The sequence below is a fragment of the Archangium violaceum Cb vi76 genome (assembly GCF_000733295.1).
Classification (GTDB): domain Bacteria; phylum Myxococcota; class Myxococcia; order Myxococcales; family Myxococcaceae; genus Archangium; species Archangium violaceum.
Genome location: NZ_JPMI01000228.1, coordinates 1 through 57,057, shown reverse-complemented (window position 1 = coordinate 57,057; position 57,057 = coordinate 1). Strand labels below are relative to the sequence as shown.

General features: G+C 69.2%; 47 protein-coding genes, 2 tRNA genes and 2 pseudogenes (1 of these 51 only partly in view). 27 read left to right on the top strand and 24 right to left on the bottom strand.

The window, feature by feature from the left end; genetic code table 11:
- The 4 genes from dnaG to Q664_RS30740 form a co-directional block, all read left to right on the top strand.
- A protein-coding gene (gene dnaG / locus Q664_RS30755; protein ID WP_043403620.1) for a DNA primase crosses the window boundary here: on the top strand, positions 1–1,766 show its 3' portion. The gene continues 73 nt to the left of window position 1, outside the view; only the last 1,766 of its 1,839 coding nucleotides appear in the window; its start codon lies off the left edge, out of view; the stop codon is at positions 1,764–1,766.
- 89 nt (positions 1,767–1,855) lie between these two features.
- The gene (gene rpoD / locus Q664_RS30750; RefSeq protein WP_043403602.1) at positions 1,856–4,024 is read left to right on the top strand and encodes an RNA polymerase sigma factor RpoD; all 2,169 of its coding nucleotides are present in this window, start codon (positions 1,856–1,858) and stop codon (positions 4,022–4,024) included.
- Positions 4,025–4,220: 196 nt separating this feature from the next.
- Positions 4,221–4,559 (top strand): MGMT family protein, encoded by a 339-nt coding sequence (locus Q664_RS30745; RefSeq protein ID WP_084610469.1) that lies wholly within the window; start codon positions 4,221–4,223, stop codon positions 4,557–4,559.
- A 93-nt stretch (positions 4,560–4,652) separates the two neighbouring features.
- A tRNA-Ile gene (locus Q664_RS30740) sits at positions 4,653–4,725 on the top strand.
- A gap of 245 nt (positions 4,726–4,970) precedes the next feature.
- On the opposite strand, the pseudogene Q664_RS63135 reads toward Q664_RS30740, so the two are convergent.
- The 8 genes and pseudogenes from Q664_RS63135 to Q664_RS55285 form a co-directional block, all read right to left on the bottom strand.
- Positions 4,971–5,441, bottom strand: a pseudogene (locus Q664_RS63135) (tyrosine-type recombinase/integrase); the annotation flags it as partial.
- Positions 5,442–6,025: 584 nt separating this feature from the next.
- Positions 6,026–6,301, bottom strand: coding sequence for a helix-turn-helix domain-containing protein (locus Q664_RS30730; RefSeq protein ID WP_043403600.1), 276 nt, complete (start codon positions 6,299–6,301; stop codon positions 6,026–6,028).
- Positions 6,302–6,313: 12 nt separating this feature from the next.
- Entirely contained in the window at positions 6,314–6,523 is a 210-nt protein-coding gene (locus Q664_RS30725; RefSeq protein WP_043403599.1) for a helix-turn-helix domain-containing protein, read from the bottom strand.
- Positions 6,520–7,566 carry an AAA family ATPase gene (locus tag Q664_RS30720; protein WP_075207553.1) on the bottom strand — a complete coding sequence of 349 codons (1,047 nt, stop codon included), beginning with the start codon at positions 7,564–7,566 and terminating at the stop codon, positions 6,520–6,522. The genes Q664_RS30725 and Q664_RS30720 overlap by 4 nt, the downstream gene beginning before the upstream one ends.
- Positions 7,563–7,838: a hypothetical protein gene (locus Q664_RS30715; protein ID WP_043403597.1), complete on the bottom strand. Its 276-nt coding sequence runs from the start codon at positions 7,836–7,838 to the stop codon at positions 7,563–7,565. The genes Q664_RS30720 and Q664_RS30715 overlap by 4 nt, the downstream gene beginning before the upstream one ends.
- Positions 7,835–8,071, bottom strand: coding sequence for a helix-turn-helix domain-containing protein (locus Q664_RS62315; protein ID WP_268811422.1), 237 nt, complete (start codon positions 8,069–8,071; stop codon positions 7,835–7,837). The genes Q664_RS30715 and Q664_RS62315 overlap by 4 nt, the downstream gene beginning before the upstream one ends.
- Positions 8,072–8,243: 172 nt before the next feature.
- Positions 8,244–8,870, bottom strand: a complete 627-nt coding sequence (locus Q664_RS30705) for a hypothetical protein (RefSeq protein ID WP_152622430.1) — start codon at positions 8,868–8,870, stop codon at positions 8,244–8,246.
- A gap of 1,425 nt (positions 8,871–10,295) precedes the next feature.
- The gene (locus tag Q664_RS55285) at positions 10,296–10,595 is read right to left on the bottom strand and encodes a helix-turn-helix transcriptional regulator (RefSeq protein ID WP_075207552.1); all 300 of its coding nucleotides are present in this window, start codon (positions 10,593–10,595) and stop codon (positions 10,296–10,298) included.
- 129 nt (positions 10,596–10,724) lie between these two features.
- Between Q664_RS55285 and Q664_RS30695 the strand changes: the two genes are divergently transcribed.
- A complete protein-coding gene (locus Q664_RS30695) occupies positions 10,725–11,129 on the top strand; it encodes a hypothetical protein (RefSeq protein WP_043403593.1) in 405 nt (134 codons plus the stop codon).
- A 269-nt stretch (positions 11,130–11,398) separates the two neighbouring features.
- On the opposite strand, the gene Q664_RS30690 is transcribed toward Q664_RS30695, so the two are convergent.
- Positions 11,399–11,605, bottom strand: coding sequence for a helix-turn-helix domain-containing protein (locus Q664_RS30690; protein ID WP_052518873.1), 207 nt, complete (start codon positions 11,603–11,605; stop codon positions 11,399–11,401).
- Positions 11,606–11,984: 379 nt separating this feature from the next.
- Positions 11,985–12,170 (bottom strand): annotated as a pseudogene (locus Q664_RS63000) (tyrosine-type recombinase/integrase); the annotation flags it as partial.
- Positions 12,171–12,545: 375 nt separating this feature from the next.
- Between Q664_RS63000 and Q664_RS55275 the strand changes: the two are divergent.
- The gene (locus tag Q664_RS55275; protein WP_326938755.1) at positions 12,546–13,160 is read left to right on the top strand and encodes an HIRAN domain-containing protein; all 615 of its coding nucleotides are present in this window, start codon (positions 12,546–12,548) and stop codon (positions 13,158–13,160) included.
- An 876-nt stretch (positions 13,161–14,036) separates the two neighbouring features.
- Here the strand turns inward: Q664_RS55275 and Q664_RS30675 are convergent.
- The 3 genes from Q664_RS30675 to Q664_RS30665 form a co-directional block, all read right to left on the bottom strand.
- A complete protein-coding gene (locus Q664_RS30675) occupies positions 14,037–14,483 on the bottom strand; it encodes a GNAT family N-acetyltransferase (protein ID WP_043403590.1) in 447 nt (148 codons plus the stop codon).
- A 150-nt stretch (positions 14,484–14,633) separates the two neighbouring features.
- Positions 14,634–15,002 carry a cupin domain-containing protein gene (locus Q664_RS30670; RefSeq protein ID WP_043403589.1) on the bottom strand — a complete coding sequence of 123 codons (369 nt, stop codon included), beginning with the start codon at positions 15,000–15,002 and terminating at the stop codon, positions 14,634–14,636.
- A 153-nt stretch (positions 15,003–15,155) separates the two neighbouring features.
- Positions 15,156–15,362: a cold-shock protein gene (locus tag Q664_RS30665; protein ID WP_043403588.1), complete on the bottom strand. Its 207-nt coding sequence runs from the start codon at positions 15,360–15,362 to the stop codon at positions 15,156–15,158.
- A 226-nt stretch (positions 15,363–15,588) separates the two neighbouring features.
- Between Q664_RS30665 and Q664_RS30660 the strand changes: the two genes are divergently transcribed.
- The 4 genes from Q664_RS30660 to Q664_RS30645 are packed head-to-tail and all read left to right on the top strand — an operon-like array spanning position 15,589 to position 18,449.
- The gene (locus tag Q664_RS30660; RefSeq protein WP_043403587.1) at positions 15,589–16,083 is read left to right on the top strand and encodes a periplasmic heavy metal sensor; all 495 of its coding nucleotides are present in this window, start codon (positions 15,589–15,591) and stop codon (positions 16,081–16,083) included.
- Between the two features lie 36 nt (positions 16,084–16,119).
- Positions 16,120–16,359 carry a hypothetical protein gene (locus Q664_RS30655; protein WP_043403586.1) on the top strand — a complete coding sequence of 80 codons (240 nt, stop codon included), beginning with the start codon at positions 16,120–16,122 and terminating at the stop codon, positions 16,357–16,359.
- A gap of 15 nt (positions 16,360–16,374) precedes the next feature.
- Complete coding sequence (locus tag Q664_RS30650; RefSeq protein WP_043403585.1) at positions 16,375–17,055, top strand: response regulator transcription factor; 681 nt, start codon at positions 16,375–16,377, stop codon at positions 17,053–17,055.
- Positions 17,056–17,063: 8 nt separating this feature from the next.
- Positions 17,064–18,449: a HAMP domain-containing sensor histidine kinase gene (locus tag Q664_RS30645; protein WP_235216943.1), complete on the top strand. Its 1,386-nt coding sequence runs from the start codon at positions 17,064–17,066 to the stop codon at positions 18,447–18,449.
- Between the two features lie 95 nt (positions 18,450–18,544).
- Here Q664_RS30645 and Q664_RS30640 read toward each other — a convergent pair whose 3' ends face one another.
- The 5 genes from Q664_RS30640 to Q664_RS30620 all read right to left on the bottom strand — a co-directional run bounded on the left by Q664_RS30640 (position 18,545) and on the right by Q664_RS30620 (position 24,792).
- Positions 18,545–19,369 carry a carboxypeptidase regulatory-like domain-containing protein gene (locus tag Q664_RS30640; RefSeq protein WP_043403583.1) on the bottom strand — a complete coding sequence of 275 codons (825 nt, stop codon included), beginning with the start codon at positions 19,367–19,369 and terminating at the stop codon, positions 18,545–18,547.
- Between the two features lie 117 nt (positions 19,370–19,486).
- On the bottom strand, positions 19,487–20,380 hold the full coding sequence (locus Q664_RS30635) for an ABC transporter permease (RefSeq protein WP_084610465.1): 894 nt from the start codon (positions 20,378–20,380) through the stop codon (positions 19,487–19,489).
- Positions 20,377–21,354 carry an ABC transporter ATP-binding protein gene (locus tag Q664_RS30630; protein ID WP_152622429.1) on the bottom strand — a complete coding sequence of 326 codons (978 nt, stop codon included), beginning with the start codon at positions 21,352–21,354 and terminating at the stop codon, positions 20,377–20,379. The genes Q664_RS30635 and Q664_RS30630 overlap by 4 nt, the downstream gene beginning before the upstream one ends.
- A 7-nt stretch (positions 21,355–21,361) precedes the next feature.
- The gene (gene cyoE, locus Q664_RS30625) at positions 21,362–22,246 is read right to left on the bottom strand and encodes a heme o synthase (protein WP_043403580.1); all 885 of its coding nucleotides are present in this window, start codon (positions 22,244–22,246) and stop codon (positions 21,362–21,364) included.
- A 188-nt stretch (positions 22,247–22,434) separates the two neighbouring features.
- Entirely contained in the window at positions 22,435–24,792 is a 2,358-nt protein-coding gene (locus tag Q664_RS30620) for a tetratricopeptide repeat protein (protein ID WP_043403579.1), read from the bottom strand.
- A gap of 187 nt (positions 24,793–24,979) precedes the next feature.
- Between Q664_RS30620 and Q664_RS30615 the strand changes: the two genes are divergently transcribed.
- The 4 genes from Q664_RS30615 to Q664_RS30600 all read left to right on the top strand — a co-directional run bounded on the left by Q664_RS30615 (position 24,980) and on the right by Q664_RS30600 (position 30,452).
- Positions 24,980–25,055 (top strand) — tRNA-Ala (locus tag Q664_RS30615).
- Between the two features lie 95 nt (positions 25,056–25,150).
- Positions 25,151–25,762 (top strand): DUF2760 domain-containing protein, encoded by a 612-nt coding sequence (locus Q664_RS30610; RefSeq protein WP_043403578.1) that lies wholly within the window; start codon positions 25,151–25,153, stop codon positions 25,760–25,762.
- A gap of 18 nt (positions 25,763–25,780) precedes the next feature.
- On the top strand, positions 25,781–27,634 hold the full coding sequence (locus Q664_RS30605) for an Hsp70 family protein (protein ID WP_043403577.1): 1,854 nt from the start codon (positions 25,781–25,783) through the stop codon (positions 27,632–27,634).
- A 40-nt stretch (positions 27,635–27,674) separates the two neighbouring features.
- Positions 27,675–30,452, top strand: a complete 2,778-nt coding sequence (locus Q664_RS30600; protein ID WP_043403576.1) for an Hsp70 family protein — start codon at positions 27,675–27,677, stop codon at positions 30,450–30,452.
- Between the two features lie 113 nt (positions 30,453–30,565).
- Here Q664_RS30600 and Q664_RS30595 read toward each other — a convergent pair whose 3' ends face one another.
- Positions 30,566–31,810, bottom strand: a complete 1,245-nt coding sequence (locus tag Q664_RS30595; RefSeq protein WP_043403575.1) for a CPBP family glutamic-type intramembrane protease — start codon at positions 31,808–31,810, stop codon at positions 30,566–30,568.
- Between the two features lie 28 nt (positions 31,811–31,838).
- On the opposite strand from Q664_RS30595, the gene Q664_RS52890 reads away from it, so the two are divergent.
- Positions 31,839–32,591, top strand: coding sequence for a DUF4184 family protein (locus Q664_RS52890; RefSeq protein WP_052518872.1), 753 nt, complete (start codon positions 31,839–31,841; stop codon positions 32,589–32,591).
- A gap of 67 nt (positions 32,592–32,658) precedes the next feature.
- Here the strand turns inward: Q664_RS52890 and Q664_RS30585 are convergent, their stop codons facing one another.
- Complete coding sequence (locus Q664_RS30585; protein WP_043403574.1) at positions 32,659–33,063, bottom strand: hypothetical protein; 405 nt, start codon at positions 33,061–33,063, stop codon at positions 32,659–32,661.
- A gap of 230 nt (positions 33,064–33,293) precedes the next feature.
- Positions 33,294–36,452, bottom strand: coding sequence for a myxosortase-dependent phytase-like phosphatase (locus tag Q664_RS56645; RefSeq protein ID WP_160174533.1), 3,159 nt, complete (start codon positions 36,450–36,452; stop codon positions 33,294–33,296).
- A gap of 67 nt (positions 36,453–36,519) precedes the next feature.
- Between Q664_RS56645 and Q664_RS30575 the strand changes: the two genes are divergently transcribed.
- Positions 36,520–37,890 carry an MFS transporter gene (locus Q664_RS30575; RefSeq protein WP_043403573.1) on the top strand — a complete coding sequence of 457 codons (1,371 nt, stop codon included), beginning with the start codon at positions 36,520–36,522 and terminating at the stop codon, positions 37,888–37,890.
- Positions 37,891–37,911: 21 nt separating this feature from the next.
- Here Q664_RS30575 and Q664_RS30570 read toward each other — a convergent pair whose 3' ends face one another.
- On the bottom strand, positions 37,912–40,668 hold the full coding sequence (locus tag Q664_RS30570) for a hypothetical protein (RefSeq protein ID WP_160174532.1): 2,757 nt from the start codon (positions 40,666–40,668) through the stop codon (positions 37,912–37,914).
- 81 nt (positions 40,669–40,749) lie between these two features.
- Between Q664_RS30570 and Q664_RS59410 the strand changes: the two genes are divergently transcribed.
- The 5 genes from Q664_RS59410 (at position 40,750) to Q664_RS30545 (ending at position 44,760) form a co-directional block, all read left to right on the top strand.
- Positions 40,750–41,223 (top strand): DUF1569 domain-containing protein, encoded by a 474-nt coding sequence (locus Q664_RS59410; RefSeq protein ID WP_063934781.1) that lies wholly within the window; start codon positions 40,750–40,752, stop codon positions 41,221–41,223.
- A gap of 60 nt (positions 41,224–41,283) precedes the next feature.
- Positions 41,284–42,075, top strand: a complete 792-nt coding sequence (locus Q664_RS30560) for a hypothetical protein (RefSeq protein WP_052518870.1) — start codon at positions 41,284–41,286, stop codon at positions 42,073–42,075.
- Between the two features lie 165 nt (positions 42,076–42,240).
- Positions 42,241–42,813, top strand: coding sequence for a hypothetical protein (locus Q664_RS30555; protein ID WP_052518869.1), 573 nt, complete (start codon positions 42,241–42,243; stop codon positions 42,811–42,813).
- 142 nt (positions 42,814–42,955) lie between these two features.
- Entirely contained in the window at positions 42,956–44,155 is a 1,200-nt protein-coding gene (locus tag Q664_RS30550; RefSeq protein WP_075207554.1) for an AHH domain-containing protein, read from the top strand.
- A complete protein-coding gene (locus Q664_RS30545) occupies positions 44,152–44,760 on the top strand; it encodes an imm11 family protein (protein WP_075207550.1) in 609 nt (202 codons plus the stop codon). Before Q664_RS30550 ends, Q664_RS30545 begins: the two co-directional genes overlap by 4 nt.
- Positions 44,761–44,782: 22 nt before the next feature.
- On the opposite strand, the gene Q664_RS30540 is transcribed toward Q664_RS30545, so the two are convergent.
- Positions 44,783–45,223, bottom strand: coding sequence for a peptide chain release factor-like protein (locus Q664_RS30540; protein WP_152622427.1), 441 nt, complete (start codon positions 45,221–45,223; stop codon positions 44,783–44,785).
- Between the two features lie 103 nt (positions 45,224–45,326).
- Positions 45,327–46,412 (bottom strand): glycosyltransferase family 4 protein, encoded by a 1,086-nt coding sequence (locus Q664_RS30535; protein ID WP_043403569.1) that lies wholly within the window; start codon positions 46,410–46,412, stop codon positions 45,327–45,329.
- 49 nt (positions 46,413–46,461) lie between these two features.
- Between Q664_RS30535 and Q664_RS30530 the strand changes: the two genes are divergently transcribed.
- From Q664_RS30530 to Q664_RS30505, 6 genes are all read left to right on the top strand, one after another.
- On the top strand, positions 46,462–48,708 hold the full coding sequence (locus tag Q664_RS30530; RefSeq protein WP_043403568.1) for a glycosyltransferase family 4 protein: 2,247 nt from the start codon (positions 46,462–46,464) through the stop codon (positions 48,706–48,708).
- Entirely contained in the window at positions 48,705–49,187 is a 483-nt protein-coding gene (locus Q664_RS30525; RefSeq protein WP_043403567.1) for a hypothetical protein, read from the top strand. Before Q664_RS30530 ends, Q664_RS30525 begins: the two co-directional genes overlap by 4 nt.
- A 77-nt stretch (positions 49,188–49,264) precedes the next feature.
- The gene (locus Q664_RS30520) at positions 49,265–50,062 is read left to right on the top strand and encodes a glycosyltransferase family 2 protein (protein WP_043403566.1); all 798 of its coding nucleotides are present in this window, start codon (positions 49,265–49,267) and stop codon (positions 50,060–50,062) included.
- Position 50,063: 1 nt separating this feature from the next.
- Complete coding sequence (locus Q664_RS30515; RefSeq protein ID WP_043403565.1) at positions 50,064–51,434, top strand: hypothetical protein; 1,371 nt, start codon at positions 50,064–50,066, stop codon at positions 51,432–51,434.
- Complete coding sequence (locus Q664_RS30510) at positions 51,431–52,990, top strand: glycosyltransferase family 39 protein (protein WP_152622426.1); 1,560 nt, start codon at positions 51,431–51,433, stop codon at positions 52,988–52,990. Before Q664_RS30515 ends, Q664_RS30510 begins: the two co-directional genes overlap by 4 nt.
- Positions 52,991–53,252: 262 nt before the next feature.
- On the top strand, positions 53,253–57,041 hold the full coding sequence (locus Q664_RS30505; protein ID WP_043403563.1) for an FAD-dependent oxidoreductase: 3,789 nt from the start codon (positions 53,253–53,255) through the stop codon (positions 57,039–57,041).
- Positions 57,042–57,057 lie beyond the last annotated feature (16 nt).

Below are 57,057 nucleotides of genomic sequence, written 5' to 3'. Positions count from 1 at the left end.
AGCTCAAGAAGGCCGGGCGCGAGTTCAAGGGCCGCTGCCCCTTCCACCAGGAGAAGACCCCCTCCTTCTACGTCGTCCCGGAGAAGCGCTTCTATTTCTGCCACGGGTGCCGCGCGAGCGGGGACGCCGTGTCCTTCGTGCAGCGCTACCTGGGCAAGACGTTCCTGGACGCGGTGAGGGACCTCGCCCGCGAGGTGGGCGTGGACCTGGAGGCGGCGCAGGACCCCGGCGCCCGGGAGCGGCAGCAGCTCAAGGAGGCCACCGACCTGGCGGCCGAGCACTTCCGGGCACTGCTGTGGGAGGAAGAGGGACGCCGCGCCCGCGCCTACCTCGCCAGCCGCGGCATCTCCGAGGAGACGGCCCGGGCCTTCGGGCTGGGCTGGGCTCCGGCGGCGTGGACGTCGCTGGCGGACCGGCTCACCAAGGCGGGAATGGTGGAGTGGGGCCTCAACGCGGGCCTCGTCAACCGGCGCAACAAGGGCGACGGCTACTTCGACTTCTTCCGCAGCCGCCTCATCATCCCCATCCGCGCCCCCGAGGGCCGCCCCATCGCCTTCGGCGGCCGGCTGGTGGACGCGGAGGAGGGCCCCAAGTACCTCAACTCCCGCGAGTCCCGGCTGTACAACAAGAGCGAGACGCTCTTCGGCATGGACCAGGCGCGCGATGAGATCCGCCGCCGCAAGGCCGCCGTGCTCGTGGAGGGCTACTTCGACTGCATCGCCCTGCACCAGGAGGGGGTGAAGCACACGGTGGCGCTGTGCTCCACCGCGCTCACTCCGGGCCACCTCAAGGTGCTCGGCCGCGCCGAGGCCCGGGAGCTCTTCCTGCTGCTGGACGGAGACCAGGCGGGCCTCGCCGCCGTGGAGCGCCTGGCCGGCCCCCTGCTCGCCGCGGGAGCGGCCGCCAAGGTGGCCCTGCTGCCCGAGGGCGATGACCCGGACACCTTCATCCGCCGCGAGGGCTCCGTGGGCCTGGAGCGGCTGCTCACCGAGGCCCGGCCCCTCACCCAGCACGTCTTCCTCACGATCCTCCCCCAGGGAAAGGAGGCCAGCTTCGAGGAGAAGATGGCCGCCCTGGAGCGCCTCAAGCCCGTGTCGGCGCAGCTGCCGGTGGGGCTGGTGCGCTCGGCCTTCTTCGGGGCCCTGAGCGCCTGGTGCGGGCTGCCCGCGGCCGAACTGGAGGCTTCCCTGCGCAGCAAGGCGCCGCCCCCGGCGGTGAAGCCCGCGCCCAAGCCCGGCCAGCCACCGGCCAGGGGAGCGGCTCCCCAGGGCCCGGCGGCGCCCCGCCCGCCCCCGGTGAAGCCCCCGGACGCCCTGGAGGCCCTGTACGTGGCCGCCGTCCTGCGCGAGCCCCGGCTCGTGGTCCGCGACACCTTCCGCGTCTACGACGAGCTGTCCCACCCTGGCCTCCGGCTGGTGCTCGCCCACGCCACCTCGGGCCATGGCGCCGAGGACGCCCTCTTCGAGGCGCACGACACCGTCAAACGCTCCGTGGAGGCCGCCTCCCGCCAGCTCTCCGAGCAGCAGGGCTCCGCCCTGGAGCACTACTTCCTCCAGCTCTGCCGTGCCATCATGCTGCGCCGCATCAATCAGCAGTTGGACTACATCAAGCGCACCACCAGCCAGATGACGGGCGCCATCGACCTCTCCGAGGAGACGAAACAGCTCCTCACCCAGCGAATCGAGCTGCTTTCGCTCAAGAAACGCGTGGAGGAGGAAATCCGCCCGCCCCCCCCGGGAACAAAGGCCCCCATGCAACCGGTTTGAGTTCGCGTTTGTAAGAATCCTCTACTTTGCGATAGATCGGCCGGCTCGCTCCAGGCCAGGTCCCTGTTTTTCCAAGGAGAAGTACCCGAATGCCGACGCAGAAGCCCTCCTCGAAGGTGGCCGTCAAGCCCAAGAAGAAGGTGGCCCCGGAGATCCGCAAGAAGAAGAAGCCGGAGGACGCCTCGGCCAAGGGTACGGAGACCGCTGAGGCCGCCGCGCCCGTTGCCGCCAGGTCCAAGGCCGAAAAGGCCGAGCGGAGCGAGAAGACCGCCGCCGCCGAGAAGGCCACCGAGACGCTCAAGAAGCGCAAGGCCGTGACCCAGGTGGACGACGGCGACGTCGACCCCGAGGAGGCCGCCGAGGAGGCCGCCGCCGCCGTCGAGGTGGATCCCGACGCCGTCGAGGACGAGGTGGATGAGGAGCCCATCGCTGACCGCAAGGAGGTCAAGGATCTCCTGGCCGCTGGTCGCGAGAAGGGCTTCCTCACCTACGACGAGGTCAATGACGCCCTGCCCGCGGACATCGTGTCGTCGGATCAGATCGACGACGTGATGAGCATGTTCGGCGACAACGACATCGAGATCGTCGACGCCCAGAAGGCCGCCCAGAGCACGGAGATCAAGCCCACGGTCGCGGTGGAGGAAGAGCGCGCCGAGGCCGACGAGGACGAGAAGGACGAGGACGACGAGCCGGGTGGCAAGTCCAACGACCCCGTCCGCCTCTACCTGCGCAAGATGGGCAGCGTGAGCCTCCTCACCCGCGAGGGCGAGGTGGAGATCGCCAAGCGCATTGAGGACGGCGAGAAGGAAGTGCTGCGGGCGCTGCTGGCCTGCCGCGTGGCCATGATGGAGATCCTCGACATCGGCAACCGGCTGAAGAACGGCAAGCTGCGCGTGCGCGACGTCATCAAGGACGCGCCCGAGGAGGCCCAGAGCGAGGGTGAGGAGCCCGAGGTCGAGGCGTCCGAGGAGGGCGCCGAGGGCGAGGGTCAGCCGGCGCAGCTCGCGCAGAGCGAGCTGAACAAGATCGAGCAGATCAACAAGCAGATCGAGCGCATCCGCAAGTTCGCCAAGGACTGCGAGGCGCTCGAGGCGGAGCTCTCCGGCAAGAAGAAGCTCACGGACGTCAAGAAGAAGGAGCTCAAGCAGGAGGTGAAGGATCTCCGGACCAAGATGATGGAGGTCCTGGAGGAGATGCGGCTGAACAAGAAGCAGGTGGACCGCATCGTCCTGAACCTCAAGGGGCTCATCGAGCGCGTGGAGAAGGCGGAGTCGGAGCTGCGCGAGCAGGAGCGCCGCTACGGCGTGCCGATGGACACGCTGCGCGAGCTGCTGCGCGAGGCCAAGGAAGACCCCGAGGCGATGAAGAAGGCGCAGCGCAAGCTGAACGCCACCTCGGAGCAGATCGAGGCGGTGGAGCGCGACGTGCGCACGGCCACGCGCAACATCAAGCGGGTGGAGGAGGAGGCCAACCTCGAGGTGGACGAGCTGCGGCGCAACTACGAGGCCATCCGCCTGGGTGAGCGTCGGGCCGAGCGCGCCAAGACGGAGCTGGTCGAGGCCAACCTGCGTCTGGTGGTGTCCATCGCGAAGAAGTACACGAACCGCGGCCTGCAGTTCCTGGACCTGATCCAGGAGGGCAACATCGGCCTGATGAAGGCGGTGGACAAGTTCGAGTACAAGCGCGGCTACAAGTTCTCGACGTACGCCACGTGGTGGATCCGCCAGGCGATCACCCGCGCCATCGCGGACCAGGCGCGCACCATCCGCATCCCGGTGCACATGATCGAGACGATCAACAAGCTCATCCGCACCAGCCGCTACCTCGTGCAGGAGATTGGCCGCGAGCCGACGCCCGAGGAGATCGCGGAGAAGATGGAGCTGCCGCTCGACAAGGTGCGCAAGGTGCTGAAGATCGCCAAGGAGCCCATCTCCCTGGAGACGCCGATCGGCGAGGAAGAGGACAGCCACCTGGGCGACTTCATCGAGGACAAGAGCCTGGTGTCGCCGTCGGACGCGGTCATCAACATGAACCTGGCCGAGCAGACGCGGAAGGTGCTGGCCACGCTGACGCCGCGCGAGGAGAAGGTGCTGCGGATGCGTTTCGGCATTGGCGAGAAGAGCGACCACACGCTGGAAGAGGTGGGCCAGGACTTCGAGGTGACGCGCGAGCGCATCCGTCAGATCGAGGCGAAGGCGCTGCGCAAGCTGCGTCACCCGAGCCGCTCCAAGCGCCTGCGCTCCTTCGTGGAGAGCTGAGCCACTCCCCTCCCTCTCCCCCCCGGGAGAGGGTCGGGGTGAGGGTGCCCGCCCCCCTGGGTCATGCCCCGAGGGCCGGAGAGTGAGTAAGAAGAAGCCCCCGTTCCGAAGAGGACCGGGGGCTTTTTCGTGTGCGCTCCCCTCTCCCTCTGGGAGAGGGCCAGGGTGAGGGTCTACCCCGGAGCTGGGAGGCCATATGGCGGCGAAACGGAAGACGGCGAGCAAGACGGCACCCAAACCCAAACCCGCCCCCCAGAAACCCCTCCCCTTCCCCGAGGCCGTGCGCCGGGCGGTGCGAGCCATTCCGAGGGGCGAGGTGCGCTCGTACGCGCAGGTGGCGCTCTACGCGGGGAGGCCGGGGGCGGCGCGAGGCGTGGGGCGGGAGCTGAAGACGCTGGAGAACGTGCCGTGGTGGCGGGTCATCCGCTCGGACGGGGTGCTGGCGCCGCCGGTGGCGGTGGAGCAGGCGCGGAGGCTGAAGGCCGAGGGGGTGCGCCTGGAAGGCCAGGGCACGCACTGGCGCGTGCAACGCTGAGCAGCGAGGCACGCGCCCTCTTGCGCGCGCGCGGGGTGCGCGATACTTCCCAGGTCAGTGCGGCGCCCACAGCGCCGTCCGTGTGGTTCTAGGGGGCCCTTAGCTCAGCGGTCAGAGCTGTCGGCTCATAACCGATTGGTCCCTGGTTCGAATCCAGGAGGGCCCACCCCCTTTAACCTCGCGTGATTGCTCAGGGTTTTCGTTTGGCGCTCCGGCCCCGAAACCCGCTCCGGGCGGGTTCCGCACCACCGGCGCACCACGCCGAGCGCCCACGGCCATCGAAATCACCCCGGCAACCGGCACCTCGGACGGCTGGAAGCTGAGTTGCTCCAGGCCCGCGCGCATGTCCTCCACGTCCAGGTGGCCGTAGACCCCCGCCGTGATGGTGGGCGAGGAGTGGCCGAGGATGCGCTGGACCACCGCCAGCGGCACCCGGGCCTTGAGGAGCAGCGTGGCCGTGGTGTGCCGCAAGTCGTGGAAGCGGATGGCGCGCGGCTTGGGCGAGGGCCACAGCGTGAAGCCACAGCCCGCCTTGGAGCAGCGGCGCACCTCGGAGGAGGCCGAGTGCTCGACGTTCCCGCAGCGGCGGCACTTGTGGGCCCACCCCTCGACAAGCTGGGCCCGGTTCAAGGCGGCCCGGAGCAGTTCGGCAAGGTCCACGTTCTGGGAGTGCATCGAGCCATCCGCGCGGGGGAACACCAGTTCCGAGGGGCTCTCCCGCATCGCCTGGACGAGGTAGGGCCGCAGTTCGCTGTGGATGGGGATGACACGGGCCCGCCCGCTCTTGGTCGTGCCCGCGTCCCAACTCCGCGTGACGATGATTTCCCCCTGCTCCAGGTCCACGTCACCTTTCTGGAGCGCCACCAGTTCGCCCCGGCGCATCCCCGTATAGACGGCAGTGGCGAAGAGGCACCGCCACTCGGCGGGCACCTCGGCGAGCACGGGAGCCACCTCCTCGGCCTTGAGATAGGACGGCGCGCGCTTGGGCACCTTGCGCCGAGGCACGGCATCCGCCGGGTTGGCGCCCTTCCAGAGCCCGCGTTGGATGGCCTTGGAGAAGACGGTCTGCGCGAAGCCCCGCAGGTTGTTGAGCGACTTCGGCGAGAGCGCATCCGCAGCGGCCGAGAGCGCCTCATCAATGCGGGCCGCTGTCACCTCGGGAAGCACCAGCGAACCCAAGCAGGGGCGGAAGTGCTTCTCAGCCGCGCGCCGGTCTCCCTGTGAGCGGAGCTGTCCGGCGAAGTTCTGCGCGTACCAGTCGAGCAGTTCCCCGAAGGTCAGGGAGACAGGAGCCTCGATGGGCTCCAGCCCGAGGCTCTGAAACTCGGCCTTGCGCTCCAGCTCGCGCGCCAACGACTGGGCTTCGAGCTTCGTGGCGCAGTCCGTCCGGCGCTGCATCCACCGGCCCGCCCCGTTCTTCCACTTCACCACCCAGGAACCATCACGCTTGAAGATGGAAGCCACGGTCAAACCTCCTTGAGACGAACCCGCTTCGAGCCAAAGCGGGCGAACACTTCCAACTCACCCCCGAGCGCTTCGACGTAGCGCCGGAGCGTGGAGAGCCGGTGGTCTGCCCGGCGCTCTGCCTTGGACAGCTCGGATTGGTCCATTCCCGCCCCGGCTGCCGCCTCAACCTGCGTGAGGCCGCGAAGCCTCCGGAGTTCGGCCAGGGTGAGAGCATCGGGAGCGGGAGTGCTGCGCTTGGAGCGTGAACGGCGGGTTGTATCCACGGTGGGGATCATGCACTCAACCTCCTATCGGTGCAACGGGATGACGGCCCCACGGGGGGCGCGCTGGCGCTCAAGGAACGCGCGGATCTCCTCGGGCCGGAACCGGAGCGCCGCGCCGATGCGCACGCAGGGGAGCCGCCCCGCCTCGGCCTCCTTGTAGACCCAAGAGGTGGACATCGAGAGGAAGCGGGCCACGTCCTGCACCTTCCAGAGCGGTTCGGGGTTGCTGCTCATGACTCGCGCTCCTTGGCCGTGTCCGGGGCCAGGATGTATCCGCCCCCTTCCCTCTTGAGTTCGCCCCGCGCTTCCATCGCGTCGATGGCGCGGAGAGCATCTTGCTTCCTCCCACCCACCGACTCGGCCAGCCGCGACTTGTTGAGAGGGGCAGTCGCGGATGCGAGCACCTCCCGCACCTGTTGCGCCTTGTCCTGCGCGACTGCCGCGCTCACGTCTTCAACCATCACCGTGCCCTTGCCGAGAGAGAGCGTGAAGCGGAAGCGCTGCGCCGTCTCCCCATCTCGACCCTTCGCCACCTGCGCAACGAAGGCGACAAGCCCCGAGTTGCGTGGCGTGTCCTCCCTGGAGAGGTTCACCTGCATATCCGCCCACCCCGGTAGCACCGTGCTTCCCCTTGCCGCGTAGATGGGTGGGCCCTCTCCGCGTTCGCCCGCCTTCGAGGTGTGGTGCAAGAGCACGACGAGCGCCCGAGGGTTGACGGTGGCGAGCCGCTGAACGTGTTCCTTCGCCTGGTTCACGGCTTCGGTGTCGTTCTCGTTCCCGAGGAACAGCGAGGAGAACGGGTCGAAGACCACAACGGGCGCATCGTGGGCGCGCAGGAACTCGGCCATCTTCGCGCGGATCGCCTCGTCATCGAGTCGCACGCCTTTGCGGTGAGCGATGAGCACGGGGGCATCCGGGGGGAAGGCGAGAGCGGTGAAGCGGTCGAACATGCTGCGCGGTCGTCCTTCCTCCAGCACCAGCAAGGAGGGCCGTCCTGCCGCTGCCGCCGTCTTGGCGATGACGAGCGCGAGGAACGTCTTACCCGCGCCCGGCGCGGCAACGATGAGGAGGTTGCCAGAGTCGGGCACCACCCCCTCGATCAGCCAGGAGAGGGGCGGCAGGTCCCTGGTGCGTTCGAGGAAGGCCGCGAGGGGCTCGAAGAGGGGGCAACTGGTTCCGCCGGTTCCGGATGGTTCCGGGAACTGGTTCCCGGTTCTGGGGTCTACGGGCGGAACCGGAACTGCTCCGCGCGGGCCGGGCGTGCCTTTGGGCTTCATGCCTCATCCCCCCAGTAGCCAACGTGGTGCAGGATGTAATTGCTCAGGCGGAGCAGCGCGAACTGTGCCCGCTCGAGTTCACCGTGCATCTCGGGGTTACCCAACCTCCCGGGGAGCCCCGCCTCGACGCGGGCCTCTGCCAGGGCCAGCTCAAGCGCCTCGGTGAGCCGCTGGAGCCGCCAGAGGCCGATACGCAGTCGGAGCGGCAACCGGGACGCGGTTGGGGTTGCTTCGAGCGGAGGCGCCAAGGGCCTCGGAGCCGGTGCGCTCATCGCGTCCCCTCCTTCCGCCCGAGGAGCGTGTCCACGTCCGTCGCCAGCGCGTGGGCGAGGAGGTTGAGCGTCTCCGTGGTAGCCGCGCCAAAGCGCTCCGCATCGCGAAGCCGGGGAATGGAGATGCCCGCCCTCGTTGCGAGCACCTGTTGAGAGAGACCACGACTCTTGCGGAGCGATACGAGGCGCTCTCCGAGCCCGGGAACAGTCCGTTTGCGAATGCAGATGAGCATGCGCTCAACGTGCATCCGCCCAGGTGGCTCCGACGAGAACGGAGGTAGGAGCTTGATCGGAGCCTGGAAGGAGGCGGCCAACCTGCGAAATTCCGGAGCGTCTCTAGTCGAGGTGGAATCTACGGTGGCCACACGGAGGGCCATCGGAGGACGACCGGAGGCGGATCGGAGGCTACTTGGGCCAGTTCTTCCGCCGCTCGCTTTCGGCTAGGACCTTGGGCTCAACCGCCGCAGCGTCGTAGATGCGTCGCCCCTTCTTCGCGTGCCCGTCGATGGGTTCGATCCCGGCTTTCTCGATGAATGCGCGCGCTGCGCGATCCGAGCCGAATTCGAGCCCGCGATCCTCGCAAAACTTCATGAACTCCTTGATGCCCTTGATCTGCGAGGAGGCCGCCGCGCCGGTAGAGGCTGGTCCTGAAGAGACCGCTGGGCCGGTAGATGCTGGTTCTGTCCGTCCCGGGGGCTCCAATTCAGGGGGAATTGGGAGTTCTTTCGACCGGGCCCAGCTCAAGAACTCCGACATGAGGACCTCATCCATGCCCGCTCGATGGAACAGGTTGGTAACACGGCATGCGAGTGCTCCTGCGCTCACGCTCGCTTCCGCCATCTCCAGGTAGTCAAGGAAACGCTCAACCCTGAAACGCTCATCCCTGATTCGGAAACGTTTCTCTCCCCAGGAATGATCCACGTCCTCGAATCCTATGGATTCCGGATCGAGACGGATGAGCAACGCGACCAACTGGTAGAGGGGCGCACAGTCCATGCGCCGCCACTTGTCCCACTTCGGTTCTGATGCCATGGCGCCCCCAGCGCGCTCCCCAGGCTCGAAAAGCGCGGGCTGCCACGGCTGGGGACCGTGGCCGGTTGGCCGACCGTGCCCGCACGACGCTCTTTTACCGCGACAGGCCGCCGGGGGTTGAGCGCTGGAGCAGGTAGGTAGCGAACCCGCCCACACGATCAACGGGTAAGGACGAGACCCAGGGGCCTGGGGTCCGTTTGCACCTGTCGCCTGACAGCCGCCGAGCAAGCTCCAAGGGCCTCCGCAACCGAGGGGCCCGGTGCTCTACTTGGCTGCCCGGGTGTCGCACACGGAAGCCGAGCGGGATGCTGTGGGGGTACTGCTGTGTGACTCTGGTTCAGCCTCAGCCTTGACCCATGCATGGCGCACTCAGAGACTCAAGGCTCATTCCGACCCCACTATGAACCCTGCCTATCTCTTCGGCGCTTTTCTGGGCTCCACCATTGCGGTGACCGTCCTGACGCTCATCGTCGGAATGTTCATCAAGCGCCCACTTCTGCCCGTAGTCATAGGGACGAGTGCGGCATTTACTCTGGGCATACTAGGTGCTGACCGTCTGGACCCCGACCTCTTTGCTGTCACCCTGCTGGCGGGGACTCTCGTGGGAGCGTGGCGAGCTATCCGGCATCAACTCACGGAACCGAAGCCCTCCCCTGTGCGGCACCGGCTCACTGAACCGGAGCCGTATCAAGAGGCTGAGCCGGAGGCTACCCGCGTCCTGTCTCGGCGTACTAAACCGGAGCCGTATCAAGAGGCTGAGCCGGAGGCTACCCGCGTCCTGTCTCGGCGTACTAAACCGGAGCCGTATCAAGAGGCTGAGCCGGAGGCTACCCGCGTCCTGTCTCGGCGTACTAAACCGGAGCCGTATCAAGAGGCTGAGCCGGTGCCCTATCGAATGGCGGCATCGCGAGGTGATTCGCGGCCACAGCGGAGAGTGCTCCACAAGCTCTACCTGACCGCATTTTGGGGTCTGGCCGTGGTGTGTGGGTGTATTGCCTTCGGTGTCTTGTTGGTCAACCTCCACGACTACCTTGCCGTAGAAGGGGATCTCTCCTGTTTGGCCGCTACGAAATCCCTCAAGGAATGCGGCTTGGAACTGGTCTCAACATCGAGGAGTGAGAGCTACCTCCTTTCCTCCAGAACGTGGGAGGGGAGGAGCACCAAAGCGGCCTCACAGGAGACGCGGCTCTGGTTCGTGCTGACATCCCCACTTTGGCTAACGCCTCTTGCCCTGCTTGTGGGGATGCGGCGTTGGCTGTCGTGGCTGATGCGCTCGGAGCCGGGGGGGTCGAATTCTAAGGGGTGACGATTTTCCCGGTCCTGCCGAGCCCTAGCGATGCCCTCCAGAGCCTCCAGGCGCCCCGTGAGTGGTCTTTGGCGGCTCCCCCTCCGGTGCCCCCGGGTTCCGCAAGTTGTCCCGCTAGCTCAAGTCCCCTCTTCTTCCTCGGGGAACAGCTCGCGTAGGGGGACCTTGTAGGCCACGGACGCGGCAACCAGGGTGGCGATGGTGAAGTTCGCGCCGCCCTGTTCCATCTTGATCATGTGCTTCGGGTGGACCCCGATTGCTTCGGCGGCCTGCTCCTGCGTGAGTCCGCGCTCTAGCCGAAGCTCCCGGAGCCGTTGCCCGATGCGCCGCAGCTCCCGCTTGATGGCACGGGCTGTCGGGCCTCGGGTCCAGACCTCCGAACGTCCTCGTTTGTGGGGCGTCTTCCCTGCTGTGGGCACGGGGTCGGCTTACCCAGTGCTGCTCTTGAGCTACACAGTTTATGAACTACGTGACTCATGTAGTTCTTGAGCTACGTAGCTCATGGGCTACCATGGGAGTAGGCCCTTACCCAGGAAAGGACGGCCCGCATGCCCACTCGTAGGAAGAAAAAGGCCCCGGAAGAGACCAACGCCCCCGAGGAGAGCAAGCCCCCCGAGGAATCCGAAGAGAACGTTCCCGAGGAACCCGAGGAGACCGGGCCCAAGGTGGTCAGCCTCAACAGGGAACTGTCCGTCATCGGGCTATCTGTCCGGTGCGCTCAGATCGCAGCGACCATGGAGGCTCACGGCTTCATGGATGAAGACATGAAGGCGGACTCGCCCCATGGCGTTTCATCCGTGCTGGCTCTCGTTGGGGCACGCCTGGACTTGTTGCAGGCGGTGATTCGACGGGAGGTGAATCCGGCTGTTCTCTGGGGTTCGCACAACGCGGTTGGGGAGCACGAAGCCCGAGTAGATGAAGACGTGCTGCTTACCGAGTGGAACCGCGCCTAGGCCCCACTAGGCACGCGGAAGTGGACCGATAGAGCGCGCCGGGATGCTCCATCGGGCTCTGCTCCAGGGGCCAGGGATGCGCCAGGAGTGATGGGCAGCCACACCCCCACGCCATTCCCTGGACCGTGGCACCACAGGGCAGCCAGAGGTCATAGAGGCCGCCCGGCATCACATCCGGAACCGTTCCGGCTCCAGTGCCATGCGGCGAGGTGCTCAGGCAGTTCCGGTTCCCCCTATAGGGGCGGGAACCGGGAACCACCGGCCGAACCTCAGCGCCGCCCCCGGGCGAGGAGCGCCTCAAGCGACGCGGCCGGGATGCGGATGGAGCGCCCGACCCACACCCGCTCCAGTTCCCCGCGTTCGAGGAGCGCGTAGACCGTGGCCCGACAGACGGCCAGCTCTTCCGCCACCTCGCGAACCGTGAGCATCGAGGGTCCCACCGGCCGCACCAAGGCGCGCACCAAGGTCCGCACCACCGGCGCACCACGCGGAGTCGAAACGGTGGAAACGGTGCCAACCGGCTCCGTCTCCGCGCCACTGGAAACCCCAGTCGTTTCCGCAGGTTGCGAGCCGGTGACAGAGGATGCGAACCCCTGCCAACCCGCGCCCTCCCGGCTCATAACCGATTGGTCCCTGGTTCGAATCCAGGAGGGCCCACTCCCCTTCCCCCGCCCCGCGCCTCGGGATTTTCCGCTGAGGCGCGGGAGCGCAATCCCGCCCCTCCTCAGAACTCCGCACCACCGGCCCACCATGCGGGCCGCCCACCGCCAGCGGGAGCACCTCGGCAAGGGGCTCTTCGGTCGGATTGAAGCAGAGCTGCTCCAGGCCCGCGCGCATGTCCTCCACGTCCAGGTGGCCGTAGACCCCCGCCGTGATGGTGGGCGAGGAGTGGCCGAGGATGCGCTGCACCACCGCCAGCGGCACCCGGGCCTTGAGGAGCAGCGTGGCCGTGGTGTGGCGCAGGTCATGGAAGCAGATGGTGCGCGGCTTAGGCGAGGGCAAGAGTGTGAAGCCGCAGCCCGCCTTGGAGCAGCGGCTCACCACGGAATCTGGATCCTCAGCGAGCTCAACCACTACAGTGCTCACGAGTTCGCACCATGGCAGTAGGGAGCGAGAGTAGGAGCTTACGGAATGGTCGGACTATGTGTTCTCGCCAGTCTCGCGATCCTCGCGATGGTAGTGGTGTCCTTGCTGCGCCGACCGTCTGGAGACACGGCGCCAACCGCAACCAGTGACACGGCACCAACCAGGGACACAGCACCAACCAGGGACACAGCACCAACCGCATCTCCCCTCGTGTCGACCACGAGGACCGTCCTACTACCCAGGGGTAGCACCGTCCATGTGGTGGGTGAGTCACACTATCAGCGCGCATTGGAGCGGATTGCTGGCGGACGCTCTGATGCGAGTGCGCGAGTGGACGTGGTGGCCACATTGAAGCGCGAGCCGCACAATCGATACGACGCGAACGCCGTGGTCGTGCTCATTGAGAGCCACCAAGTAGGCTACCTGTCACGAGATGACGCGCCGGTCTTCCAACCGTTACTGAAGGAGATCGAAGCGCGCAAGGAGGTAGCCACCTGCTCGGCGGTTATTGTCGGTGGGTGGGATCGCGGCGCTCGGGGGACTGGTAGCTTCGGTGTCCGGCTGAGACTCGCCCGTCCAGGACAGGCACCGGCCGCCTCACCACCACCACCATCTGACTCAGAATTGGTCTCTGGCGCGGTGGAGCGGATGTGGATGGCCAAGGGCCCCGCCGGACGCAGGGGGGCGCTCAAGGCCGCATTCGATAAGCTCGCAACGGAAGAGGCTCGACAGGAATTGCTGGCTGAGGCCTCGCTTATCGAGGTAACGGCAGCGCTGGAGAAGGCCGCTTCTCTGAAAACACCGGCGGCCAAGCGGCGCCGACTAGAAGAGGCGCTTGCGGCAATTCGCGAGGATTCGGTGCCGGACGAACTCCAACAGCAGCAGATTGCTTGGTTGGAAGCCGCCTTACGCGAGTTGGAAGCACCGCGTGCCACTGACGAATAGCTGCGCCGCGCTGGCCGCACACCTCCCAATGTTCTGCGACACACTGTCCCAGGGGCCAGGGCTGAGCGTAGCGCTGAGCTGCCCCACGACGAGAGCCGACCAGTCCCGAGGAAAAGCCGCGCTTGAGTCGGCATCTTGTTCCACACCGCCCATTCCGGTTGGGGGGAGTCGGCCTGCATACGCTGCCCGAATCCGGCTTGCCTCCGCACGCCCACGCCCCTGGCTGCGCGTTGGACAGCAAAGCTGGACGGGAGGGGTGTACCCTGCCGCTGGGTGCGCTACCGCGCGCATCCGGGACAGCTTCCACTTCGATGGCCTGGACGGGCTGCGCGAGCGCAGCTCGGCTCCTTTCGCCGCGACTCCTTCATCCCCACGGCGGGGAGTCGGCCGCCTGTGGAGCGAGAGTAGAAACGGCCCCCCTTGCGTCACCAACGTTGACCCCTTGGGCTCGTCGCTCGGCGCCCTGCCTCATGTGCCCCGCTCCTGCGGCGCCATCCAGGGCAGGCTCGCTTTCACGAGTCGCTACGCGCCCCTGGACAGCGTCCTCACGGAGCGGTGGGCCGACCGCGTGAGGCCGGAGGCCTCACCGCTGGCGGAGTCGGGTCAGAGCTACTTCCGCCGAGGGCATCAATCTTCCTGTCGCCTGACACCGCCCCCCCTGTAATGCACGAGTCCCCCCCGGACCCATCCCCATCACCCACGGTGGCACACCACCACCGGCGTGATGCCCATCAACCAGTTCGCTCACGCGCCCATCAACCAGATTGCGCGTCAACACTCCGCACCACCGGCGCACCATGCGGGCCGCCCACCGCCAGCGGGAGCACCTCGCAAGAGGCTCCTCGGACGACTGGACGCTGGGCTGCTCCATTCCCACTACGTCGAACCAAGCCTCATGAGGACTTCGGCAACTTCACCCGGGTGATGCTGGGTCTCCTTGCTCAGGAAGCCACACTTCTCGAGGACGCGGATCGACGCGAGGTTGTGGAGAGCGACCCACGCATGAAGCGGCCGCACGGGCTCGAGCTCGAGAAACCCAGACAGGGCCCGAGTGGCGATGCCTTTGCCCCAATGCTCGCGACCCACCCAATAGCCAACGAGACGCCTGGCATCCTGTTCCCAACTGCCGATGTACCCAACGACCACTCGGCCCATGACGATGGTGCGGGTGACGTTTTCAGGGCGGAGAACATTTGTGCGCCAGTGGGTCATGAAGGCATCGCGCTCCCGCGATGGAAACGCGGCCATGCGCAGCGCTTCCGGGTCGCGCTGGTGTTCGAAGAAGATGGGAAGGTCCTCATCCGTGACGTTGCGGAGGATCATTCTGAAGAGGCTCCTTCCAGTCCGCGCCTCGAGGGAGAGCGCGAGGCGAATGGCGGAAGGGTTCTATCCCGCCCCCTGCGGAACTCCAGTCCGTCCGCAGGTCGCGAGCCGGTGACAGGGGCGGCGAACCCCTGCCAACCTTCCCCACCGTCAGGCCTTGGCGCCCTCGCGGTTCTTCTCCTTCTCGTCGCGCCCGTGCACGGAGGCCGGCGGGCTGGTGGCCTCCACCGCCGTGAAGGCCTCGAGAATCTTGTAGGTGTGGCTCGCGCCCCTCGGCACCAGCCATGAGTCCCCCGGGTTGAGCACCAGCACCTGTCCCTCCAGGTGCAGCTCGGCGCGGCCCTTGATGACGTAGCCGACCGTCTCGTAGTCACGCGTCGTGGCGGGCAGCGGCTCGGCGGGTTGCTCGTTCTCCCACAGACGCATGGAAACCCGGATGCCTCCGGCCAGGTACTTCTGACCCATCTCACCCTTCGGGGAGAATTGGGAGTCGACCTTCTTCACACTCGTGTCGCCCATCTCGTCTCCTTCGCGGACGCTGGCGGTTGTCCTTTGCCGGACAAGGTAAGGAGCACCGGGCGACACGTACCCCGCAACGACACGCCCGCTCCCCCCTCGAAGGGAAGAGCGGGCGCGAAGGACACGGCCCTCAGGCCGTGGAGGCGAGGCCTGTCACCCCGCCGGGCGCACGTTCTGCGCCTGCAGGCCCTTGGGGCCCTTGGTCACTTCGTATTCCACCTTCTGGCCCTCGGCCAGGGAGCGGAAGCCATCCATGTTGATGGCGGTGTGGTGGCAGAACACATCCTCACCACCGGCATCCGGCGCGATGAACCCGAAGCCCTTCGCGTCGTTGAACCACTTCACGGTACCAGTTGCCATGTACTTCCCTGCTTTCTGCACTTGCGTTCCACGGACTACAAACGGGCACTCCTACCCATGAAGTGCCTGTGGGGGTTAACGGTCCGCGCCTCCCCCCCATTCCACGGTGGCCTTCACACTTCTTCATAAGTACTGGGCGCCCCCTTCACACCCCCCCCGTACCTTCTGCACCAACCGATGGATGCCGGGTCCCTGACTGCCCGGCCGCTCACGGAAGGAGCAGCACATGTTCGGATTCGTCTTGGGTACCGCCTGCCTGGCCGGTCTCTTCTACACCCTGCGCCGCGGCCGCTGGCACCACGGCCACGGCGGCCCCGGCCGCTGGAGCTGGCGCGGCCGGATGCGTTGGCTCTTCGAGCGCCTGGACACCTCGCCCGGCCAGGAGAAGGTGCTCGTCCAGGCCGCGGATGAGCTCACCGAGGCCTTCGCGAAGATGCGCGATGAAATGAGCGCCACCCGCGCCGCCCTCGCCCGCTCGCTCCGGGGCGAGGCCTTCGACGCCGCCGCGCTGCGCGAGCTGGACGCCAAACACGACGAGCTCATCGACAACCTGCGCAAGACGCTGCGTGCCTCGCTCTCCAAGACCCACGAGGCGCTGGATGCGAAGCAGCGCCGCGAGCTGGCGGACCTGCTCGAGCACGGCTGGGGCCACGGCTACGGCTACCGCCACTACGGCTACGGAGGCGGCTGCGGCGGCTGGCGCGGCGCCCGACCCTGCTGAGCACTCCGTCACCCGGAACCAGGAAAGGAACACACCATGCGCCGCCGCTTTCTCATCGCCCTGCTCGCCCTCGGCACCGTCGCGGGCTACTCCTCCGGCTTCGCCAGCCTCTACCGCTGGCACCGCTACGGTCACCCCTACGGTGGGCACTGCCGCCAGGGCCGTGCCCACCACGACGGCCACTTCCGCTCCGGTCACCCCTCGTGGGCGCCCGCCCAGGCGCCCCAGGGACAGCAGACCCAGGCCCAGGCGTCCCAGGGTCAACAGGTGCAGTAGAGTCGGACCCCTCCCATGGCCACCCGCGTCCTCCTCATCGACGATGACACCCGGATGTACGAGCTGCTCGCGCAGTACCTCGGGCAGAACGGCATCACCGTCACCCACGCCCCCGATGGAGGCCGCGGCCTGGCCGCGCTGGAGGCCAGCACCTACGACGCCGTGCTGCTGGACGTGATGATGCCGGGCATGGACGGGCTCGAGGTGTGCCGGCGCATCCGCGCGAAGAGCACCCTGCCCGTCATCATGCTCACCGCGCGCGGCGACGAGACGGACCGCGTCGTGGGCCTGGAGCTCGGCGCGGATGACTACCTGGCCAAGCCCTTCAGCCCCCGCGAGCTGCTCGCGCGCCTGAGGGCCGTGCTGCGGCGCGCCCAGCCCGCGGCCGTGGCCGAGAAGCTGGAGTCCAGCGGCGTCTCCATCGACGTGTCCGCCCGGGAAGTCCGCGCGGGCGGCAGGCTGGTGGAGCTCACCGGGCTCGAGTTCGATCTGCTGGTGGCGCTGGTGCGGCGGGCCGGGCGTGTCATTCCCCGCGATGCACTGCTCGGCGAGGCCGGACGGAGCGACACCGTGGTGGGCGAGCGCACCGTGGACGTGCACATCTCCCACCTGCGGCAGAAGCTGGGAGACGAGGGCAACCGCCTCATCAAGACGGTGCGTGGCGTGGGCTACCTCTTCGCCAAGGAGGGTCCATGAGAGGGCCCATGAGACGCCATCCGCACGGGCACCCGGGCCATCCCCGGCACGGGCCACGGCACGGGCCCATGAGCCGGTTGGGGAACTTCATCCGCGCGCGGCTGCGCCGCCGGCTCTTCCTCTGGTTCGGCGTCTCCATCCTCACCACCGGCCTGGTGGTGGGCACGGTGGTGAGCGTGATGGGCGGGCTGATCGGGGATAACGCCTGGCACCAGGAGGTGAACCGCGCACGCACCTTCGTCAGCAACCGCCTCGCCGAGGTGTGGGACGACCCCGTGCGTCGAGACGCGCTCGTCCGCTCCGTCTCCGAGGACCTGCTCGTCAGCGTGGAGCTGCGGGATGCCTCCGGTGCGCTGCTGGTGCGCACGGGCGGGCACTGCCCTCCGCACGCGGAGGTGTCCATGCCGGTGGAGCGCGGCGGGGTGAGGCTCGGCACGGCGCGGGCCTGCTTCGGACACGCCCGGCCCCGGGGAGCGCCCTGGCGTGGGCCGATGGTGCTGATTCTCGCCGGGACCACGCTGTGGATGGCTTCGGGGTGGCTCGCCCGGCGGTTGTCGCGGCCCCTGGACACGCTGGCGCAAGCGGTGCAGCAGTTGGGCGAGGGCAAGCTGGACACGCGCGTACAGCTGGGCCGCCACGCCACCGGGGAGATGTCCGTGCTGGCCGACGCCTTCAACGAGATGGCCGCGCGCATCGAGCGGCAGATGGCGGACCAGCGCGAGTTGCTGGCCGCGGTGTCCCATGAGCTGCGCACACCGCTGGCGCACCTGCGGGTGCTCGTGGAGCTGATGCGCGACGCGGGAGGCCCGGAGCGGACGGCGGACCAGATGGAGCGCGAGGTGGTGGAGCTGGACGCGCTGGTGGGCGAGCTGCTCGCGAGCTCGCGGCTGGACTTCGGCCAGCTGACGCCCCGGGATCTGGACGGGAAGGACCTGGCGGCGCGGGCACTGGAGCGGACGGGGCTGCCCGCGGAAGCGCTGTCGGTGGAGGCGCCCGAGGCGAAGCTGGTGGGCGACGCCACGCTGCTGGGGCGCGCCCTGGCCAACCTGCTGGACAACGCGCGCAAGCACGGCCAGGGGGTGGAGGCACTGCGGCTGCTCGAGCGGGACGGACAGCTCGCCTTCTGCGTGGACGACCGCGGCCCGGGGCTGCAGCCCGGCGAGGAGACGCGCATCTTCGCGCCCTTCTACCGGAAGGACCGGGGCGGCGAGGCCCGGGAGGCGGGCTCACTGGGACTGGGGCTGGCGCTGGTGCAGCGGATCGCCCGGGCGCACGGCGGAGACACCTTCGCGGAGAACCGTCCGGGAGGAGGCGCCCGGGTGGGCTTCACCCTGAGGCGAGAGGGCCCGGGCTCGACCCAGACGCCACCGGCATCATCTCGCGCCCAGGCGTAGACACTCCGTGGAACCGCCACTCCCTCTCCCCTCGGGAGAGGGCGGGGGTGAGGGTATCCGGGCCCCGGGTTCCCACCGGCGCCCCGGACCCGTGCCTACTTCACGCCACCGGAAGCGGTGCCCTTGGCGTCCTCGGCGGAGAACTCGAAGGAGGCCGTCACCGTCTCGCCCTCCTTGACGGTCACCTCGGCCGTCTTGGTCCCGAGCGTCTCGTGCCAGGCCTCGAGGGTATAGGTGCCGGCGGGCAGGTGCTCGATGGAGAAGGCGCCATCCGTGCCGGAGGTGGCGAAGTACGGATTCGGGTTCACCACCACCCAGGCGGCCATCCACGGGTGGATGTCGCACTTGAGGCGGATGACCTCGGCATCGGAGGGCAGGGGGCGGGGCACGGCCTTGGCGTTGGGCGGCTGGGCCACGTTGAAGACGGTCTTCGTGCCGTTGAGCGCGCGCGCGTTGTGCAACGTGCCATCGCTGTTCTTGATGAACACCTGCTGCCCGGCGGTGACGCCCTGCACGCGTGGCGTATAGGTGCACTTCTGCTGGTCGATGAGGGCGGGCTGGGACGGGTGCGAGTGGGGCACCAGGCCGCGCACGCGCACGAGCGCGTTGGCCAGCTTGCCTTCCGTGACCAGCAGGGACTGGTCCTTCAGCGCCATGCCGTCACAGGCGGGATCATCGCTGGGCTTGACGGCCGCGGGCGCGGGGACGGCGCCCTTGAAGGCAACGGTGCCCTGGACGGTGCCTCCACCGGTGACGGGCGCGGCGGGCGCGGGAGCGGGAGCCTCGACCTTGGGAGCAGGAGCGGGGGCGGGGGCCTTGACCACGGGAGCGGCCGGGGGGGCCTCCTGCTTCTGGCAGGCCGGCACGGTGGCGAGTCCCACCGCACCGAGCACCGCGACGCCCAGCGTACGCAGCTTCATGTGAACACTCCTCGTGCCACCGGCGCGTGTCGGAGCGCGCATGGGCGGCCAGATGTCAGGGGGACCCCTCGTAACAGAAGAGAGGTCCCGGAACCAACGGAACGACGGCTATTCCGGCTATTCGCGTCGAGTGATGCTCAGGGCGGCGAGCCCCAGGAACGCAGTGGCGAACACGAGCAGCACCGGCACCTCGAGACCCGCGCCGGAGGAGGCGGTGCCCACGGCGAGCGAGGCCTCGGCGCCGTACAGCGCGCGCCGCACGCCCTCCACGGAGAAGCGCATGGGGTTGAGGCGCATCACCCACGCCAGCAGCGGCCCGGCGCCCTTGAGAGGAAACATCGCACCGGAGAGCACCCACATGGGCAACAGGACGATGCTCATCACCGCGTGGTAGCCGGCGGTGGAGCGCACCCACCAGGCCAGGGCGATGCCCATGCCGGTGAGGCCCAGAGCGGAAAGCACCATCACCGTCAGGAGCAGCGGCACGTCCAGGGTGGCGGCCTTCACTCCGGCCAGCGGGGCGAAGAAGAGGAAGAGCGAGGCCTGCAGCAGCGCGATGGCCGAGGAGCCCAGCGCCTTGCCCAGCACCACCGACAGGCGCGAGCCCGGCCCGGCCAGCACCGACTGGAGGAAGCCCTCGCGCCGGTCCTCGATGACGGAGATGGTGGCGAAGATGGCGCTGAAGAGCACCACCATGGTGACGACGCCCGGGAAGGAGAAGCGCTGGTAGTCCAGGCCCTGGGCGCCCTCGACGCGGAAGGAGCCGGCGAAGCCCGCGCCGATGACGAACCAGAAGAGGATGGGCTGGGCGAGCGCGCCAACAATCCGGCTGGGCTGGCGGAAGAAGCGCACCACGTCGCGCGCCAGCAGCACGCGCACGGTGGACCACTGCAGCGCGAGCCCTCCCGGAGCACGCTCCTCGGCGGGGGCAGGAGCATCCACGCGGGATACCTCCTGCTCCGCCTCACCCGAGGTATCGGGAGTGGGAAGAGTGGTAGCGGGGACGTTCATCGACGGCGACTCCTGCGAGCGGGCTCGGCGGTGGGCTGGTCCGCGCCGAGCACCCTGCCGGTGAGTTGGAGGAACACGTCCGCGAGCGTGGGACGGCGAAGGGACACCGAGGCGAGCCGGCCGGCCGGGAAGGCCTCCACCAGCCGGGGCACCAGCGCATGCCCCTGCTCCACCTCCACCTGCACCCTCCCCTCCACCACGCGGGCCTCCAGGCCCAGCCGCTGGCGCAGCTCGGCCGCGAGCGACTCGGGCTCCCGGGCCTCCAGGGTGAGGATGTCTCCGCCCACCCGAGCGGCCAGCGCCGCGGGCGTATCCGTGGCCACCAGCCGGCCCGAGTCCAGCACCGCGAGCCGGTCACACATCTCCGCCTCGTCGGCGCGGTGCGTGGTGAGCAGCACGGTGAGGCCCTCGGCATCGCGCAGGGCGCGCAGGTGGGACCAGAAGGAGCGGAAGGAGGCCTCGTCGAGCCCCTGTGTGGGCTCGTCCATGAGGACGATGCGCGGCTGGTGCACCAGGGCACGCGCCAGCTCCAGCCGCCGGCGCATGCCGCCAGACCAGGTGGAAACGCGCTCGTCGCCGCGGTCCTGGAGGCCAATGAGGCGGAGCATCCGCTCCACGCGCTCGTGGGCCCGCGCGCCCGTCAGCCCGTACAGCCGGGCGCCGAGCCGCAGGTTCTCCCGCGCGCTCATCAGGTCATCCAGACTGCCGCGCTGGAAGATGATGCCCATGCGCCGGCGCAGGGCCGGATCGTGGAGAGACAGGGGCCGCCCCTCGAAGAGCACGCGCCCTGCGTCCGGGGAGAGCAGGCCGGCGAGCAGCTGGAAGGTGGTGGATTTGCCCGCCCCGTTGGGGCCGAGCAGACCGACGATTTCGCCCGCCCCCACCGAGAGGTTCAGCCCCTCGAGCGCCACGCGCGCCTTGAAGCGCCGGGTGAGGCCGTCGAGCTGGAGCAGGGGCACCGCGGAGTGCGTCATCCTCGAATCAACCGTGTCCCCCACTGTCGAGCATCAGCGCGGCGAAGAGGCCGGCCAGGTACAGCAGGCTGAACAGGAACGTCTGGCGCGCCCAGGGCCTTCCCAGGCTCCGGAAGAGGCCGGTCGCTCCCAGCCCGAGGAAGGACAGGCCCAGCACCACCGCCGCCGCCAGGTACCACGCCCCGGCGATGCGCAGCTGGAAGGGCAGCAGCGTCATGGGCACCAGCGCCACCAGGTAGAGGACGATCTGCAGCCGGCTGGAGTCCTCTCCGCGCTCCAGCGGCACGGTCTTGAGGCCGGCCGCCGCGTACTCGTCCTGGCGGAACAGGCCGATCGCGATGGAGTGCGGAATCTGCCACAGGAAGAGGATGGCGAAGAGGACGTAGCCGCCCGCGTCGATCTGCCCGGTGACGGCCGTCCAGCCCATGAGCGGAGGCAGCGCGCCGGGCACCGCGCCCACCAGCATGGAGGCGGAGGTCCGCGCCTTGAGCGGCGTGTACGCGAGCACGTAGCTGAGCAGCGCCACCAGGCCCAGGCCCGCGGTGAGCAGGTTGGCGCCCAGGGCGAGCGCCGGCAGGGAGAGCGCCGCCAGGGCCAGCCCGAAGCCCAGCGCCACGCCCGGCTCCATGCGTCCCGAGGGCAGCGGACGGTTGGCGGTGCGCGCCATGAAGCGATCGCTCTCCCGCTCCCAGTAGCAATTGAGCGCGTTGGCGGCGCCCACCGTGCCCGCGGTGGCCAGCAGCGTCACGAGGATGCGCGGCACCGTCAGCTCGCCGGGCGCCAGCCACATGCCGCCCGCGGCGGTGGCGATCACCAGCCCGGACAGCCTCGGCTTGGTGAGGGACAGCAGATCCGAAGCGAAGCTCGACTCACTCAAGGCACGCGCGCTCACGCAGGACTCCCCAAGGCACGTCAAGCTCGCTGCTGACGCGGTGGGAGGCGGAGCGGACTCCGCCCGGGGTGGAAAACGCCCCTCCCCTTACACAGGGGGGAGTCGCACTTCAAGCAAACGGGCGCGGGATTTTCACCATCCCCGCGCCCGTCGCTATCAGAACCGCTTGTTCCAGGCGGCAGCCTGGCTCACAGCGCGCCGGCCTGCGCCACGTACTCGCCCTTGGGCGCGCACGTGATGTACTGCTGCGCCAGCGGCCTGGCCTTGGAGGCCTGCTTCGGGTCCTTCTTGAGGAACGCCGCGTAGAAGTAGTAGGCCGGGCAGTAGTTCTCGTCCGCGTTGAGCGCCTTCTGGTACGTCTCGTCGGCCTTGGCGGGGTCGCCCTTGCCCTCGAAGACGCGCGCCAGCTCGAGCAGCGCGGTGGCGGCCCGGTCCGGCTGGCCGATGAACTCGGTGCTCGCCTTCTCCAGCGTCTCCTGCGCCATCGTCCACTCGCCGCGCTCGCGGAAGATGGTGCCCATGGCCAGACGGGCCTCGGGGTTCTTCGCGTTCGGCTCCTTCACCGAGCGCTTGTACGCGTCGATCGCCTCGTTGAGCTTGTTCTGCTTGCGGTAGGCGTTGCCCAGCATGGTGAGCAGCTTGGGGCTGTCACCCATGGTCTTGATGGCGGTGACGAGCGCCTCGGAGGCCTCCTTCTCGCCGCCCTGCTTGCCCATGAGGGCCTTGGACAGCTCCACGTAGAACTGGGCGCGCGTGGGGTCGATCTTGATGGCCTTGCGGATCTCCTCGGCGGCCTTGTCGTACTCGTTCTCGGAGAGCAGCCGGCGGCCCTTGATGAGCGACAGCTCGGGGCTCGCCTTGTCCAGCGTGAAGCCCGTGTCCTCGGCCTTGACCAGCTCCTGGCGCGCCTTCTCCTTCTCGGCGGGCACCCCGGTGGCCTCGGCGAGCTTGGCCTGCTCGTCGGGCTTGAGCTTCTCCATGGACGCGGACACGCGCGAGATGAGCAGCGAGCGCGCCAGGTTGGCCGCCGCGAGCTGACGCGGCGACGGGGGCGGCTCGGCCTCCAGCAGCTTCTTGATCATCACCGCGGCCAGCCCGAAGTTGGCCTCGTCCTGCTCCAGCATCAGCAGGGACTTGCCGAGCAGCGACTCGTGGTGGTCCTTCTCGTAGCGCAGGGCGAAGTCGTAGTTCTTCCAGGCGATGGCGTCCTGGCCGAGCCGGCGGTACGCGGCACCGAGCGCGGCGTAGATGCGCGGATCATCCGGAGACAGGCCCTGGGCCTTCTCCAGGTTGTCCTTGGCGCGGTCCAGGTCACCCGCGTTCATCTGGATGAGGCCGAGCGTGAGGTACAGCAGCGAGCTGCGCTTGCCCTCCTCGTCGAACTTCTTGACGCGGCCCTCGAGCTCCGTGAGCGCGTCCTTGCCCTTACCACCGTACGTCTTGATGAGCGCCTCGGCGGCGTACAGGTGCGAGCTGATCTCCCCGCTCTTCTGGGCGGATGCCAGGTGCTCCTCGGCGCGCTTGCGGGCGTCGTCACCACCGCCGTGCTCACCCCAGCGGATGGCGTAGGCGTAGGCCAGGTAGCCGTGGGCGGCGGTGGAGGTGTCATCCACCTCGAGCGCCTTGTCGGCCGCCTCGCAGGCCTTCTTGTAGGAGGCGAACGAGTCGTGCTTGAGCTGCTCGGTGGCGGCGTCGAGCTGCTTCTTGATCTCCCGGTTGCGCTGGGCGGCCAGGCGCCCCTGCCAGAAGTAGCCGCCCAGGATGAGGGGGACGGCGATCACCAGGCCGAGCGTGATGAACTTGGCGCTCCCGCCAGAACCCTTCTTGCGCGACTTGCGAGGCGCGTCCTCGTCGTCATCGACGTCATCGTCCTCGTCGATGACTACCGGCGCGGCGCGGCGGGCCGGGGCCGCGGGCTTCTCGGCGCGGGCCTTGGGACGCGGAGCCTCCTCCTCATCCTCCTCGGCGGCCACCGGGCGCTTGCGGGCGGCGGCGGGAGCCGGAGCGGGCTCGGCGGCGGGAGCGGGCGCGGCGGCCACGGGAGCCGGAGCAGCCACGGGCGCGGCGACAGGAGCGGGCGCGGCGACAGGAGCCGGAGCGGCCACGGGCGCGGCGGCCTGGGGCGGCTGCACCTGGAACTGCTGCATCGCCGCGAGGGTCTCGGCGTCCGCGGTATCCGCCGCGTAGGCCTTGAGGAGGTTGGCCCTGCCAGCCTCGCCCTCGCCGGTCTTCAGTTGCAGCGTCCCCGCCATGCGCAGCGAGGCCTTGTCGTTGGGCTGCACCTGGAGCGCGCCGAGCACCTCTTCCAGGGCCTTCTTGTCCTTGCCCTGGTCCGCGTACACGCGGGCCAGGAGGAGGCGAGGATCCGCACGATCAGGGTGGGCCTTCACCCCTTTCTTGCAGACCACCATCGCCTCCATGAAGCGGCCGGCGGCCAGATACGCCTCGGCCAGCGGCTTGTACGCGTCGGAGGAAGGGTCTGAAGCGAACGCTTGCTCCAGCTTCGTAATCTCGGCCGGGCTCAACTTCGATGAGGGAGTAGACATTCCGATGGGCAGCGCCTGATGGGAGGGGGTTCTTATGACACCCTGAGTTGCCGCGCGTCAATCGCGCAAGGGACCCGGAAGATTCCCGGCTTGACACCTGGAATAGGGTCCTGTATCTGCCCGTTCGTCTTTCGGCGGCGGAGAAAAAGCCCCGCCGCTGAGACACGTTGGGACACATAGTGGTTGCGGGGGTGTAGCTCAGTTGGGAGAGCGTCGCGTTCGCAATGCGAAGGTCGTCGGTTCGATCCCGTCCACCTCCACCATGCAACAGAGAAGGGCCTCACTGGAAACAGTGAGGCCCTTTTCATTTGGGCTACGAGTGAATTGAAAAGCTCCAGGGGTCTGTTATCCGGAGCCGATGACCGACCAGCCTTCGCTCTCGTTCTTCGCTCGTTTCTGGCTCGCGTTCGTGTGCTTCTGGCGGATCTGGTTCGACCAGGCGTTCGCGCAGGCCGTACTGCCCGTGCGCGAGGCCGACAAGGCCGGCCAGTTGCCCGCCGGGACGCCCACCGGGCTGCCCGCCGGACAGGCCACCCAGGAAAAGGCGCCAGAAAAGAAGGAGCCGGTTGCTCCACTGCCCCCCGAGCGGGAGCACGCTCCGGCCCTCCAGTTCCTCGCCATGCTGCAGCGCGAGGGGCGGCTCATCGACTTCCTACAAGAGGACGTGGCGGCCTTCCCGGACGCGGACGTGGGCGCCGCGGCCCGCATCGTCCACGAAGGGTGCCGCAAGGTGCTGCGCCAGTACCTCACGTTGGAGCCGGTGCTGCCCCAGTCCGAGGGCGACCGGGTGGACGTGCCCGCCGGCTTCGACGCCCAGCGCATCCGCCTCACCGGCAACGTGGCGGGCCAGCCTCCCTATAACGGAGCACTCAAGCACCACGGGTGGATGACCACGGCCGTGAAATTCCCGTCCACCAGTCCAGCGATGGATCCCCGGGTGCTGTCGCCCGCTGAAGTCGAGCTGTCCTGACACCAGATTGGAGCGCATATGGCCCGATACGCGATTGGAATCGATCTCGGCACCACGCACTCCGCGGTCTCCTACTTCAACCTGGAGGAGGCGAAGGCGCGTGGCGCGGCGCAGTCGATGCTGCCCATCCCGCAGCTGATAGCGCCCGGCACCGTGGAGGCCCGGACACTGCTGCCCTCGTTCCTCTACCTGCCTGGCGGCCAGGAGTTCCCCCCGGGGAGCCTGGCGCTGCCGTGGAACCCGGCGGCCACGAGCATCTCCGGTGAGTTCGCCCGCGTGCACGGGGCCAAGGTGCCCACCCGGCTGGTGTCCTCGGCGAAGAGCTGGTTGAGCCACCCCGGGGTGGACCGGCGCGGCGCGCTGCTCCCCTGGCAGGCCCCCGAGGAGGTGCAGCGGGTGTCTCCGGTGGAGGCCTCCACGCGCTACCTGCGCCACCTGCGCGAGGCGTGGGACCACACCTTCGCCCGGACGAAGGAGGACGCCGGCAACGCCATGGCCGCGCAGGACGTCATCATCACCGTCCCGGCCTCCTTCGACGCCGCCGCGCGCGACCTGACCCTCGAGGCCGCGAAGGCCGCGGGCCTGGAGAACATCATCCTCCTGGAGGAGCCACAGGCGGCGCTCTACGCCTGGTTGGAGGCGCAGGGAGAGACCTTCCGCAAGCAGGTGAAGGTGGGCGAGGTCATCCTCGTTGTGGACGTGGGTGGCGGCACCACGGACTTCTCGCTCATCACCGTGCGCGACCGCGCGGGCGACGTGGAGCTCACCCGTGTGGCGGTGGGGGACCACATCCTCCTGGGCGGCGACAACATGGACCTGGCGCTGGCGCACACGCTCAACCAGCGCCTCACCGCCGAGGGCAAGAAGCTCGACGCGTGGCAGTTCAACGCCCTCACCTACGGCTGCCGCATGGCCAAGGAGACGCTGTACGGCGATCCGTCCATGGCGAAGGCGCCCATCGCGATTCCGGGCCGCGGCTCGTCGCTCATCGGCGGCACGCTGCGCACGGAGCTGGCCCGCGAGGACCTGGACCGCGTCCTCACCGATGGTTTCTTCCCGCCCTCCCCCGTCGCGGAGCTGCCGCGCGTGGCCCGGCGCACCGGCCTCGCGCAGATGGCGCTGCCGTACGCGCAGGACCCCGCGGTGACGAAGCACCTGGCCGCCTTCCTCACCCGGCAGGCGCAGGCGCTGGCCAACTCGCCGGACTCGCCGGTGAACGTGGGCGGCAAGTCCTTCATCCACCCCACCGCCGTGCTCTTCAATGGTGGCGTCTTCAAGGCGGGCCCGCTCAAGGCCCGGGTGATGGAGGTGCTCAACTCCTGGCTCACCGCGGACGGTGGCCAGCCGGCCCAGGAGCTCGCGGGCGCGGACCTGGACCTGTCCGTGGCGCGCGGCGCGGCCTATTACGGCTGGGTGCGCCAGGGCCACGGACTGCGCATCCGCGGCGGCACGGCTCGCGCCTACTACGTGGGCGTGGAGACGGCCATGCCCGCCGTGCCCGGCATGGAGCCCCCGGTGAAGGCCCTGTGCGTGGCCCCCTTCGGTATGGAAGAGGGCACCCAGGCGGATGTGCCTCCGCAGGAGTTCGGCCTCGTCACCGGCGAGCCCACCAGCTTCCGCTTCTTCGCCTCGTCCGTGCGGCGCGACGACAAGGTGGGCGTGCTGGTGGACGACGTGGACGGCAACGACGAGTTCGAGGAGCTCGCCCCCATCGAGACGACGCTCCCGGGCACGCCCGCGCCCTACGGGGATCTCACCCCCGTCAACCTCCAGGCCGCCGTCACCGAGGTGGGCACGCTGGAATTGCGATGCCTGCAGAAGGACGGCCCCGGGAAGTGGAAGCTGGAGCTCAACGTCCGCATGAAGGAGTAGAAGGAGCCCCGCGCGGCCAGCAAGGGCCGCCCGCACGCCTATGCACATCGTCGGCATCGACCTCGGAACCACGCACTGCGCCGTCGCCTCGGTGGACCCCTCGAAGGGCCCCACCGCTCCCGTGGAGGACTTCCCCGTCCCCCAACTGGTGCGACAGGGCGAGGTCAGCCCGCGGCCCCTGCTGCCCTCGTGTGTCTACGTGCCCGCCGGCCATGAGCTCGCCGCCGGGTCGCTCCGTCTGCCCTGGGGCGACAGCGGCTCACAGGTGGTGGGCGAGCTCGCCCGCTGGCAGGGAGCCCGGGTGCCGGGCCGGGTGGTGACGTCCGCGAAGAGCTGGCTGTGCCACCCGGGCGTGGACCGTTCCGCGCCCATCCTCCCGTGGGGCGCTCCGGCGGACGTGGCGAAGCTGTCCCCGGTGGAGGCCAGTGCCCTGCTCCTCCAGCACATGGCCCGGGCGTGGAACCACGCCCACCCCGAGGCCCCGCTGGCACAGCAGGAGGTGGTCATCACCGTGCCCGCCTCCTTCGACGAGGCGGCGCGCGCCCTCACGGTGAGCGCCGCGCGCAAGGCGGGCCTGGAGAAGTTCACCCTGTTGGAGGAGCCGCAGGCGGCCTTCTACGACTACACCGCGCGCCACCGGAAGGACCTGGCGCAGTCGCTGGAGGACGTGCGGCTGGTGCTGGTGGTGGACGTGGGCGGTGGAACCACGGACTTCACCCTGGTGCACGCGGGCGTGTCTCCCGAGGGCCCCATGCTGCGGCGGCTCGCGGTGGGAGAGCACCTCATGCTCGGCGGCGACAACATGGACGCCGCGCTCGCCAAACGCGTGGAGGAGAAGCTCTTCCCGGACGGCAACCGGCGCCTGTCCGCCACCCAGTGGACCCAGGCCATCCAGGCGGCGCGCACCGCCAAGGAGGCCCTGCTCGGCAACAACCCTCCCGAGCGGTATGGCGTGTCACTCGTCTCCGAGGGCAGCCGGCTGCTGGGCGGCTCGTTGTCCACGGAGCTCACGCGTGAGGAGGCGGAGAGCCTCGTCATGGACGGCTTCTTCCCGCGCTCGGGTGCGCAGGAGCGGCCGCGGCGCGTGTCGCGCATGGCGCTGCAGGAGCTGGGACTGCCGTACGCGCAGGACGCGGCCATCACCCGGCACCTGGCGGCCTTCCTCGCTCAGCACGCGGCGGCGGGCTTCACGGCGCTGGGCGAGACGGCGCCCGCGGAAGGTGCCCTCCCCCGCCCCGACGCCATCCTCCTCAATGGAGGTGTCTTCAACTCGCCCCAACTGGCCGAGCGGTTGGTGGAGGCGGTGAGCGCGTGGTGGCCGGGGGCTCCGCGCATCCGGCTGCTGAAGCACGAGTCGCTGGAGCTGGCGGTGGCGCGCGGCGCGGCCTGGTACGGACTGGTGCGGCGCGGGCACGGCCTGAAGATCGGCGGCGGCGCGGCGCGTGCGTACTACGTGGCCCTGCAGCGGCCGGCGGACAGCACGGAGCAGCCGGTGCTGTGCCTCATCCCTCGAGGCTTCGAGGAGGGCAACCAGGTCGACATCGGAGAGCGCTCCTTCACGCTGACGCTGGGGCGGCCGGTGCAGTTCACGCTGTACTCCACCACGAGCGACCGCATCGACAAGCCGGGCGACGTGGTGCCGCTGACGGAGGAGCTGAAGCCGCTGCCGCCCATCCATACGGTGCTCAAGGGCGCCGCGGGGAAGACGGCGGAGGTGCCGGTGCACCTGCAGGCGGGGCTCACGGAGATTGGCACGCTGGAGCTCTTCGCCGTGTCGAACGTGGCGGACGAGCGCTGGCGCCTGGAGTTCGAGCTGCGAGGCACGAGCGGCGAACGGGAGCTGACGGTCACCGAGTCCATGCCGGCACGCTTCGCCGAGGCGAAGGAAAACGCCGAGCGGGTATACGGCAACAAGCCCCTGCCGATTGGCCCCAAGGACGTGAAGCAGCTGTCGCGCACGTTGGAGAAGGTGCTGGGCCCGCGCGAGACGTGGCGGGTGCCGGTACTGCGCGAGCTGTGGAGCACGCTCTTCGCGGGAGCGTCCAAGCGGCGGCGCACGGCGGACCACGAGCGCGTCTTCTACAGCCTGACGGGCTACACACTGCGGCCGGGCTTCGGCTACCCGCTGGACCACTGGCGTGCGGAGCAGACGTTCACGCTCTTCGAGCCGCTGGTGCAGCACCACACCGAGAAGTCGGTGTGGATCGAGTTCTGGGTGATGTGGCGGCGCATCGCGGGAGGCCTGAGCGAAGCGCAGCAGCGGAAGCTCTACGACTACCTGAAGCCGCACCTGGCGAGGAAGGTGCCGCTGGACGCGCCCCAACCGCCGGGCAAGCTCAAGGGCATCCAGCCCGAGGGCCTGGACGAGATGGTGCGCACGGCGGCCTCACTGGAGCACCTGGAGCCAGGAGACAAGGCGGAGCTGGGCGGGTGGGTAGCGGCGCGGCTGAAGGCGGAGAACAAGAGCGGCGGCCCGTGGGCGTGGGCGCTGGGACGTCTGGGCGCTCGAGTGCCGCTGTACGGCAGCAGCCACAAGGTGGTGGACGTGGAGGTGGCGGAGGCCTGGCTGTCGCTGCTGCTGGAGCTGGACCTCAAGCACATCGACGGGGCGCCGTTCGCTGCGGCGCAGCTCGCACGGCTGACGGGAGACCGCATGCGGGACATCAGCCCCGAGCTGCGAGCGAAGACAGCCCAGGCGCTGCGAGCGGCGAAGGCAGCGGACACCTGGGTGCGGATGGTGACGGAAGTAGTAGCGCTCGAAGCGGCGGATGAAGCGCGAGCGCTCGGCGACACCCTGCCCGCGGGTCTGCGCCTGTAGCCAGAACGTCCGGACGTCACTCGCGCCCTACTTCCCCTCTCCCCCCGGGAGAGGGACGGGGTGAGGGTATCCGGCTCCCGGGTTGTCCCCGCGTCTCCCTCCGTGTGAACCGTTCAAGGAGCCGGAGGCCGCGGTGCGGTGATCTTCTCGAGCATCCCTGATCTCTGGAGCCAGAGCATCAACGTGAAGTTGATCGTATTGAACGCCGCATGCGCCAGCATCACGGAGGGCAACCGGAAGCGGCGGACGAAGACGAAGACGAAGCCGAAGTAGGCCCCGAGCACGGCGGTCTGCACGACAGCGAGGACGCCTTCGTAGAAGTGCCCCAGCCCGAAGAGCGCGGCCGAGAGCACCACCGCGGCGGGCCAATTTCCCAGGAGCAGCTTCAACCTCGGGACGAGGAAGCCCCGGAAGGCGAGCTCCTCGAAGCCCGCCACGAGCACCATCGCCGCGGCGAAGACGGGCACGCTGAGCCCCATCTCCACGAGTCCCGTGGCCACCTCCTTGCGAGCCATGAGCTCCTTGTCGGTGAGCTTCAAGAACACCCCCAGCAAGGCGAGCGGAATGGAGGCGGCGATGTTGGCGGCGTACGCGCCGACAACGACGGGAACGGAGATGAGGATCTCCCGCCCCAGCCCCTCGCGAACGAGCCCGAGCTGAGCCGGCCCCTGCCCGTCCCTCCAGAGCAACAGCCCCACGAGGAGGCTCACCCCGAGCGCACGCAGACACAGCCACAGAATCGCGTCGGGCCTCTTGAAGGGACTGGCATTCGGCGTGGGCCCGACAGGCACCTTCACCTCGCTCATCTCGCCTTTGCGCTGGACGATGAACCGCATCTCGGTGCTGGCCCCGTCTCCCGCCGTCCGGATGCGCTCCTGGAATTCCTCCTCGGGATCCGATGAGGACAACATCTGACCATCCACCCCGAGGATCCGGTCTCCCACCTCCAGGCGGCCGTCCGCCGGCGCTCCCGGCACCACACGAGTGAGCTCCACCACCTTCTGCACGTCCTGCCCGTCCCCCTCCACGGAGACACCCTTGTGCTGCACGCCGAGCCGGGGCGGTGGCACAACCCCCTCCCCTCCGAGCCAGCCACCCGCCATGGAAGCCCCGAGCGCCAGCCCGAAGAGAAGGACAGCGCCCACCGCGCGGGGAATCTGGCCCGCGCGCCAGTCCACCCAGGGACGCAGGAGCGCGAGCCCCCAGGCGGCCAGGAGGCAGGTGATCACGAGGCGTGGCACCAGGTCGAGCAGGGCAAGAGACCCCGGAACGAACACGGTGACGAGCACGAGCGCCGCTTCGGACAGGGCCCGCCGGCGTGAAGGAGCGTTCTGGAAGAGCTGAGCGTCGTTGGACACGCGCCCAAGCTACTATCATCCGCGCCGAATGCCCCTCACCCTGCCCGCCCACGCCGCCGCGATCCTGCCCCTGTGCCGGTTCCACGGGCTGCCCCCGGCCGCGCTCGTGGTGGGGGCCAGCGTCCCCGACCTCGCGTACCTGTTCGGAATGGGCTCGCGCAGTTCCCACACTCCCGAGGGACTGCTGCGCTTCAGCCTGCCCGTGGGTCTGATCCTCTGGGTGTGGCTGGAGGTGCTGGTGCTCCCGGTGCTGCACCGCACGCTGCCCACCGTGGGCGGAGTCCAGTGGGGCCGATTCCTCCGCACCCGGGGACTCCCCCGCGGCGCGCGAGCCTGGGCCCTGGCGATCCTCGCGCTGGGGCTCGGAGCGGCCACGCATGCCATCTGGGACAGCTTCACCCACCGCTACCGCTGGCCCTCGAGCGTGCTCTACCCCGACAACCCGCTCACGCTGGGCCCCTGGGAGCTGCCGCTCGCCACGTGGCTCCAGCACGGCTCCTCGGTGGTGGGCTCGCTGGTGGTGCTGGGATTCCTGGTACGCCACTACGCCCAACTGCCCGAAGCGCCCGGAGGCCGCTGGCGCGACTTCCTCCTGGTGCTGCTGCCCACCGTCGCCTTCGGCGCGTTGCTGCTCGCACTGAGGCTGGCACACGCCCCGCCGTCAGGACCGCTCGACCTGAAGCTGAAGTGGTTGCTGTGGCACGTGCTCGACGGAGTCCTCGCCGGACTCACCCTGGGCTGCGTGCTGGCCCGACGCCGGGCCGCGCCATCTCCTGGGTAGATCCCTCCATCCAGGGTCGAAGCGAAGCGCTCCGCCCCTCGGAGGGACACAGCCAGGCTGGATCAGTTCAGCCCTGCGAGGCGACGGCGACCGGGGCCTCGTCCTCGGCGGAAGCGGCGGCCGGAGCCGGCACCACCTGGAGGTTGGGCGCGACGGCAGCGGGAGCCTCGGCCACGACGTTCATCGTCTCGGTGGCCTTGTCCTCCTTGGGCTTGCGCGTCCCCGCACCCGAGCGGCACCCACGGCACCAGGGCTGATTGCGGATGGCCCCGTCCGCCATCTTGCGCAGACCGAACTGCGCGAGCGGCTTGAGCGTGCGGCACTTGAGGCACATCAGCGAAATGAGCACCTCGTGCCCGTCGGCATCGTAGACCGCCGACTTGCGCCGCTTGCGCGGCTGCCCCGGCTCGCGCGCCGTCTTGGCCTCCTTCGAGGCCGGTGGCGGCATCATCGGGGTAACCTTGTAAAGCATGTGTGTCCCTCCCAGCCGGCGGCCGCGATCGGTGCCTTCCAAGGCTCCCCGGATCACGACGCGCCCGCCCTAGACTAAGGAGGAAAACGGTCGTTGGAAACTGATCCCAGGCCGATTTTTCGGCCCAGGATGGGATCTGCCCGGATCTCGGCCACTTGCGCGGGCTCCCGGGGGAGGCGCAATCGCGCCCGAGCCGATATACCGGCCCGCGCGCGATTCCGGGCCTGTTGTCAAGGCCGCTCGGAGCGGGCCCCGGCGGCGTCCTTGGCGGGGCACACCGCGCCCTCGTCCACGAAGCTGATGCGGCCTGTAGCGGGCACGGAGATGGCCGTGCCCCGGCCCTTCCACCAGTTGGCGAGCCCATCCCGGAGGATCACCTCGCGGTCGCTGCCCAGATCGATGCGCTCGGCGGGCAACTGCGACAGGACCGGAGCCAGACCGCCGGCACCCCGCGCCAGGAAGTCGGGCATGACCACCCGGTAGAGGCGGCCGGACTCGAGCGGCTTGCCATCCGCCAGGGTGACGTCGCGCAGGCGCTCGGGGCCAGGGCAACGGGAGAGCTTCACCTTCAACCCGGACTGCTGGAAGACGCCGGAGCCCGAGCCATAGGCGGCCGTCAGCAGGCGCCGCAGCTCGTCCCCGTTGACGGTGACGATGGACACCGTGTTGTCGAACGGCAACACCTCATAGAGGTCGCCGTAGGTGAGCGTACCGGCCTTCACGTTGGCGCGCAGGCCGCCGGAGTTGAGCAGCGCGATGTCCGCCTTCTCCATCTCCCGCAGGGCGTCCGTGAGGACGTCGCCGAGCGCGCTCTCGGCCTCGTAGTTGCGGCCCAGGGGCGCGGTGACGGCGACACCGAGGGACTGGCGCTGCACCTCCTCCACACGGGCGAGCGCGGGGGTCACCAGCGCCTCCACCGCCTTGTCCGGCTCCACCGTACCGCCGAGGAACGTGGCGGGCACCAGCTGCGCCGAGGCTCCCACGTCCTTCAGCTTGCGTGGATCACAGTGACCCGTCGTCGCCTCCACCTTGCCGCACACCGGAATGGCGGCCTGGATGCGGGTGCTCGCGGGCACCACCTTGCGGCTCACCGGGTCCACGAAGAGTTCCACCACGCCGAAGGAGCGGCCCAGGCCCGAGGTGGACAGGACGGGCACGTCCTTGAAGAAGTGGCCCATGGGCTGGTGGGTGTGGCCGGCGAAGACGGCGTCCAGGGTGCCCGCGGGCAGCGCCTCGACGAGCTCGACGATCTCCGCGTCCTCGCGATCACAGCTCGAGGTGTCGCGCGGGTTGGAGAGGTCCGAGCACTTGCCACCCGCGTGGGCGAGGCCCACCACCACCTCGGCGCCCTGGGCGCGCAGACGCTTCGCGGCCTCCAGCGTGGTGGGCAGCATGGGCTCGAAGCGCAGGGAAGCCACGTGAGTGGGGTTGGAGATGCGCGGGGTGCTCGGGGTGGTGAGGCCCACGACGCCCACCTTCACGCCCTTGAGCGTCACCAGCAGCGTGCCGTCATTGCCGAGCCACGCGGGAGGCTGGCCGGAGGCCGCGTCGCGCACGTTGACGGTGAGCAGCGGGAAGCGCGCCTGGCGGATGCGCGCGGTGAGCGCTCCGACGGCGTCCTCGCCCGGCCCGGGCACCGCGCGGGGGCCCACCGGGCCGTAGTCGAACTCGTGGTTGCCGAGCGCCGCGGCCGCGTAGCCGAGCTGGTTGTAGACGTCGATGACGGCGGCGCCCTCGGTGAGGTTGGAGGCGAGCGTGCCCTGGAAGAGGTCTCCCGCGTCGAGAAGCAGCACCCCGCCCGGGTTGTCCGCGCGCAGCCGGGCCAGGTAGCCAGCGAAGACGGCCGCCCCGCCCTGCTCCACCTCGAGCCCACCGGGCAGCGAGGTCTTCTGGGGCATCAGCCAGCCGTGGAAGTCATTGGTGGCCACCAGGGTGAGCCGCACGGGCTCGGAAGAAGCCTGGAGGGCCTGGGAGGAAGGACGCGGAGCGCTGGCACAACCCGCGGCCACGAGGGCCGCCAGCGCGAAGAGGAGTCGGGAGGTGTGCATGCGGGCGGCGAGTTGAGCCCAGCCGCCCCCCCGCAGGCAACCCGCATCAGGCCCTGGGACGCCGGCGCGAGAGCAGCAGCACGCCCGCCAGCACGAGCAGCACCGAGCCCGGCACGGACACCGAGGAGCAGTAGCAATTGGGGCCGTTGTCGTTGTAGCCCGGCGGCACCGGGCCCGGCTCGCCCACCGGCGGAACGTCGGGGCGCGTGCCCCCGTTCCCCCATCTTCCGTTCCGGCGTCCGGCGTGCCTCCATCCGTGGGCGTGGTGGGATTGCCCGTGTCCACGACGAGCGGCGTCGTGAAGCCGGTGGCGATGGCCTGCCACGGAACGAGCTTGAAGTTCTCGTTGCCTCCCGTGGCGTTGGTGCTGTCGTGCACGGCCACCATCCCCAGCGGGAAGCCCGTCAGGGACCGGTTGGTCACCACCACGTGGCGCGGACGATCCACCGCGTCGATTCCTCCGTCCTGGGCCACGGTGAAGCTGCCCCGGAACGTATGGGCCGAGGGCTGCCGCTCGTAGATGCGCACCGCGCTCGCGCCGCCACTCACCGCCAGCAGGTAGCCCCGGACTCCGGACGCCGTGTAGAGGGCCACGCCGCCCAGCGGTGCATCGAGCCCTCCTCCGGCTCCGGTGATCCCATCCACCAGGACCCGGGCATCCCCGGCGTCGGGCTCGGCGCCGTACTGCCAGATGCCATTGCCCTGCTCGACGGCGTAGAGCGTGCGCTGGGTGTCGTCGACGGCCAGGCCCACCACGGAGTCCCCCACGTCGAAGGTGCGCACCGGGGTGACGTCGACGCCTCCGTCTCCCACCTGGCCGGTGAGCTCGTACTGCGCGACAACGCCCGTGGCACTCCCGGCGAAGGCGAAGAAGCGTCCGGTGGTGGGGCTCACGTACAAGGCCACGCTGTTGGGCACGAAGCCCGTGGTGTTGATAGGGGACAGCCCCGCGCTACGCAGGCCGAGCGTCGTGGGATCCACGATGTACGCCACGAGCGCCTGGAGGCTCGGGTTGGCCACCATCACCAGGGACTGGGAGATGCCCGTCACCTGGACGTTCTCCTGCACGTCCACGCCCGCGGCCACGCCCTCGGAGGACTGAGAGAACAGCAGGGCGCCCGAGGTCCGATAGACGAGCAGCCCGACCTGGTTGTCCGCCACGAAGAGCAGACTGCTGGCCGGGTCCGTGGGATGTATCCACAGGGCCGCGCCCTGCACCACGGCCCCAGCACCGAGCACCTGCGCCGTCTCCAGTGAGGGCGACACCTGGATGTTCTGCTGGGCCAGCGTGGGCAGGCCGGCGAGCAGGCCGGCCACGATGAGAAGTGTGCGAAAACGCACGACGGCCTCCTGGGCGGAATTCGAGCCAACGGGTTGGCCACGCTTCCCTGCCCGCGCAAGGAGGAACGTGCTGGAGACGTTCACCCGCGAGCGCATCGCCCGGGGCTCCGGTATCCTCCTGGACATGCACACCGGTGAGGGGGACACCCAGGGTCTCGCGGGCAACCGCGGCGAGGCGGCACTTCCAGCATCAGGGGCGCGGGCATTGCCCTGGTGGAAGGAGCCCACCCGGGAACAGTGGCGGACGTTCCTGGCGGCCTGGGTGGGCTGGGTGCTGGATGCCTTCGACTTCACCATCTACCTGCTGGTGATGCCGGAGATGGCGAAGGAGTTCGGCGTCGGCGTGACGGTGCTGGCGGGCTCCATCACGCTCACGCTGCTGGTGCGCCTGGTGGGTGGAGTGGCCGCGGGAGCGATGGCGGACCGGTGGGGCCGCAAGCTGCCGCTGATGCTCTCCATCCTCTGGCTGGCGCTGTGCGACGGCGCGGTGGCCCTGGCGCCCTCCATCACCTGGGTGCTGGTGCTGCGTACCCTCTTCGGCTTCGGCATGGGCGCCGAGTGGACGAGCGGCGCCACGCTGGCCATGGAGAACTGGCCCGAGCGCAGCCGCGGCATCGCCTCGGGCATCCTCCACGGGGGCTGGGCCGTGGGCTACCTGCTGGCCGCGGTGGTGTCCGGCTTCGTGGTGCCCCTGTGGGGCTGGCGAGCGCTCTTCGTCATCGCCGCGGTGCCGGCGCTGCTGGTGCTGCCCATCCGCTACGGCGTGCCGGAGAGCTTCGATCGCGAGAAGGCCCTCGCGGAGCGGCGGGCGCGAGCCTCGCGGGGGCGCATGGATCCGGTGCTATTGACGCGGCTCGCGTGGGGCTCGCTGGTGATGGCGTGCAACTTCGGGGGCTATTACGGGCTCACCAGCCTGTACCCGGTGCTGCTGAAGACGGAGCTGGGGATGAGCGTCCAGGGCGTGTCGGTGCTGGTGACGATCGTCAACGTGGGCATGCTGCTGGGGACGGCCATGTGCGGGGCGATCGCCTCACGGCTGGGCGTGGCGAAGGCGGTGGCCATCGCCGCGTTCGGCGTGCTGCCCTTCCTGCCGCTCTACGTGGGCATGGTGCCCGGGCTGATGTGGCTGGGCGCCTTCGCCGGTGGCTTCTTCGGCGCGGCCCCTCCGGGCATCGCCCCGCTGCTGCTCACCTCGCTCTACCCGGCGAGCATCCGCGGCAAGTGCGTGGGGCTCGTCTTCCACGTGGGCGCCTTCGTGGCGGCCTTCATTCCCACCGGCATGGCGGCGCTCGTCGAGCACGCCGGTTTCACCCACGCCCAGGTCATCATGGCGGTGGGCGGCGTGTGTCTGGTGGCCATGGCCCTGGCGCTCACGCTGCGCCCCAGGGCCACGCTGGACGAGGCTCCCTCCGAGGCCCCCTCCCTCCTGCACGGGTGAGAGGGCCTCGCTCCACCGCCGTTACCGCGGGACGAGGGTGAAGGCGATGTCCTTCATGTCGATGCCGGGCCCGCGGATGCGCAGCTTGCCCTCCACCCGGGTGACGCCCTGGGTGGATGCGTCCACCTGCGTGACCGAGCCCACCACCTCCGAGGCATCCGCCACGCTGCTTCCGAAGAGCGGCATCGCGAAGGGCTGCATCAGCCACCGGTCCCCATCCAGCCGCGCCCAGACCCGCTGACGCTGCTGAGTCCCCGAACCTTGGGGAAGAACCGTCACGGTGAGCCCGCCCGGACGGGAGGCCTCGGCCGTCTCGAGCACGAAGTCCACGGGCGTGGTGCCCCCGCGCCCCGGAACCTGGACCGTCATGCGCATGGCCCCCGGCCAGGTGCCCGCGGCCGGCTTCGCGACCGTGAACTCGCTCCCGAGCTCGCCCCAGAGCGCGCCGCCGGAGAGGAACGGCAGGCCCGGCAGCACCCGGAAGCGGTAGCGGGCCCCCTGCGCGAGCGGTGCCGCTGGCACGAACGTCAACCGTCCGCCCTGGACCTCCACCGTGCCGGACACGCGATTGCCGAGCGCGTCCTCCAGCACCACGAACTCCGCCGCCACCTCGGCGGCCGTCTTCCCCTGGGAGTCATCCACCGGGTCCGCGAAGGCCACGGACGGGCGCACGTCCGGATAGACACCTTCGTCGCTGTCGATGTCCGGCCAGATGCCCATCGGCGCCCCGCCCTTCGGCGTCAGCTCGCGCAGGAACGCCAGGAGCTCCGCGCGCTCCTCGGCGCTGAGTGACACCTTCACGTAGTCGATCGCCACGTCCAGGGCGGCCTCCAGGCTCCGGGCCTGCGCGCCCACGAAGTAGATGCCGTGACGATAGACGCCCAGGAGCGTGGGGATGTCGGCCGGCTCACCGGACTTGCCCTGCGTGACATACGCACGAGACGTGTACAGCGGCGGCGTGTGGCACCCCGAGCAGGAGGCCTTGCCCTCGAAGAGCTCTTTTCCACGCAGGGCGGCCTCGGTGTAGCTGCCGTCCAGCCGGGTATGACCCGTGGCCCTGGGAGCCCCGAGCAGCGAGCCCAGGAAGGACTGGAGGCCGAGCGCCTCCTCGGGCGTGGCCGGACGCGACACGATGGACGCGGGCCCCTGGTAGCCGAAGTTGTCGGAGCTGGAAACATAGGCACCCCACTCCAGCGGCGTGGTGGCATCCAGCAACTGCAACGGGCGGACGTTGTGCCAGATGGACGGACCGAAGCGCCACACCATGCCGTCGTTCTGCGTCTCCACATGGCAGCTCGAGCAGGAGTGGTTCGCCGCGAAGCTCCCACCGGGCCGGGTGAAGACGCGCTCGCCGAGCGCCACGTTCGCGGGACGCGGATCCTCCGCGAGCTTCACCTTCTGGAACACCGTCCCGTCCGCGCGCAGCACCCACAGCTCGAAGCTCTGGAAGCAGTGGATGGCCACCGTGCCCGCGGCATCCAGCGCCACCATCTGCCGGGCCCCCGGGCCCACCGCGACCCGGGCCTTCTCCGCGAGCGTGTTCCGATCGAGCGCCACCACCACGTCCGAGGACTCGGAGGAGACCCACAGCGTGTCCCCCACCACGAGCACCCCGGCGGGATTGACCACGGGGCCTCCGGAGCCAGCCTGTCGCGTCAGGTCCGCGCGCCGCAGCACGCTCGGCACCGCCGCGTCCGCATCCACCACCACCACCTCGTGCACGAAGGGCTTCGCCGTGGGCTCCGCCTGCGAGGGCTCGGGGTCTCCATCGGTCGCGGCGACGTACAGCTCGGCACCGTCCGCGGAGAGCGCCAGGGCCCGCAGATCGGCGGACACACCCTCCACGGTGGTGATCGTCGTCAGCGACGCGGTGTCGACCACCGAGATGTCCTGGTCATCCCCCAGCCCGTACGTGCCGCGCGTGTCCTTGATGCGGTTGCCGGAGCGGTACGAGGCCACGAAGAGCCGCCGGCCATCCGCCGAGAGCACCATGGCCCGGGGATCGAACCCCACCTCCACCTGCGCCACGACCTCGCGCACCGTGAGGTCCACCACCGCTACCCGGCGCTGCGTGGCCAGCGACACGTACAACCGCCGGGCGTCCGGCGAGAGCGCCAGACCCGAGGGCTCGTCCCCCACCCACAGTGAATCCACGAGCACGCCGCGCGCCCGATCGATGAAGCCCACGGTGTCGCCGCCGCGCTGGGCGACGAGCACATAGGGCAGCGGCTCGCGCCAGGCCAGCGCCGAGGGCCACGCGCCCACCGTCACCTCGCCATGCTTGCGCCAGTACGTGCCGTCCACCCGCGCGAGGCGGCTCACGGTGTAGGACGCGCCATTCGCGGTCCACAGCTCCTCCCCGACGCGCACCACCCCGGAGAGCGGCGTCAGGTAGTGGTTGCGGAAGCGCTCGGCCGGAGAGCGGGCCACGACATGGAGCGACACCTCGGAGTTGCTCAGCTCGCCTGCCCGGAGAACGTAATCGCCGGGCACGTCGGGGGTGAAGCGCGGCTCGGGGGCTCCCCGCGTATAGGCGGTGTTGCGGCTACCCTCGGGCGCGGAGACGACCTGCCACTCCAGGGTGGAAGGGCACTGCGCGTCCTGCTTCAGCCGGGGCAGGTAGAAGGTCTCACCCAGGGTATGGGAGCGCGGGTTCTGCTGCGGGAGCGGCGCCTCGGTGCAGACGGGCTCCGGGCCCGGCTCCGGCTCATCACGGCACGCACTGGCCGACAGCAACAGCACCGACGCGGAACAAAGGAGGAAACGATTGGCTCGCATGGGACCCCCTGGATAGAGGCCCCACCCCTCGCGAGCAACTCTTCCCGCATGCACCAGGAACCGCACGGTAGGATGGCTCACATGTCGCGAACGCTGAGAATGACGACGTGGGAGCAGGTACGGACCGAGCTCGACGCGCTGGAGCGCTCGGAGGGTGCCTCGGTGCCCGGCCCCTGGACGCTGCCACAGGTGCTCGTCCACTGCGCCCAGAGCATCGACTGCTCGCTCGACGGCTACCCGAGACTGCGCCCGGCGCTGTTCCGCGCGACGATCGGCCGCATCGCGAAGCGGAAGTTCCTCTCGCAGGGCTTCATGTCCCACGGGCTCGATGCGGCCATTCCGGGTGCGCCCGCGCTGGAGGACGCCGGCCTCGCTCCGGCCCTGGCGCGGCTCCGCCAGGCCATCACCCGCTTCGAGACGGCCGATGCCTCCGCGTTGAAGCCCCACCTCGCCTACGGCCCGTGCGACAAACGCGAGTACGAAGCACTGCATGCCATGCACCTCGCCGACCACCTGGGCGCGGTGCAACGGTCTCCGGCCACCCGCGCGGCGTGAGGCGGGTGGCGGTGACCCGTCGCTCCCGAGGCTGTCAGGGGCAGTGGTAGGCTGTCCGGCATGGCCAGCAACATGTCGTGCATCGGCATCACCGCGAGGGATCCGCAGGACTTCGGACGCCGCATGTCGTTGCTGCTGGAGCGCAGCGAGTCCGCGGGAAAGTGGGGAGCCCATGAGCTGCGCGTCTGGTCGGATGCAAGTGGCGCCAGCGTCAGCTTCGTGGTGTCGGAGGACGGCGTGGAGTGCGCCACCCCGGGCTTCCGCGCACGGTCGCGGCTCCAGGCGCGCGCGGCGCGGTTCGCCAGCGATCCGGATTGCCGCTTCTGCGACCCGCTGCTCGTGGAGATCCTGGACGCGAAGGGCGAGCCCTTCTACCCGTTGGCCACGCAGCTCGATGACCTGTTGCTCACGCGCGAGCGGGTGAGCGAGGGGGCGATGCTCGAACTGGGCCTGTGTGCCTTCGCGCGCGGCATCGAGGTCTGGACGGACGAGGCGGCCTTCCTCACGGCGCAGGCGGAGGAGGAGGTGAGGTTCGCCGCCGAGTCCCTCATTCCCTCCGGCCTGTTCTCACCGGAGGGGGAGGAGCATCCCGAGGCGGCCGAGGCCTTCCTCACGGGCCGGGTGCTGGAAGCCGGGCTGAGGGAGAACCTCATGACGGGGGAGACGTTCCAGCACGCCATCGTGCGGACGCTGGGAGGGAACTACGACGTGCTCGCCTCGCCCCGGGACCTGGGGGCGCCGCTGGAGCCCGGCAACATCATCCAGGGCGAGTTCTGGCTGGTGGGGAGGGTGATGTCGGGCCTCACGGAGGCGTCCCGCCCCGGGATGCAACAGCGGCTCGTCCGTGCCTGAGCGTCCGCGCCGCCGAGCGGGTATCCTGCACGGTGAGGAGCTGGCATGGCGAACGGTCACAGGGGTCGAGGCAGCCCGGGGCGGTCCGATGAGACACGCATTGCCCCGCAGGAAGAAGACGAGCGCACACCGCCCCCCCGGGCGAGGCGAGCGGACGAGACGCGCATGGCTCCCGTGGCGGAGGTGGCCGCGGAGCCGGAGGCCGAGCAGCCCGAGGGTGAATACCGGACGATGTTCGCGACCCACGCGGCGCTGTTCGCGGAGAGGCTGAAGGACAGGTTCGCGAAGAAGATCTACGGGCGCACACCGCACCGGGTGCTGCGCATCGACGAGCCCGAGGGACCCAGCACCGCCGGAGGGAAGCTGGCGCGGCAGCCCATCTCGCTCGTCCCGAGGAAAGGCACGGCGCCGACGATCGTCTGCGGCTGGGTGGACGTGGCCAGGAAGGAAGCGCAGCTGCGCGGCCACGAGTCCGTGGCGAAGCGGTACGAGGCCCACCACGGCACGCCGATCGACATCGCCGAGGAGGACTACGAGCGCTGCATCGATGACCTGTCGGAGGCGCTGATCGCGGGCGGCATCAAGGTCCGGGTGATCATCCCGGAGGAGCCCGCCGCGCGCCCAGCGTCATCCCCTGCCCCAGAGGGTGGAGCCCAGGGTTTCCCTCTGTGGATGGTGGGAGCCGCGGGCGCGACGGCCTTCCTGCTCGGATTGATGATGGGGAGGATGACGGGCTGACGCATCAGGACTGCCTCTACCCATGAGGTAGAACCTCTGCCCCATGTCCATGAGGATATTTGTCACCGCGCTCCTCCTCGCCTTGGCTCCCGTACTGACCGCCCTCGCTGGGCCTCCGGACGCGCTCCGGATGGAACGGGATGTGTCCATCAAGATGGGCCCACTGCCTGGGGGACGGCTGAAACTCTCGTTCGAGCTGTCTTCTCCCTTGCAGCGAGACTTCACCGTTGAAGAGGCCCGTGTCATCCTGGCCTTTCACCATCAATCACTGACCGCGCCGGAACCGAAAGGCTCCCTGCTCGCCGCCACGGGCAAGGTGCCATGCGCTTCGGGCTGCGCTGCGGTCACTTGGGAGGAACAGCTCCGCGCGGAATACTTCGCGAAATACGGCTCCCCCACCTTGCATCTGCCGGAAACGCTCGAGAACAGCCGACAGGTGATGGCCCTCCGACTCTCGACCCGGTTCATGGGCAATGGTTTCCGCCATGCGGCGCATGAGCTGTTCAATGACCCGCTCTTCGTCTCGGGAGTGGTCCTCTCCTCGGTCCTCTACATGGCCTCCTGGCTGGCGCCCGAGCCCTTGTTCTCCAAGATATTCGCCGCGAGGCTGACCCTCTTACTCATGACGAGCTTCACCGTGGCCGAGCTCCGCAACGTGGCCGTGACGGTCATGCGGCTGTACAAGGACGCGGAGCAGGCGAGGACGGTGAAGGAGTTGGAGAAGATCGCGGAGCGCTTCGGGAAGGCGCTGGGAGGTACCGGACTGAGGCTGCTGGTGATGGTGGCGAGTTACGGAGTGGGCAAGGCACTTCCGGGCGTCCCGCCGGGCGGCTTGCGAGGCAGACAATGGGCTCCGGCCGGTGCGGCTGCGCTGGATGATCTGCTGATGACCGAGGCGACGACGGTGCAGGTCGTGGCGGATGGCAGCGTCGTCATCGCGGGAGCGACGCTCGGGAACACGGCAGCCTCCGCACGGGCCGAGAGCATCTGTGACGACGGCTCGAACAAGAACGGCGAGTGGCATCACCTCGCCACCATCGGCAACCGGAAGTCATCCGCGCGAGGTGGTCCGTGGACTCCACGGTTCGAAGAACTATTTGAACAAGCGGGAATGATCCTCAATGACCCCGCGAATCTCATCCACATCCAAGGTCACCAAGGACCGCACTCAGAGCAGTACCACCAGACGATCCATGATCGACTCCTCGATGCGCTGCGTAATTGCACAAGCGTAGGTGATTGCAGGCGCGCCTTAACGGATGAGCTCAAGAAGATTGCCGACGAACTCTGTACCCCAGGCACTGCGCTCAACAAGATGCTGATCAAAAAGGCCAGTCCATGAATTTTCGAGACACTTCTCCGCCCACCTATTTCCGGCTCACCCAGAACGTTTACACCCCAGATGGAGCTCACGGCTGGGTGTTTCAAGGCCCTTTCGACAAGCAAGGTGCAAGACTCGATGACCCGTGGCGGTACACGGACGGAAAGCATCTCGATGTGACGGACATAGATGGATCGCCCACGTTTCGGATCGCCCAGCCTGCTGGGAGCCCTCTCGACTTCAACATCTCGGGACTGGGCATCCCCGTGATTCCCGAGCGCGTTGTGCGCATCTTCGAGCGCCTGGGAACAAAGGACGTGCAGTTCCTGCCAGCGAGGGTCACCTCACTCGCAGAGCCCTGGTTCATTCTCAATGTCACCCGGGTCGTGCGCTGCATCGACGATGCTCGCTGCAGTGAGGTGATGTACTGGAAACCCGAGGATGGACAGCCCAAGAAGGTCGGCACCTACCGGGCTGTTTACGACATGCGCATCGATCCGACGAAGACCGAAGGCGCGCGCATCTTCCGGACCTGGGGCTGGCTCGTAGCAATCGTCGTCTCCCAGGACATCAAGGAGGCCCTGGAGCAAGAACATATCTCCGGGGCCAAATTCATCGAGGTGTGAATGCCAGAACGCGGAGCAGCCCTTACGCGCCGATCAGCGCGTCCCACTCTCCACGCAGATACGCCTCCAGCGTCAACTTGCGTCCGAGCCGGTGGTCCGTGACGAGGCCATCCTGGCACCGGATGGTGCGCACCTTGTCCCCGCGCTGGCCGCTGCCCACCTGGCTGCGCCGTTCCGCGTTGGCCGCCCGGGCCGGGCCCTCCTGACGGGCCTGGAGGAGCCGTGCACGCAGCACGCGCAGCGCCGTGTCGCGATTGCGGTGCTGGCTGCGCTCGGACTCGCAGCGAACGGTGAGGCCCGAGGGCAGGTGCGTGAGGACGACGGCGCTCTCCGTCTTGTTCCGGTGCTGGCCACCGGGCCCACTGCCGCGGCTGGTACGCCACTCCAGCTCGGAGGGAGGAATCACGAGCGAGGAGTCCTCGGGCTCTTGGAGGACGGCCACCGTCATCGTACTGGTGTGCACGCGGCCACGCTTCCGCGGGGAGCCTGACGGACTGACACAAAGCCCGCCTCCTGGGCGAACACCCCGCCTTCGATCATCTTCGAGCGGAGCCGACGACGTATGGTTACCGCCGCAGCGCCTGCTCGTAAGCCGCGAGCGTCTCGTCCGCGCAGCGCGCCCAGGTGAACAGGGCCGCCTGCCGCTTCCCCTCCTCCGCCCAGCGTCGCCGCTCGGTGTCCGAGCGCAGCAGCCGATCCATCGCCTCCGCCAGCCCCTCGGCATCATCCGGCCGCACCGCCAACGCGCCCTCGCCGCACACCTCCGGCGTGGCCCCCGTCGTGGACACGATGGCCGGCGTCCCCAGCCGCATGGCCTCCAGCGGCGGCAGCCCGAAGCCCTCGTACTTCGAGGGGAACGCGAACACCGTCGCCCGCCGCATCAACTCGAAGAACACGCCCTCGGACTGGTACCCCAGCGAGCGGATGTCGTGCCCCTCCGAGCGCATGCGCGCCACGCGCGTCTCCACCGCCCCCGAGCCGAACCAGCTCTGCCCCGCCATCACCAGCGCCGCCGGCCGTCCCCGTGCCTTCAGCCGCTCGAGCGCGTCCAGCACCAGGCTCACGTTCTTCCGCACGTCCAGCGAGCCCGCGTACAGCACGTACCGCTCCGGCAGCGACAGCGTGCGCAGGTGGGCCTCGGCGGTGGCATCCGGTGCATGGCGGTCCACGTGGTCCACCCCGTTGTAGACCACCGCCACCTTGCTCTCGGCCTCGGGATGGCGCGCCAGCAGATCATCCCGGGTGCACGCGCTCACACAGAGGATCCGGTCCGCCACCCGGACGCTCCGGGCCAGCCACAACTGGAACTGCCAGCGGTAGGCCCTGGACACCGTCTCGGGCATCAGCAGGGGAATCAGGTCGTGAACGGTGACGACGTACGCCTTGCCCGGAAGGCGCACCAGCGGGAGATTGAAGTTGCCCAGCGCGTGGTACACCCGCGCCTCCGAGTCCCTCAGTACCTGGGGCAACCGGCCCAGCACGTAGGCGGTGCGCCCCAGGTGACCCCGGGGGTCCTCCCCGGAAACCCGGGCGCCCAGCCGCTCCAGGCGCACGCCCCGGGCCTCCAGGCCCTCGGCCAGACAGCGGGTGTAGAGACCGATGCCCGTGGTGGGCTCGTCCCAGAGACTCGCATCGAAAGCGACAGGACCCATTGACACGGTGCGCCTCATAGCACGGTGCTGTGATAGGCAGGGTGCCCCTATGGCGGTCCATCAGCTGATTCCGAGCTTCGTGGCGGGCGACGCCTCCGGACAGGCGGCGCTGCACCTTCAGCTCCTGCTGCGCCGGCTGGGCATCTCCGGCGAGCTCTACGCGGGCGAGGTCGGTGCGGGCCTCGACTCCCTGGCGCACCCCGCCTCGGCGCTGCGTCCCGGGCCGGATGATCTCGTCCTCTACCACCACGGCATCGCCTCGCCGCTGAGCAGCCGGCTGATGCACCTGCCCTGCCGCCGGGGCGTCGTCTTCCACAACATCAGCCCCGCGCGCTACTACACGGGCACCCCGCTGGCCGAGGCGCTCGTCACGGGCCGGGCTCAGCTGGCCGCCATGGCCCCCTTCGTGGACGTGGCCCTCGGCGTGTCGGACTACAACTGCGCCGAGCTGCGCGAGGCCGGCTACCGCAACGTCCACACCGTCCCGCTCTTCGTCGAGCCCCAGCGCTTCTCCGAGTCCAACGCGGACAAGGCACTGCTGGCGCGGCTGTCCGGGACGGGTCCGGTGGTGCTCTCGGTGAGCCGGGTGGCGCCGCACAAGCGCTTCGAGGACCTGCTCGCACTTCACGCGGAGTTGCTCGAGCTGCGGCCCGAGGCGCGCCTGCTGGTGGTGGGTGGCTACGAGCCGGGCAGCCGCTACTTCAAGTCGCTCCAGCGCAGGGCGAGCGAGCTGGCCGGGGTGCACTTCCTCGGAAGGCTCAACCACGCGGAGCTGGTGGCCGCGTACCGCACGGCGGACGTCTTCGTGTCCATGAGCGAGCACGAGGGCTTCGGCGTCCCGCTCATCGAGGCCATGGCCGCCGAGGTGCCGGTGCTGGCCTACGCGGCGGCGGCCGTACCCGAGACGCTCGGGGGCGCGGGCATCGCCTTCGACCAGAAGCGCTTCGCCTTCCTCGCCGAGCTGGTGGTGGACATGTGCGAGGACGCATCCCTGCGCGAGCGCCTGCTCGCGGGCCAGGCCCGGCGGCTGAAGCACTTCTCCGCCGAGGAGACCCAGAAGGCCCTCGCGAAGGCCCTCGGTGAGGACAAGCACCCCAGGCGCCGCGCCCCGTCGGCGAGGAAGAAGCCCCGGGTGGGCGTCGTGGTGCAGCGCTACGGCGAGGTGACGGGCGGAGCCGAGCGCCATGCACAGCAGGTGGTGGAGCAGCTCGCGCCGCACTGGGACCTGACGGTGCTCACCACGTGCGCGAAGAACCACCTCACGTGGGAGAACGTCTTCCCGCCGGGCGAGGAGCAGGACGCGCACGTGGAGGGCGTGAAGGTGCTGCGCTTCCCGGTGACGCGGGTGCGGAACATCCGTCCCTTCAACGCGCTGTCCAAGCAGGTCTTCGACAAGCCCAACGAGCGGCTGCGCGAGGAGCACTGGGTGGCCGAGCAGGGCCCGGTGGTGCCCGGCCTCCTCGAGCACCTGGACGCGCACGGGGCGGATTACGACGGCTTCGTCTTCTTCACCTACCTGTACGCGCCCACGGTGTGGGGCCTGCCGATGGTGGCGAACCGGGCGCTGATCGTCCCCACGGCGCACGACGAGCCGCCCATCCGCTTCGGCGTGTACGCGGACGTCTTCGAGCGCCCGCGAGCCCTGCTGTGCAACACGCCCGAGGAGGTGGAGCTCATCGGCCGGTACTACCCGGACCATGCGCCCGCGCGGGTGGTGGGCGTGGGGGTGGACGTGCCGGAGAAGGTGGATCCCCAGCGCTTCCGCGAGCAGTACGGCGTGCGCAACCCGTACCTGCTCTACGTCGGGCGGCTGGAGGCGGGCAAGGGCATCCCCGAGCTGCTCGCGCACCACCGGGAGCTGCGCGCGCGCTTCCACGACGCACCGGACCTGGTGCTCGCGGGCGAGGCGCACATGGACTTGCGTGGCGAGGGCGTGCGCCACGTGGGCCGCATCGGCGAGCAGGACAAGTACGACGCACTGGCCGGGGCGCTGGCGGTGGCGGTGCCCTCGCGCTTCGAGAGCCTCTCGCTGCTCACGCTGGAGGCCTTCGCCTCGGGCACGCCGGTGCTGGTCAACGGGCACTCGGAGGTGCTGGTGGGCCAGGTGGAGCGCAGCCGGGCGGGCCGGACGTACACGGACCTGGAGTCGTTCATCTCGGGGCTGCGCGAGGTGGGCGAGCAGCGCGCCGTGCTGAGCCGGCGGGCGAAGACGTACGCCGCGAAGTACACGTGGCCCCGGGTGGTGGACGCCTACCGGGAAGAGATGGATCGCATCCTCAGGGAGAAGAGCCGATGAAGCTGATGGGACGGGACATCCCCGCGCGCGAGCTGCTCGCGCGCATCGAGGAGCGCCTGCGCACGAGGGGCCTGCCCACCTCCGAGCCGGCGGACGTGCCGGAGGAGGGCGTGGAGCCGCGGGTGGATCCGCTCTCCTTCTATCTCCAGGCGCTGGAGGAGCACTCGGACGCCACGCGCGCGCTGCCGCTGCACACCCACCGGGGTGGCGCGGGCCAGTTGGTGCTGGTGGCCAAGTGGGCCTTCCGCAAGACGTGCCAGGTGTTCATCAACGAGGCGCTCTCACGCCAGCGCGTCTTCAACGGGCACGTGCGAGACTCGTACGCCCAGCTCTCCGCCGAGGTGATCCGCCTGCGCGCCGAGGTGGAGTCCCTGCGCGCCGCCCAGGCGGGCACCCAGGCCCCGACGCCTCCGTCCGCCGAGGCTCCGGCGCGTCCGCGTCGCACGGCGAAGCAGGCCAAGGCCCCGGACGAGAAGTAGGCCCCCTTCCCACCCCCAGGAAGCGTGCTAGAGAGGGCCGTCCCCGAGGACCTCCGTCCGTACCGGGGGAGGCACCCATGCTCAACAACAAGAAGATCTGCGTGGTGATGCCCGGCTACAACGCCGAGCACACCGTCAAGAAGACGTACGAGGAGATTCCCAAGGACATCGTGGACGATGTGATCCTCGTCGACGACAGCTCCAGCGACCGGACGGCCGAGGTCGCGCGCTCATTGGGAATCCACACCCTCGTGCACCCGAAGAACCGGGGCTACGGCGGCAACCAGAAGACCTGCTACGCCGAGGCCCTCCGGCGTGGCGCGGACATCGTGGTGATGGTCCATCCGGACTATCAGTACACCCCCAAGCTCATCCCCGCGATGGCCTCGGTCATCAGCAGCGGCATCTATGACGTCGCGCTGGGCTCGCGCATCCTCGGCAACACGGCGCTCACGGGCGGCATGCCGCTCTACAAGTTCGTGGCCAACCGCTTCCTGACGGCCGTGGAGAACATCCTCGTCGATCAGAAGCTGAGCGAGTACCACACGGGCTACCGGGCCTTCTCGCGCGAGGTGCTGCTCTCGCTGCCGCTCGAGGAGAACGATGACGGCTTCGTGTTCGACAACCAGATGCTGGTGCAGGCCATCCGGTTCGGCTTCCGCATCGGCGAGGTGAGCTGCCCCACGCGCTACGAGGAGCAGTCGTCCTCCATCGGCTTCATGAAGAGCGTGCGCTACGGCTTCGGCGTGCTGGAGGCAGCGGCCCAGTACCGGATGATGAAGCTGGGGCTCCTCCACCCCCGGTTCCTCGCCGACGACGGGCGCAGGCTGCAGATGGATCCCGAGACCGCCCAGGGCGCTCGGGAGGCGAGTTGACGTGACGCCCGGTACCCAGGAGCGTTCCCACCTCGCGCCCCTGCTGTCCGTGGCGGCCGTGACGTTGGGTTACGCGGTCCAGTTCGGCAATGGGGCCCGCCACCCGGACTCCATGGTCCTGCTGACGGTGGCGCTGGTGGCCTCGCTGCTGGCCGTGGTGCTGCCGGAGCCCCGGCACGCCAGGCTCGTCCAGCTCGCCGAGCGGGCGACGATCCTGCTGCTGGGCATCGGGCTCATCGGACAGTTCATCTTCCTGGCCACCAGCTCGCCCGCCGTACACCTGCGGCTGGGCCGCGGTGGCTTCACGTCCTTCCTGACGGGCATCGCGGTGGCGGCGGTGCTGGCCGGAGCGGGACTGAGCGGGAAGCCCTGGCTGGGGAGGCTGCGGCTGCCCGTGCTGGTGGGCGTCCACATGGCGCTGGGCTCGTGGATCATCCACTACTCGCCCCACCCGTTCATCGACGTCTACACGTTCCACGTCGAGGCCTTCAAAGCGCTCTCCCAGGGCATCAACCCCTTCGCCATCACCATGCCGAACATCTATGGGCACGAGCAGTTCTACGGGCCCGGGCTGGTGGTGAACGGGCGGCTCCAGGTGGGCTTCCCCTACCCTCCCTTCAGCCTGATGCTGTCGTGGGTGGGTCACCTGCTGGGCGGGGACTACCGCTACACCAACCTGGCGGCGATGGCGCTGGCCGCGCTGCTGATGGGCACCTGCCGCCCGGGACAGTGGGCCCAGGTCGCCGCCGTGGTCTTCCTGTTCACGCCTCGGACGTTCTTCGTGCTCGAGCAGGGGTGGACGGACGCGTACGTGGCGCTGCTCGTGGCCGCCACCGTCTGGAGCGCGTGCCGGGCTCCCCGTCTGCTCCCGGTGGTGCTGGGCCTGCTCTTCGCCGTCAAACACTACATGGTGATCGCCGCCCCACTCGTGGTGCTGCTGTATCCGGGTCCCCAGCCGTGGCGGGAGACGCTGCGCACCCTGCTGAAGGCCGCGGGGGTCGCGGCGGTGGTGACGCTGCCCTTCGCCGTGCTGGATCCGGTGGCCCTCTACAATGATCTGCTGGGGTTCCAGATGCGCCAGCCCTTCCGCATGGACGCGCTCAGCTACCTCGCCTGGTGGGCCGCCCGGACGGGCCAGCAGCCGCCCTCGTGGCTCGGCTTCGCGATGGTGCTGCCCGCCCTCGGGCTCTCTCTCTGGCGCGCGCCCCGGACCCCCGCCGGCTTCGCCGCCGCGATGGCCATGACCTTCACGGTCTTCTTCGCGTTCAGCAAGCAGGCGTTCTGCAACTACTACTACTTCATCATCGCCACCCTGTGCTCGGCCATCGCGGCATGGACTCCTCCGCGTCAGGAGCAAAGGGCCGCACAGTGAACCCGGGAACGCTGAACGAGACAGGGCCCGACAGGTGGCGGGTACTCGTGACGGGCGTGCTGCTGGCGCTGGGCACGCTGCTGTTCCGGCTCCCGGCGTTCCTCAACTCCGACGCGGCCGACTCGGACATCACCGTCGTCGGGCTGCAGGCCTGGCACCTGGCACGAGGGGAACGCTCCCTGCTGTTGTGGGGCACGGACTACCAGGGCATCACCGCGTCCCTGGCCGCGATGGTCCTCCAGACGCTGCTGCCCGTGCGCCCCTCGCTGGCCCTGCTCCTGTCCTCGGTGCTCGGACACGTGGTGTTGGTGCTCTCCCTGTTCGGAGTGCTGAGGCGGGTGCTCCCGCTGGCCCTGGCGGTGCTCGCCGCGGGCTGCGTCGCGGTGTGTCCCGAGCCGCTCAACTACCTCACCTACAGCGCCTTCCGGATCTGGTCCTTCGCCCTGGTGTTCCTGGGGCTGTACCTCGCCGAGCGGGCCGCGGGGGAGTTCCGCCCCCGGTGGCACATGCTGCTCGCCGGGCTGGCGGGAGTGGCGGTGGGGCTGGGCTACTACTCGGACCTGTTCACCATGCAGTTCCTGCCGGGGCTGGTGCTGTACCTGCTCTGGTGGACCTGGGGCGCGGCCCGTAAGCCGAGGTGGCTCGCCCTGGGCGCCGTGGTGGCCGGCTTCCTGGTGGGCAGCATTCCCCGCTTCCGCGCCGACATGAAGCCGCCCGCGCTCAGCGAACTCTCCCTCGAGCAGATGAAGCGGGTCTGGCCGCTCTTCTGGGAGCAGTGCCTGCCCTACGTCACGGGGGCGAAGCTGTTCTCCTCGCTGGACGGATTCCATCGGCCGGAGGTGCGGCCCGAGGGATTCTGGTTCGTGTTGATGGTGCTGGGATTGGGCACCTTCCTCCTGCTGGCGCTCGCGGGGGGCCTCATCGCCCTGCTGCCCATCGCGGACAGGACGGCCCGCCGGCTGGCGTGGTGTGGCGCGGGCTGGATGGGGGTTTCCCTCATCGGCTTCCTCTTCACCGGCCGGGCCGTGGACATGATGAGCGCGCGCTACCTGGTCCCCGTGCTGCTCGGCTTTCCGCTGCTGGCGGCACCGGTGCTCGACAGGCTCGTGCGCAGCGGGAGGACGGCGGTGGGGATGGCCCTGCTGGTGCTGGTGGTGGCGCACTTCGGGGTGGCGGGCTGGCGGGGCTATGGCGGCTGGGTCGACGGCCCCCTCCCCCATGTCACGCGCTACGGCCGTGGAGAGGACGAGCAGGCCCTGCTCCAGGAGCTCCAGCGGCGGGGCGTGGAGGCGGCCACGGGCGACTACTGGGCCGCCTACCGGCTCACCTTCCTCTGGAAGGAGCAGCTCCTGATGCCGCCGTCCTTCGGAGCGGAACGCTACGGCCCGTACCAGCGGAAGTTCGCCACCGCCCGCCGCAAGGCGTTGATCTTCTTCCCGGCCATCCCGGTGACGAGCTTCAAGGTGCCCGAGCCGTGGGAGGAGCGCTTCCGCCGCGAGCGGCGCCCCTACGAGCGGGTGACGGTGGGCCCCTACACCGCGCTCATCATCCAGTGAGAAAACGCCCCCGGGCCCTCTCGCCCGTGGGGCAACCGGCCGTAGGGGATTTCCGTCACCGGACCGGGGCGGGCGCTCCATCAGCCCGAGCCGATGTGGATGTGGCTCGCACGTTCTGCGCGTTGAAGAAGGTGCACGGCCGGGTGGAGGGGCCCCAGTAGCCCATCTGATCGAGTCTGCTTGCTTTCCAGTCGGCGGGCCGCGAAATAGGGCCCGCCAGGCAGCCGTTCTGCCCTGGTTGCTTTCCAACACTCCTAGTGACATGCGCCCCTTGACCGCTCTTCCTTCCAACGACGGCCCCACGCTGACCCTCGGCATCTCCGGCTTCAGCTTCGAGGATCTGTACCGCCCCCGCGGCCTGCGGCGCCTGGCCGAGCGCTTCGACGAGCAGCTCGCCGCCGACGAGCCCGAGCTCTTCAAGGCCTTCGAGGCCTACCGCAAGTCCGGAGGCGAGAGCCTCGGCGGCCCGGCCGAGTCCGAGCTGCTCATCCGCGTGTCGCGCCACGTGTCGGCCTTCATCACCCGGCTGTTCGGCCTGGAGACGGAGACGGAGCGGCTGGCGCGCCACCTCAAGGGCGAGCTGCCGCTCTTCGACTTCAAGCGCGAGTTCATCACCCGCCGGGTCTTCAAGAAGGGCGCGGCGGACCGTCCGTCGCTGTCCGAGTACCCGTCGCTGGACGCGCGGATGCGGCTGATGCTGTCGCTCGCCTTCCCGGAGGCGCTCGCCAGTGACGACGTGGAGCGCGCGCTGGCCGAGTCCATCCTCACGCTGATGGACCTGGAGCGGCTCTTCTCGAACACGTCCGGCAACCTGCCGCCGCTGACGCCCGAGCAGGGCGAGGCGCTGCGGGCGAAGTGGACGGGCATCCGCGCCGCGCTGCTGTCCGGGCCCGAGGGCAAGGAGGCCTTCGGCTCCAGCCTGGTGACGCAGGGGGACGACGCGGCGGAGCTGCAGTCGGTGCGCAACCTGCTGGCACTGGCGGACCGTTGGACGTACGCCCGCGCGCTGCACCCGGAGATGAAGGAGCTGTTCCACAAGTGGCCCACGCACCGGGTGCCCAAGCCGCTGGTGTTCGACCAGCTGGTGCACCTGGAGCGTCCGGACGAGAAGCTGCCGGAGATCACCCAGGGCTCGGACCACCACCTGCGCTACCGCGACGGCTTCAAGCTGACGGATCCGCGGGGCACGCCGCGCGAGGTGATGGGCGAGGTGGACTACTGCGTCATCTGCCACGAGCGCGAGAAGGACTCGTGCTCCACGGGCTTCAAGGCGAAGGACGCGGTGGCCGAGGGCCACACCTTCAAGAAGAACCCGCTGGGGATTCCGCTCACCGGCTGCCCGCTGGACGAGCGCATCTCCGAGGCGCACGCGCTCAAGCGCGAGGGCAACTCGCTGGCGTCGTTGGCGGTGGTGATGGTGGACAACCCGATGTGCCCGGGCACTGGCCACCGCATCTGCAACGACTGCATGAAGGCCTGCATCTTCCAGAAGCAGGAGCCGGTGAACATCCCCATGGTGGAGACGGCCGCCCTGACGGACGTGCTGAACCTGCCCTGGGGCTTTGAAATCTATGGCCTGCTCACGCGCTGGAACCCGCTGAACGTGCGCCGTCCGTACGCGCTGCCGTACGTGGGCCGCAACGTGCTGGTGGTGGGCCTGGGGCCCGCGGGCTACACGCTCTCGCACTACCTGCTCAACGAGGGCTTCGGCGTCACGGGCATCGACGGCCTGAAGATCGAGCCCTTCGAGGACGAGCTGGTGGGCCGCAACGGCAAGGCGATGAGGCCCATCCGTGACTGGAAGGCGCTCACTCGCGAGCTGGACGAGCGGATTCTCGAGGGCTTCGGCGGGGTGTCCGAGTACGGAATCACCGTGCGCTGGGACAAGAACTTCCTCACGCTGATGCACCTGACGCTGGAGCGGCGGCAGAACCTGCGCATCTACGGCGGCATCCGCTTCGGTGGAACGCTGACGATCGAGGACGCGTGGCAGATGGGCTTCGACCACATCGCCATCGCGGCGGGCGCGGGCAAGCCGACCATCATCGGGATGAAGAACAACCTCATCCGGGGCATCCGCAAGGCGAGCGACTTCCTCATGTCGCTGCAGCTCACGGGTTCCTTCAAGAAGGACTCGCTGGCGAACCTCCAGGTGCAGCTGCCGGCCATCGTCATCGGTGGCGGCCTGACGGGTATCGATACGGCCACGGAGCTGCTGGCCTACTACCCGGTGCAGGTGGAGAAGACGCTGGAGCGCCACGAGAAGCTGGTGGCGGAGCTGGGCGAGGAGGCGGTGCTCGCGCGTCTGGATGCCGAGGAGAAGGTGACGTACCAGACCTTCCTGGAGCACGGACGGGCGGTGCGGGCCGAGCGTCAGGCGGCGCGGGACGAGGGCCGGGCGCCGGACTTCATCCGGCTGGTGCGGAACTGGGGCGGTGTGAGCCTGGTGTACCGCCGTGGCCTGACGGAGTCGCCGGCCTACCGGCTCAACCACGAGGAAGTGGCGAAGGCGTTGGAGGAAGGCATCCGCTTCATCGAGCGCATGAGCCCGGTGGAGGCGTTGCCGGACGAGAAGGGAGCGGTGAAGGGCATCCGCTTCGAGCGCATGGTGACGAAGGAGGGCAAGCTGCGGGGCAGCGGCGAGTTCTTCGAGCTGCCGGCGCGCACGGTGTGCGTGGCGGCGGGCACGGCGCCCAACGTGACGTACGAGAAGGAGTACCCGGGCACGTTCGAGCTGGACGAGAACGGCGAGTACTTCAAGAGCTACGAGCTGGCGGAGCAGGCGGACGGCTTCGGGCTGGCGCCGGTGGAGCCGGTGGAGGACATCGCGGCGAAGGTGGGCTTCTTCACCTCGTACCGGAAGGACGGGCACCTCATCTCGTACTTCGGCGACAACCACCCGACGTACGCGGGCAACGTGGTGAAGGCCATGGCGAGCGCGAAGGACGGCTACCCCGAGGTGGCGCGTCTGTACGCGAAGGAAGTGGCGGCCATGGACTTCGACGACGAGCTGGCGCAGGCGCGGCGGGACGAGAAGCTGGCCGAGCACTTCGCGAAGCAGGACGAGGCCTTCCTGGCGACGGTGGTGACGGTGAACCGGCTGACGCCGACCATCGTGGAGGTGGTGGTGAAGGCGCCGTTCGCGGCGAAGCACTTCGAGCCGGGCCAGTTCTACCGGCTGCAGAACTTCGAGCGGAGCGCGACGGTGGTGGACGGGGTGCGCCTGACGATGGAGGGGCTGGCGCTCACGGGCGCGTGGGTGGACAAGGAGAAGGGGCTGATGGGCACCATCGTGTTGGAGATGGGCTCGTCGTCCCGGCTGTGCGCGGCGCTGAAGCCGGGCGAGCCGGTGGTGGTGATGGGTCCCACGGGTGCGCCGACGGAGATCGGCCACGACGAGACGGTGCTGCTGGTGGGCGGAGGCCTGGGCAACGCGGTGTTGTTCTCCATTGCCCGCTCGCTGAAGGCGGCCGGGTGCAAGGTGGCCTACTTCGCGGGCTTCCGTCAGCGCGCGGACGTCTTCAAGCGCGAGGAGATCGAGGCGGCCACGGACCAGGTGGTGTGGTCGGTGGACGCTGGGGAGCTCATCGAGGCGAAGCGGCCGCAGGACACGTCGTTCCGGGGCAACGTGGTGCAGGCGATGCTGGCCTACGCCAAGGGGGAGCTGGGCGTGGCGCCGGTGGCGTCCTTCAAGGACGTGAACCGGATCATCGCGATCGGCTCGGACCGGATGATGAGGGCGGTGCAGGAGGCGCGGCACGGGGTGTTGCAGCCGTACCTGAACTCCGAGCACGAGGCGATCGGCTCCATCAACTCGCCGATGCAGTGCATGATGAAGGAGATCTGCGCGCAGTGCTTGCAGCGGCACGTGGATCCGCGGACGGGCAAGGAGACGTGGGTGTTCTCCTGCTTCAACCAGGATCAGCGGCTGGACCAGGTGGACTTCGTGAACCTGAACCAGCGCCTGCGGGGCAACACGGTGTTGGAGAAGGTGGCGGACCTGTACCTGGCGCAGCTGCTCAAGAAGGCGCCGAACCTCCGCCGCGTCTGACGCACGCCCCCGCCCT

Excerpts from the sequence above, each read along its gene's own strand:
- rpoD (WP_043403602.1), top strand. The coding sequence starts at position 1,856 with ATGCCGACGCAGAAGCCCTCCTCGAAGGTGGCCGTCAAGCCCAAGAAG.
- Q664_RS30745 (WP_084610469.1), top strand. The coding sequence starts at position 4,221 with ATGGCGGCGAAACGGAAGACGGCGAGCAAGACGGCACCCAAACCCAAA.
- Q664_RS30730 (WP_043403600.1), bottom strand. The coding sequence starts at position 6,301 with ATGATCCCCACCGTGGATACAACCCGCCGTTCACGCTCCAAGCGCAGC.
- Q664_RS30725 (WP_043403599.1), bottom strand. The coding sequence starts at position 6,523 with ATGAGCAGCAACCCCGAACCGCTCTGGAAGGTGCAGGACGTGGCCCGC.
- Q664_RS30720 (WP_075207553.1), bottom strand. The coding sequence starts at position 7,566 with ATGAAGCCCAAAGGCACGCCCGGCCCGCGCGGAGCAGTTCCGGTTCCG.
- Q664_RS30715 (WP_043403597.1), bottom strand. The coding sequence starts at position 7,838 with ATGAGCGCACCGGCTCCGAGGCCCTTGGCGCCTCCGCTCGAAGCAACC.
- Q664_RS62315 (WP_268811422.1), bottom strand. The coding sequence starts at position 8,071 with ATGCTCATCTGCATTCGCAAACGGACTGTTCCCGGGCTCGGAGAGCGC.
- Q664_RS30705 (WP_152622430.1), bottom strand. The coding sequence starts at position 8,870 with ATGGCATCAGAACCGAAGTGGGACAAGTGGCGGCGCATGGACTGTGCG.
- Q664_RS30695 (WP_043403593.1), top strand. The coding sequence starts at position 10,725 with ATGCCCACTCGTAGGAAGAAAAAGGCCCCGGAAGAGACCAACGCCCCC.
- Q664_RS30675 (WP_043403590.1), bottom strand. The coding sequence starts at position 14,483 with ATGATCCTCCGCAACGTCACGGATGAGGACCTTCCCATCTTCTTCGAA.
- Q664_RS30670 (WP_043403589.1), bottom strand. The coding sequence starts at position 15,002 with ATGGGCGACACGAGTGTGAAGAAGGTCGACTCCCAATTCTCCCCGAAG.
- Q664_RS30665 (WP_043403588.1), bottom strand. The coding sequence starts at position 15,362 with ATGGCAACTGGTACCGTGAAGTGGTTCAACGACGCGAAGGGCTTCGGG.
- Q664_RS30660 (WP_043403587.1), top strand. The coding sequence starts at position 15,589 with ATGTTCGGATTCGTCTTGGGTACCGCCTGCCTGGCCGGTCTCTTCTAC.
- Q664_RS30655 (WP_043403586.1), top strand. The coding sequence starts at position 16,120 with ATGCGCCGCCGCTTTCTCATCGCCCTGCTCGCCCTCGGCACCGTCGCG.
- Q664_RS30650 (WP_043403585.1), top strand. The coding sequence starts at position 16,375 with ATGGCCACCCGCGTCCTCCTCATCGACGATGACACCCGGATGTACGAG.
- Q664_RS30645 (WP_235216943.1), top strand. The coding sequence starts at position 17,064 with ATGAGACGCCATCCGCACGGGCACCCGGGCCATCCCCGGCACGGGCCA.
- Q664_RS30640 (WP_043403583.1), bottom strand. The coding sequence starts at position 19,369 with ATGAAGCTGCGTACGCTGGGCGTCGCGGTGCTCGGTGCGGTGGGACTC.
- Q664_RS30635 (WP_084610465.1), bottom strand. The coding sequence starts at position 20,380 with ATGAACGTCCCCGCTACCACTCTTCCCACTCCCGATACCTCGGGTGAG.
- Q664_RS30630 (WP_152622429.1), bottom strand. The coding sequence starts at position 21,354 with ATGACGCACTCCGCGGTGCCCCTGCTCCAGCTCGACGGCCTCACCCGG.
- Q664_RS30620 (WP_043403579.1), bottom strand. The coding sequence starts at position 24,792 with ATGTCTACTCCCTCATCGAAGTTGAGCCCGGCCGAGATTACGAAGCTG.
- Q664_RS30610 (WP_043403578.1), top strand. The coding sequence starts at position 25,151 with ATGACCGACCAGCCTTCGCTCTCGTTCTTCGCTCGTTTCTGGCTCGCG.
- Q664_RS30605 (WP_043403577.1), top strand. The coding sequence starts at position 25,781 with ATGGCCCGATACGCGATTGGAATCGATCTCGGCACCACGCACTCCGCG.
- Q664_RS30600 (WP_043403576.1), top strand. The coding sequence starts at position 27,675 with ATGCACATCGTCGGCATCGACCTCGGAACCACGCACTGCGCCGTCGCC.
- Q664_RS52890 (WP_052518872.1), top strand. The coding sequence starts at position 31,839 with ATGCCCCTCACCCTGCCCGCCCACGCCGCCGCGATCCTGCCCCTGTGC.
- Q664_RS30585 (WP_043403574.1), bottom strand. The coding sequence starts at position 33,063 with ATGCTTTACAAGGTTACCCCGATGATGCCGCCACCGGCCTCGAAGGAG.
- Q664_RS30570 (WP_160174532.1), bottom strand. The coding sequence starts at position 40,668 with ATGCGAGCCAATCGTTTCCTCCTTTGTTCCGCGTCGGTGCTGTTGCTG.
- Q664_RS59410 (WP_063934781.1), top strand. The coding sequence starts at position 40,750 with ATGTCGCGAACGCTGAGAATGACGACGTGGGAGCAGGTACGGACCGAG.
- Q664_RS30560 (WP_052518870.1), top strand. The coding sequence starts at position 41,284 with ATGGCCAGCAACATGTCGTGCATCGGCATCACCGCGAGGGATCCGCAG.
- Q664_RS30555 (WP_052518869.1), top strand. The coding sequence starts at position 42,241 with ATGGCTCCCGTGGCGGAGGTGGCCGCGGAGCCGGAGGCCGAGCAGCCC.
- Q664_RS30545 (WP_075207550.1), top strand. The coding sequence starts at position 44,152 with ATGAATTTTCGAGACACTTCTCCGCCCACCTATTTCCGGCTCACCCAG.
- Q664_RS30535 (WP_043403569.1), bottom strand. The coding sequence starts at position 46,412 with ATGGGTCCTGTCGCTTTCGATGCGAGTCTCTGGGACGAGCCCACCACG.
- Q664_RS30530 (WP_043403568.1), top strand. The coding sequence starts at position 46,462 with ATGGCGGTCCATCAGCTGATTCCGAGCTTCGTGGCGGGCGACGCCTCC.
- Q664_RS30525 (WP_043403567.1), top strand. The coding sequence starts at position 48,705 with ATGAAGCTGATGGGACGGGACATCCCCGCGCGCGAGCTGCTCGCGCGC.
- Q664_RS30520 (WP_043403566.1), top strand. The coding sequence starts at position 49,265 with ATGCTCAACAACAAGAAGATCTGCGTGGTGATGCCCGGCTACAACGCC.
- Q664_RS30505 (WP_043403563.1), top strand. The coding sequence starts at position 53,253 with ATGCGCCCCTTGACCGCTCTTCCTTCCAACGACGGCCCCACGCTGACC.